Raw genomic sequence first — 57671 nt, 5'->3', positions numbered from 1 at the left:
ATCAATTTCACTGTTCTTTTTATTCTCTAAAAAGGTTTGTGCTTTTTGATAAATGTTATCCGCTTCCTCACTTTTGATTCCGAATTTCTCATTGTAATCAATAACGAATCTTGCGAATCTTAAAGCTTCATCATCCGCCACAGCGATATTTCCGGAGGTTTGGTACGCTACGTGCACTTCATGCCCCTGTTCCTGCAAGCGCATGAAAGTTCCTCCCATGCTGATAATATCATCATCAGGATGCGGACTGAAAATCAAGACGCGTTTTTTAGCTGGTTCTGCCCTTTCCGGTCTATTTGAATCATCTGCATTTGGTTTTCCTCCCGGCCAGCCTGTAATGGTATTTTGTAATTTATTGAATATTTTAATATTGATATCGTACGCAGGTCCGGAATCTGCCAGTAAATCGCTCATTCCGTGTTCGATATAATCGGCATCGGTCAGCATTAAAATAGGTTTTTTAAGCTGAAGCGCCAGTCCCAAAACAGCTTTTCTTGTCAGTTTGTCTGTCCAGGTTACTTTTTCTACCAGCCATGGTTTGTTGATTCTCGTTAATTTTGAAGAAGCTTCCTTGTCCAAAACAAAAACAGCATTATTATGTTCCTGTAAAAAAGAAGCCGGCACGCGATTGGTCACTTCATCTTCTACCGATTTTTTTACAATATTGGCCTTTCCTTCTCCCCAAGCCAATAAAATAACTTGTTTGGCTTCCATGATTTTTTTCACTCCAAGGGTGATTGCTGTTCTTGGTGTATTGCTCAATCCGAAGAAATCTTTGCTTGCCGCAACTCTTGTAATATGGTCCAAAGCCACCAAACGTGTTTTGGAGTTTTGAAGCGAACCCGATTCGTTGAAACCGATATGTCCGTTTCCTCCAATTCCCAGAATCTGAAAATCAATTCCGCCCAAAGCTTCAATTTTAGCTTCGTATTCGTGGCAATAATCCGCGATTTGTTCTTTGGTTAAAAGTCCGTCCGGAACATGGGCATTTTCAGGTAAAATATCGACGTGGTCAAAGAGTAATTCTTTCATAAAACGAACGTAGCTGTTGATTGAGTTGGGTTCCATTGGATAATATTCATCCAGATTAAAACTGATTACGTTTTTAAAACTCAATCCTTCTTCTTTATGAAGTCGAACCAGTTCGGCATACAATCCTTTTGGGGAAGAACCGGTTGCCAAACCTAAAATACAAGGTTTGTTTTCTTTTTGTTTTGACTGAATTAAAGCTGCAATTTCCTGGGCAACCGCTTTTGACGCTTCTGACGAATTTTCAAAAACAACAGTATTGATATTTTCGAATCGCTTTTCGAATCCTGTTGCTTTATCGATTTTACTTTTTATCATTTTGAAATGTATTTTATTATGTTTTTTTCTTTAATTTTTGAATTGCCTTTTGGGATAAAAAAAGGCATAAGTTGAGCTGAGCATTGTCAAATAGTGAATTTGAATGCTTAGGTGTGATCTTGAAATGAAATGTTATGTTTATTTAAGCTTTGTCAAAGTTTGAAACTTTGACAAAGCTCTGCGAGATTATTTCCCAATCTTGTCATCCTGACGGAGGAAGGATCTTCGCGAGAAACTCGACAAAGATTGACGATTTTCTGTGTGGAGTTTCTTGCGGAGATTCCTCGTTCCTCGGAATGACAAACTTTGAGGTGAAAACTAGTGTGATTTCTCCTCCGTCGAAATGACAACTTTGGGTGAAACCTGAAACCTGAGACTAAAAACTTTTCCAGCTTCTGTATTTATGCCCCTTAAAGGCAAAAAACACAATCATCAAATAAGCCGGCAATAAAATTAAGTACGCTACCTGATTACCACTTTTCGCTGTTTCAGTAATTCCTGCAGCTGCATTTGAGGTATTGATATGGTCTGCCAATAAACCGTAAAACAACGGAAAAACAGCTCCGCCAATAATTCCCATAATCAGTATTGCACCCCCAATTTTTGTAAACCCGCCCAAATCCTGAAGTGCCATTGGCCAAATCGCCGGCCAGCAAAGTGCATTGGCCAAACCTAAAAGGGCAACCAAAAGAACAATTACCGGCAATTGCGGAATTCCCGGCAACTGAACCATAATTTCTGGGGAAAGTATAACGATTGAGGCAACTAAAATAATTCCTAAAAATCCGGATATTTTTAAAGCAAAAACCTGCGAAACGTATTTCGGAATCAATGTAATTCCTAAAATATAACCCACAACCATTGCAGTCATGGTAAACGATGTTAGTTTAAGATAAAACGAACCGTTTTCTCCATAAACGCCCAGTTGTTTTCCGAAACCTCCAATAGAATCTCCAGCCAAAACTTCGGCGGCGATATAAACCATTAAAGTAATTACACCAAAAACCAATTGCGGATGTTTGAACGCTTCTTTTATTTGTTTGAAAATGCTTAAATGTTCTACTTGTCCTTCATTATCCAGATTGATTTCAGGAAGTGGAGAAAACTTTACCAAAACTGCCAAAACCAACATAATTGCAGCCATGTATAAGTAAGGCGTTTGCAATTGCAAGGCTAATAAATCAAGTGCGCTTTCTTTTTGAACGGACGTCATTACAGCAATTTTATCTGCAGAATAATCTCCAATATTTGATAATACTAATGCCGTTAATAATAAAGGCGCCAGAAATCCCGCCAGTTTATTGGCAATTCCTAACACGCTGATTCTGGCCGCGGCACTTTCGCGCGGACCAATCACGACAACATACGGATTTGCAGCGGTTTGTAATATCGCCAAACCCGTTCCCATTACGAATAAAGCAATCAGGAAAAAAATAAATGTTCTTGTTGCAGCGGCGGGATAAAACAATAAGGCTCCAACGGCTATGACCAATAATCCTAATGAAATTCCGTTTTTGTAACCTACTTTTTCGATTAAAAACGAGGACGGAATTGCCATTACAAAATAAGCAATGTAAAACGCAAAAGTCACAAAATACGATTGTGATTCGGTTAACTCACAAGCTAGTTTAAAAAACGGAATTAATGGGCCGTTGAGCCAGGTTACAAATCCAAAAATAAAAAATAAGGACGTTAAAATAACCATTGGAATCAAAGTACTGCTTTGTTCTTTTTTTAAAGTAATATCGATTTCTGACATATTTTTGGTTTTGAGTTAGTTATTGTTTTTTTTAATTAAAAATTGAGAATTAAAAATTAAAAATCTTTGAAATCGCAATTTTTCTTATAGTCTGTGTGGTTTAAGCTTTGTTAAATTTTAAAACTTTGACAAAGTTGTCTTAATGTTTTTGATTTTTATTTACTGATCAATTCATGATCATAAAAAACGATGGTTTCTTCCAAAGCCTTATCGATAGTAAATTCCGGTTTAAAACCCAATTGATTGAATTTTTCAGGATTTGCTTTTGAGTGTTTGATGTCGCCCGGTCTTTCTTTTAGAAATTTAATCTGGGATTTTGAATTGGTGATTTTTATGATTTTTTCAGCCAATTCTAAAACTGAAGTACTGTGTCCAAGTGCTACATTGTAAGTTTCATTTCCTTTTTGCGAAGCCAGAATATTGGCTTTTACTACATCTTTCACATAAATAAAATCACGGGTTTGCAATCCGTCTCCGTAAATGGTAATCGGTTCGTTTTGAAGCGCTTTGTTTATGAAAATAGGCACCGCAGCCGCATAAGCCGATTCCGGATTTTGGCGCGGACCAAAAACATTAAAATAACGCAAAGATGCAGTTGGAACCTGATATTGATCGAGATACATTTTCAAATAATATTCTCCGTCTAATTTGGTGATCGCATAGGGCGTCATAGGTTCAGGAAACATGGTTTCTACTTTTGGCAAAACGGGATTATTTCCGTAATTGGCCGCAGATGTTGAAAGTACAACTTTGCAACCTGCATTATTTTTCGCCGCTTCCAGAATATTGATGGTTCCGATGGTATTGATTTCGATACATTCTTTTATTTTCAAAAGCGATTCAGGAACGCTCACCAAAGCTGCGAGGTGAAAAATTCCTGATGCTCCACTTACTAATTCATTTACTAAATTTTCATCGCGAATATCGCCTTTCACAAAATCTACATCTAATCCATTTAGATTGTGTTCAAATCCTGTTCTCAGACTATCCAATATGATAACCTTATGTCCTTCTTTTGATAAATGTTCGGCAATGTGGCTTCCTATAAAACCCGCACCTCCGGTAATTACATATTTTTTCATTCTTTTTATTTTAATGATCCAATGAAATTCAAATTATAATCTTCCATTTCCTTAAATTGTTCCGAAAGACTTTCGATTAACTTAAACTGATTTTTCGAACGGTTCAGATTGTGCTCCGGATATTCTGTTTTATAATAAATGTCATCATTTAAAAAATCAGTCAAAAAACGCAATGCCATAATAAATACCATGGTTTTAGCACCAAGCGGTAAATACTTGATCTCTAATAAAGAAAGTGACGAATTGGTTTTTTCGAGAAAGCCTTTTACATACGCTTTGTAATACTGCAGGTTGAAATTGACAAGCTCCAGCTTTTTTTCATCTTCGGCTGCTGTGTTGCAAATCGTTCTGATCGCATCGCCAAAGTCATAATGAATAATTCCAGGCATAACTGTGTCAGTATCAATCACGCAGAGTCCTTTTTTATCTGTATCAAAAAGCGCGTTTGATATTTTGGTATCGTTGTGCGTAACGCGAAGTTTTATTTTTCCGGCATCTTTTAAATGCTGCAAAACATGCATTTCTTCTTTCAGTTCATGCACGAGATCAATGCAGTTTTTGGCTTGATCTTTTCTTTGTTCCGAGGCTTCTTTTAAAGCAATATCAAACTGCGAATAACGAAACGCCATATTATGAAAATTCGGAATGACCTCTATTAGTTTTCTGGCATCAAAATCACTGGTAAGATTTAAAAATTCACCAAAAAGTTTTCCTCCTTCATAAGCAATTTCCTCATTATTAACGGTTTCAAAAGTTAAACTTCCTTCAATATAAATCATCATATTCCAGAAGTTCCCTTCATTATCCTGATAATAGAAAATTCCTTTTTTGGTACTAATAAAAGTTAATACACGTCGTTTTAGTTCGGCTTCAGGTAGATGTTTTAGTTTTTTAAGCAGGTGTTTGCTCACGCTGACCTTATTTGCAATGAGTCCGGGAACGTCTTTAAAAACGCCATCATTAATTCGTTGTAAAATAAACTGTTTACGGCTATCAGTTGTTACCAAATACGTATCATTGATATGTCCCGAGGCTAATTCTTCAAAGCCTTTGAAAACCTCTATATGGTCGAACTGGTCGAATATAAATTTTAAATGTTCTGCTGCCATATTACCAGAGATTAGTTGGATAAACTTTTTGGGCTCTTAATTTTGCAATTTCTTTTTTTACGATTTCCTTATCTTCTTTATAAGTTACTCCAAACCATTTTGCATTAGACTGAAGCACTTCAAGCGATGCATTATCTGATTTTAAAATTTCATTTACAACAGACGTAATAAAGAATTCTGCTTTAAGATCGTGTTCGTTTTCTTTCAGGAATTCCTCAAAAAGAGCGCCACCAAATTCAAAACATTTTGGTGTAAAACCCCAGAAATTCATTGATACAATGGTGTTTTCATCAATTGGAATAAAATTGCCGTTATCATCTTTACGCATTAGTTTGCCATTTATTTTTTCGATGTGCGTGCGTTCCGTAACATCAGTAAGGAAATTATTTTCATCTACCTGGCATTCTCCTCTTGAAACAAACCCATGATCAGAAACAGTATTTTTTAGTAAATACGCCATCATATTAAAGTGATAGGATTCCTTGTCCATTTCTGTTAAGGCTTTTGCCATGATTTCGAAAGCTTCTCTTCCGTAAAAATCATCGGCGTTTATGATGGCAAAGTTTTCGGTTACTTCATCTTTCGCCATTAATAAAGCATGTCCGGTTCCCCATGGTTTTTTCCTTTCCGGATTTTGATATTGTTTGGGAACATTATCAATTTCCTGAAAAACATATCCTACTTCAGCTTTTCCTTCCAGTTTTTTATTGAACATTTCTTTGCATTCTTCTTCTATGTTTTTGCTTATAATAAATACAAATTTTCCAAAGCCTGCCTGCAATGCATCATATATAGAAAAGTCCATTATTGTGTCTCCTTCCGGAGTAAATGTATCTAACTGTTTTAATCCTCCATATCGACTTCCAATACCTGCCGCCAAAATAACGAGAGTAGGTTTACTTTTGCTCATTTAAATAGTGTATTAATGGGTTTATTATTTTTAATTGTTTTGGTCTTTTTTTGTTTTTCAATTCCTTCCAAAAAAGTAATTTGTAAAAATGTAATTCAACATTGACAACTTCACTAATAAATTGAAAAATAAATATTAATCTGACAATATTCATGTTAATATCATAAACTATATCATTAATATTCGGCTAAAATATATATTAATATTCTATAAAAAAAGAAAATTGTGTTAAAATGTGCTCGAACACAATTAAAATGTTTTCGAACACATAAAATTTAATATTTACTGATATTCGATTTTTATATATATTTGTTTTTATATGGAAAAAATTTATACAATTAAGGATATTGCAGAACTGGCAGGCGTCTCTAAAGGCACTGTAGATCGCGTTTTGCATAAAAGAGGAAAAGTCTCTCAGGATGCTCTTGAAAGAGTAAACGAAGTCTTAGATAAGATTGATTATCAGCCTAATTTGATGGCCAGAAGTTTAAAAAAGACACAAATTTATTCCATATGTGTTTTGCTTCCTGATTCTAAAAATGATCCGTATTGGCAGCCTTGCATCGATGGAATAAATGATGCCAAAAAAGAATTTAAATCTTTTAATGTTAAGGTTGAAATTTTCTTGTTTGATGCCACAAGCACAGCATCGTTTGTAGAAACGAATAAAGCGGTTTTAGATGCTTCTCCGGATGCAGTTTTATTAGTTCCGTTATTTCATAAAGAAGCAAATGAGGCTATTGAAACCTATAATTCTAAAGGCATTATTTCGAGTATTTTCAATAACCAGCTTAAGTCGAGTTCCATCAAAAGTTTTGTGGGGCAGGATTTATTTCAAAGCGGAAGAATTGCTGCACGATTACTCGAATTACTGATTCAGCAAGGAACAATCGCCATCGTCCATATCGATGAAGATTATGAAAACGCCATTCACATGCAGGAAAAAGAAAAAGGTTTCAGGGATTATTTTGATACGGTGGAAAAAGGAAAATTCGAAATTAAAACCTTCAAAGTAAAACATCCTCAGTTTAAAACCACGCTAAAAGAATACTTAGAAACAAATCCTAATATTAAAGGTCTTTTTGTAACGACTTCAAAAGCTTATCAGGTAGCAAAAATTATTGCTAAAAATCCGGAAAGAAAAATTGCTCTTGTAGGTTATGATTTACTAGAGAATAATCTGGAATATCTCAACAATAAAACGATTGACTTTTTGATTCATCAAAATCCGAAAAGACAAGCTTATTTGGGAACAACAAGTCTGATCGAACATTTTATTTTTGAAAAAGAAATTAGCGCAGAGAAACTTTTGCCAATTGATATTATCAATACTGAAAATGCTAAGGATTATTTTTTATAAGCCTTAGCATTTTTTTCCCGCAGATTTTGCAGATCTCGCAGATTTGTTTTCAACGTTTGTAACCCTGAGCGAAGTCGAAGGGCGCTCCATTTGGCACGCGGGCTTCGACTCCGCTCAGCCTGACATTCCGACTCCGCTCATCCTGACAAATAGTTGTCAACACTTAGAAATCAGCCTGAAATAATTTTAATTTTTAATTCTCAATTTTTAATTGTTTAAAATCCACAATTAAACTAAAGTCAACGTACCAAAAGAACTGGCTATATGAAAATTAGGTGTTTCTGTATTGGGGTTTATCCAGGAAATCCAGGTAGGTTCAAAAAGTTTGTTTTCCTGTTTTTTGTATTTTGCGCGGTAAAGTCCGGCTTCGATTGTATTGTTGTTTTTAATTAAATGGAAGTTTTTAAGCGACTGAATACTGATCGCAATTTCAACCACAAAATGATCTTCTTTTGTATGTGATTTTACTTCAATATCATTTTCAGGCCAATTCCAGTCATAATCAAATTTTTTGCCGGGATATGCAATGAAATCCATGATTCGTGGCGTAGGATCAATTTCTAAACAGTAATACGGATTTAGTGCTTCATCTGTCCTGAAAAAAATCTCCACCCGGTCAGACTCTGCAATACTGTCAACTGAATCGTCTTTTTTATCAATATGAACATTACTATCATAAACTTTATACGAAAAATAAATTTTTTCAAGATCCCATAAGGCTCTGAACTCAATTTTTTCAGGTTGTGCTTCATCCCAGGGAGAAATAAAATCGGTTAGGATTTCTGCTTTCTTCCAAAAAGGATTATCTCCTAAACCATTTATTTGCAAAATGTTTTTTTCGATGCGGTTTACAGTGTAATTTTTCATTCTAAAAAGGTACGGAATTTTGAAAATAAAAAAAAGGGAGCAAAAAAGAAAAATCTCTTTTGCTCCCAAAAATGCTATTATTTCAAATATACTTTATTGTTACTTATTTCATTATCAGCATTAATCTGAAGAATAACCAATTGTGATTTCTTTACATCAGAAACATTAATCGTTGCCGAATTTGTAGCACTGTACTCTCCTTTTGCAAGCACTCTGCCGTTTAAATCCAACACAGAAATAGTTACTGAAGTAACTTCTTTTCCAAAATTAACATTGATTTCATTTGATGCCGGATTCGGAAAAACAGAAAAGCTTGGGGCAATTTCTTCGTCTATTTCGGCCGTAGCGGCTTTTTTAGCAGTTGATCCGGTTTGTAATTCAGAATTTCCAATATCAATTCTTCCGTTTCTTTTGCGGTTGTCTCCATCAAAATCAATTGTTCCTGAATAAGTTGCATTGTAAGTTGGATCGCCTTTGTCTGCTGCGAAAGCTCCCGTGGCCAGAGTGAAATCAAAAATAGCAGCATTAATAAATCCGGGCGCGCCTACTACAGAATTTACGTCTTGACCGGTAGCAGCGGCAAATGTTGCCTGATTGTAAGATCCTGTTGTCGAACTTCCGTTGAAACTCACTCCTGTCAAATCAATGATAAAATCTGTATTTCCTTCTCTGTAATACAAATTATAATTGGATACAAAACCGGAAATAGTATATCCTGAAGAAGCCAGAAATGCCTTTTTACCTGTTGTGGCGTACATGATATTATTCTTGTACGTTATTCCTGTGCTGTTTTGAAAATGAACTTCACCGCCATAAACATCAGCAACTGTTGCCACCGGAACTCCGGCAATCGCAGTTACGCCATTAATAACAGCACCCGTTCTGTTTTTATAAAAAGTATTATTGAAAATTTTTGTATTGCCTACACTTGTCGTATAACCACTTCCTATAACACCGCCAAAAATAGCTCCGGTCACCACATTATTATAAACCGAATTATTGTTTACAATATGTCCTGTAGCTACGCCTCCGTTTCCGGTAGCCGTATTTTGTTCTGAACCTACGGCAAGTCCAACGCCGCAATTGTAGACTTCGTTTCTTTCAATCGTACAATTCAAAGCACCGTCAAGATAAATTCCTGCACTATTTGCAACGGCACTCATACAGTCATAAACTTCGTTTGCAACAATGACACCATTTCTCGCCTGATTGTTGCTCGTTGCTCCGGTCGAAGTATAATTTCCCGCTGCTACGATTCCAATATTGGCAATATCAAATACGGTATTTCTTGACACCGAAAAACCATTTACGTTTCCGGTTACCGTTACTGCTTCTCCCCAGCCTGTGGCGCAGTTGTTTACGATATTGTCTTCGATTTTAACATTGGTAATCGCATAAGTTGCGTTTCCGGCATCAACTTTAATCGCGTTGGCCACAATTCCGCTATTGGCAGGAATAGCAGCCAGATCATTGCTAATCCAGCCGATGTTTCGAACCGTACAATTTTTGATTGTAATGTTGTTCAAATTCGCTGTTGCTCCTGAATTGGCCAAAATCCAGATACCTTTAGATCCGTTTCCAATTTTGTTCGAAATAGTCAAACCGTCGATAGTCACGCTGCTTGTATTTACAATACCTAACACATAAGTATCAGTACTTGTCCAGCCCGAAGCATTAAGTACCACAGCTGCCGAGCCGCTTTTTTGAATCGTTAGCGGTTTGCCAACAAAAATTGGACCTGTCACAGGATACGTCCCGGATAAGACTAAAACTGTTCCGCCAGATGGTGCAGCCTGAACGCCTTTTACAATAGTTTTAAAAGGCAAAGCAGCTGTACCTGTTCCTGTTACATCATTTCCAGTGGTTGACACATACGTTTGGGAAAAACCCTGGACAAAGCAAAATAAAATAATAAATGTAATTTTCCTGATTTTCATAGTTCTACTATTTTGGGGTTAAACAATTAAAAAAAATTATATAATTAAATATTGCAATATTTCAATACAAAACAGAAGCTAGTTTCTCTCAAAATCACCTGACATATTCTTTTATTTATTGTTAAAAGGGTGATTTAAAAACCAGCATTATTCTAAAAAAACAAAATATAAAGTAGCTTATTTCAGACGAATGTAAATAATGAATTTTAATTGACAATAGAAAAATGGAAAAAATGTGTTCGAACACAAAATTAATTTAATATTTTCTAAATTTGTAATATTTTTCCTTAATGAAATAATAGGTTTAAAATAAAAAATAAGTGTGCTCGAACATAAATAAGTTTTTAACTACATTATATCAATTTTAATATAGCTATGGTTTTCTATTTTCATAAAAATTAGGGCTGTTTTTTTACTTTATAAAAATAAATATTGCTCATTAAAATTTCTGACAAAAGATCTTAATCACTAAGCTTAGTAAAGCGGTCCTTAAAACAAAGCAAAATCGGTCTTTATAACAAAGTGTGACGCTTAAAAACAATCTAATTTTGTTTTGAACATTAAATCAAACAAACTTATGATTGACCATATTATTATTACCGTAAATAATTTCGAACGCTCCGTAGCATTTTATAATGAGGCATTAAAGCCGCTGAACATTCGAATGACCATGGATTTTAAAGGCCCTGGTGACCACCATGATTTAAAGGGATTTGGAGATGATGATGCAATTTATTTTTGGCTAAAAGAAGGAGAAGTAAATGCTAATGGCGTGCATATAGGATTTGTTGCCAAAGACCACGAACAAGTAAAAGCATTCTATAAGTCAGCTATTGCCGCCGGGGCAACGAACAAGGAAGAGCCCCGAATTTTCCCTGAATACTATCCCGGATATTACGCAGCATTGATATTAGATCCTGACGGCTATGAAATTGAACTTGTACACAAAAGCTAATTTTTGATATTAAAATAGCGTATAATCCTTATTCAAAAAAAATACGCCACATCCAAACAAACCATAGAATAAAAATGAAAGATAATAATTATAAGGGCGTTTTGCAGAAGCCTATAGGTTCAGGATTTGGAGCAGCGTCTACAACAGACGATATCATCAAAGGAATTGATCTTACAGGAAAAACAGCCATCATAACAGGCGGTTACGCAGGAATTGGATTAGAAACTGTAAAAGCACTGGCATTAGCTGGCGCCAAAATCATTGTACCTGCACGAAATACAGAGAAAGCAAAAAAGAACTTAAAACGCATTGCTAATGTCGAAGTAGAATTCATGGATTTAATGAGCGCGGATTCCATTGATGCTTTTGCTGAAAAGTTTCTGGCTTCCAACGAAATATTGCATTTGCTGATTAATAATGCGGGAATTATGTGGGTTCCGCTGGAACGTGATGCTCGTGGTTATGAATCACAGCTTGCTACAAATTATTTGGGGCATTTTCAGTTAACTGCGAGACTATGGCCGGCATTAGCAAAAGCAAATGGAGCAAGGGTTGTGAATGTTTCATCATGGGGACATCACTTCTCTCCTTTTATATTTGAAGATCCTAATTTTCTCAACAGAGAATTTGACTCTTTTTCAGCTTATGGACAATCTAAAACCGCAAGCATTCTTTTTTCTTTAGAATTGGACAACAGGGGAAAAAATGCTGGTGTTCGTTCTTATTCCCTGCATCCCGGAATAATCTCAGAAAGTGAATTGGGCAGAAATGTACCTCATGAAGAACTTGCTTCTTATGGCATTTTTGACGAAAATGGCAAAGTGATTAATGATCCTTCGAAAGGACTAAAATCACTTTCACAAGGCGCTTCCACAACTGTTTGGTGTGCTGTAAGTCCACAACTTTATGATATTGGAGGTGTTTATTGTGAAAATGCAGATATAGCCGAATTGGATATTTTAAATGATGACAAAGAAGGAACTATCGATGATACGGGTATGATGAAAAATGTCATGTGGTATGCATTGGAGGAAGATACTGCTAATAAACTTTGGACATTAAGCGAAGAATTAACCGGCGTAAATTTTCTTATTTAAATTTAAGTGTCCTAAAATTATAAAGAGGCCTTTTTTATCTAAACCTCTTTATAATTCGTATATTTATTTTTTAATAATACTATGGCAGGACAGGAAAAAAGTAAATATGCAGAGATTCTTTTATCATGCATTGAGGAAACATACTTCGAAGACGAAACTATCTTAGAAAATCATTCGTTTGCCAGAGTAATCTCGGGAGAAATGAAAGTGCTGCAAGGAGACAAAACCTATACTTTTGGTCCTGGAGACAGCCTTATATTTCCTAACAATCAATTATCCAGACTCTCTAAAAATCCAAAAGACGGACTGCCTTACAGAGCATTGGTTATTTTTTTAACTCCAAAAAGATTACGGGAATTTTATCTCAAAAATCCGATTCAGATTACAGGCACTCAGTCCTATACTATCAAAACGCTTGACAAACATCCATTATTAGAAAGTTTTTTTGCTTCTTTGATTCCCTATTTTGATTTGGAAAGTGAATTGCCTGAAAAAATCATTTCGGTTAAGATCGAAGAAGCTATAACAATCCTTCGCACGATTGATCAAAACATAGATAGTCTTCTGGCTAATTTTTCACAAACCGATAAAATTGACATTGCCGGTTTTATGGAAAAAAATTATATGTTTAACAGGACAATCGAAGAGTTTGGCCATCTTACAGGAAGAAGTCTTACGACTTTTAAACGGGACTTCAAAAAGACTTTCAACGCAACTCCTCAAAAATGGATTGTTCAAAAAAGATTAGAACTTGCACATTATCAATTAACTAAAAAAGGACAAAAACCAAAGGATGTCTATCTTGAAACCGGTTTTGAAAATCTTTCGCATTTTTCTTTTGCATTCAAAAAGCATTTTGGATATGCCCCAACAGAAATAATTTAGATGGAAAAACAAAATCATGAGCACTATATGAAAAAGTGCATCGAACTCGCAAAAATAGCCAGATTAAAAGGTGATAGTCCCGTGGGATCCATTTTGGTAAAAAATGGCAAAATCGTAGGAGAAGGAATTGAAGGCGGAAAAATATTTAAGGATATCACTTTTCATTCGGAAATTGAAGCTGTTCGAAACGCCAGAGTACTACTTCAGACAGCCGACCTTTCTGATTGCATTATGTATACAACGCATGAACCCTGCATAATGTGCTCGTATGTACTAAGACATCATCAAATCAATACCATAATTATTGGCGTTGCTTCAGGAGATATTGGCGGTTTTAGTTCTCAATATCCTTTGCTTAAAGACCAGACCATCCAAAAGTGGAACACTGCTCCTACTGTAATTTTTGGAATTTTAGAAGAAGAATGCAAACAATTGTCATTATGAGCTTTTCACGAAAGTAATTTTGAGCTTTTCAATAAAACAGAATTAAATTTTAAGTTGCATTTTTACACCATTAATTAACAAAGCCAAGAATATGCGTTTACAGCACAAAGATAAAGATGGCCGTGGTGAAATCCATTTTCTAAGTGGGGAATTGCAGATTAAGGATGCTTTGGAAAATCCGAAAAATCAATTTTTGACCATTGCGTTAAACATCGGCGAAAGCCAAAAAATAACAATCGATGGTCTTTCTTATGATTTTCCTGCCTGGAGTATTATTCCATTGGTTGCCCATCAGACTTTTTCTTTTGAAAATACAGATAGCATTAATTTCTGGCGTTACAATCGCGAATTTTACTGTATGGCAGACAGCCATGTGGAAATTAGCTGTATCGGATTAATCTTTTTGGGATATTCTAAGAATTTATTCCTTAAACTTCATGAGGAAGACCGAATTAAAATTTCGACACTAAGTCAGCTTTTTATAGAAGAATTCGAATCTGATGATTACATCAAAACCGATATGCTGCTGGCATTACTAAAACGTTTTGTAATTATCTTAACCCGACTGGCAAAACAGCAGCATTTTAAAGATGAAACCTTAACAGATGAAAAATTTGATTTCATCAGGCAGTTTAATTTTCATGTTGAAAGTAATTTTAGAAAAGAACATAAAGTTCAGTTTTATGCTGATTTAATGAACAAATCGCCTAAAACTTTATCCAATATTTTTAGTTTATACAATTATAATTCACCCATGTCTATTATTCACGACAGGGTTATCAGTGAGGCAAAACGATTGTTGTTTTACAGCGATAAGTCGGCAAAAGAAATTGCTTTTGAATTGGGGTTTGATGATGCGGCGCATTTTAGCCGTTTCTTTAAAAATGCTACCAATCAAAATACGTCCAGCTTTCGCAAAAGTCTGGTAATTGAAGAATAAAAAAATAACCACTGTAACTAGTGGTTATTTTTTTTTGAAGCAAACATTGCTAATTATAATGCTAAAATTTCTCCATCTTTTAAACGACGAATATTAATTTCCTGATCCTTGCCTGCATTATCCAAAGCATTTTCAATATCCGGAAACTGCGTATATAAAGGCGGGTTAAAAAACTGGGCATAATGCATCGGGATCAATTGTTTAGAACCTAAAATGCGCGTTGCACTTACAGCCTGCGCCGGAGTCATTGTTCCGAACATTTCGATCGCAGGAACAACTTGCGGAACTGCTCCTACTACTCCGTTTACCGGTAAAAAAGCAGCATCAAACGGACCGTATTTTTTTGCAATTTGCCACCAGTATCCATGCCAGTTCGTATCGCCACCATGCAAAATGGTATGTTTTCCATCACTGATTACGTATGATATTTGCTCATCGCCAATCCAGTCTACAGCGGGAACGGCGGTAATTGTAAAATCGCCAATTGTAAAAGTTTCGTGCAGTTTGGCAATATTGGCTTTTAGGTTAATTTTTAAAGCTTCAGTGTAAACGGGTTCCGGTCCCCAAAGTTCTCCATCATTTACTAAAAGTTCTTTTAAAAAAGGCTGATCAAAATGATCCTGATGAATGTGTGTAATCAGCGCATGGGCTTTTTCGGTTTTAGATGCCGGAATCGCAAAGATTGGGAATTTTGGTGTTCCTAAAAAGGGCTCCAAATTGGCGACATTTTGCAACGGATCAATATATAATGTTGTTGTAGGGCTTTCTATCATTAAGCCAGCCCAGGAAAGTCTTGTAATTTTCATTTTAATAAGATTTAAAAGTTTGTAAATGAAAACTGCCATACAATTCAATGCATGGCAGTTATTTTTTTATTATTTAAGATATTCTTTAAGCTGAGCCGACATTTGAGTAAATAAATCTTTTGTCTGTGGCAATTCTGATAACGGATTCAATAATCCGAAGTCATGAATTACGCCGTTGTAACGAACTGTTGTGGCTTTTACTCCGGCATCTAATAAATTACGTCCGTAAGCTTCTCCTTCGTCACGCAATACATCATTTTCAGCAACCAAAATTAATGTTGGAGGCAAACCTTTTAACTGTTCAGCAGTTGCTAATAAAGGAGAGATATGAATATCATTTCGTTTTGCATGATCCGGAGCATAAAGGTCATATAACTTATCCATAAATTTGACAGTTAAAAAACGGTCTTTTCCAAAGGCTTTAAAAGATTCTGTAGTAAAATCAATTGCAGTTGTTGGCCACATTAAGATAGTTGTTTTAATTTCAGGACCTTTTTTTTCTTTAGCCATTAGCGATACCACAGCGGCCATATTTCCTCCTGCACTATTTCCTATTACGGCTAATTTTTTTCCGTTAACATTAATTTCATGACCATGTTCTGCTACCCATTTTGTGGCAGCATAGGCTTCATTATTGGCCACCGGATATTGTGCTTCGGGAGTTCTTGTATAATTTACAAATACACCCACTGCACCAGAACCTAAAACCAAATCACGAACCATTCTTTTGTGTGTTGGATAATCTCCTATGATCCATCCTCCGCCGTGGAAAAACATAAATACCGGTAAATCACCTTTTACTCCTTTTGGTCGCATAATGTCTAATGATATTGTAAGACCATCTACAGTAATTTTTTTTTGAGATTCTGTTACTTTAGAATAATCATAAGTTACACTTGCCTGAGCGCCTTCTAATACTTTTCGCGCATCTGCTGCAGATAAAGTTTCGATGCCGGGACCATCATGAATGGCTTTTAGGAAATTACGAACATCAGGGCTTAAATGCGAATCTGTAGCATAATCTGCTTGCGCATTTATAGTTCCTACAGAAAAAATAGTTACTAATACAGCCGCAAATAATGCTTTTGTTTTTGCGATTTTGTTAATCATCTGTGTTTTCATTTTATATATGTTTTAAGATTAAATTTTGTGAAGACCTATTATTGGTATTTTGCTCTCTGCTGTCGTACCGTTAAATCTACAGGACAAAGGTGCGGCAATAACAAACCTCAAAAAATGGATAATCTTCCCGAAGGATTGCCACTTTTGCCAAAGCATAAAAAAATTCTCAAAACATCTATTTCATTCTAATTAAGAAGACTCTTATTACAGGTCTGAATAAGAAACAAAAAAGCCAACTTTTCGGGAAAATTATCCATTTTTTACACCAGTCATTTACTTCAATTTTGCAGCTTAATCATTAAATAATTTACTTATGAAAACACTATCATTTATTGTACAATGGGCATTGCGCCTTTTTATTTCGTATTATTTGCTTCAATATTCTTATGTAAAACTTTCCGGACGTCAAACTGCTGTCGATCTCTTTACAACGCTTGGAATGGAACCGTGGGGACGTATTACAATGGGGCTTGTAGAATTTATAGTCGTTTTGCTTGTATTATTGCCACGTACCACAGCTTTTGGCAGTATACTGGGAATGGGATCTATGGGCGTTGTTATTTTTTATCACTTATCAAAGCTGGGAATCGCAATGAATGGTGACAGTTTCCTGTTTATTATAGCATGTGCTATTTTTGCAGCTTCACTTGTATTGCTTATTTTAAATCGTAAACAATTGGTAAATACTATATTTTCAATATAATGAATGCTAAAAAAGAGCTTTTCACTAAAGTGATTTTGAGCTTTTCAGGAAAGCGATTTGCCGTAATTATGTTGATCTTTGTCTTGCAAACAATTAGTACTGATGAAAGAAACATTTTTACAAACAATGAAAATACCGGGAATTGTGTATTCTGATTTTGAAACGCAAAAGATTATTGGCGAGCATTTTATTCTCGAACATGGATTGTGTTATATCATTTCCGGGAATTTAAAAGTTACCGATGCCGGGCAGACAAGAATATTCGGCAATGGTGAACTGGTTTTTTACAGAAAAAATTTCCTTTCAAAGTTTACCAAAATTCCGGGTAAAAAAGAACCTTTCAGATCTGTTACAGTCATTTTTGACAGAGATATTTTGATGCAATTCAGTCAGCAATATAATGTTGTTTACGATAAACCTTATCCGTTAAAAGATGCGGTTCTGCAATTGAAAAATGACGTATTGCTGGAGAATTTCTTTCAAACGCTTTTGCCCTATTTCAATTCAGCTCTTCCGGACCAATTGATTACTCTCAAAAAACAAGAAGCGCTAATGTTACTTTTGCAAGTCAATCCGTATTTAAAAAATGTACTGCTTGATTTTAATCAGCCGGGGAAAATTGATTTAGAAGTTTTTATGCAACAGAACTTCAAGTTCAACGTTGAGCTGAAAAAACTGGCCTTTTTAACCGGAAGAAGCCTGGCCACTTTTAAAAGGGATTTTGAGCAAATTTTCCACACCTCGCCCAATCGATGGCTACAGAAAAGACGTCTGGAAGAAGCTCATTATTTAATTAAAGAAAAAAAGAAACGCCCGTCTGATGTTTATCATGAATTGGGATTCGAGAGTATTTCTCATTTTTCATATTCTTTTAAGAAACTTTTTGGCGTGAATCCGTCTGCAATCTGATTTCATTTTATTGAAATAATCTACTAAACATAAATAAACTTACTATGAAAAAAGTAATCTTCATTACCGGAGCTTCCTCCGGTCTGGGCAAAGCTACGTCCTTATTTTTCGCTCAACAAGGCTGGAATGTAATCGCTACAATGCGAAATCCTGAAAAAGAAAATGAGTTGAACAACTACCAAAATGTATTGGTGACAAGACTTGATGTTTCTGATCCGGAATCTATTAAAACAGCTATTAACGAAGGAATCGAAAAGTTCGGTCATATTGATGCCCTGGTTAACAACGCCGGTTATGGGCAGCAGGGTTTATTTGAAGCTGTTTCTCCCGAAAAAATCCGTGCGCAATTTGACGTTAACGTATTTGGTTTAATGGATGTTACACATGCTATTCTGCCACATTTCAGAAGCAGAAAACAAGGTACACTTGTCAATGTGACATCAGGCGCCGGTCGTGTTACCGTTCCTTTGATTTCGGTTTATGCAGCTTCTAAATTTGCAGTTGAAGGTTTTTCCGAATCACTTTCTTATGAACTTGAATCACAAAACATTAAAGTTAAAATCATTGAACCCGGATATGTCGTAACGCCTTTTTACGAGAGAGCTGCTGCCGATTTTGCTTTCGATCCTGAATTAGAAGATTACAAGGTTTTTCAGGAAGATATGAATACTTTATTTGCTTCTTTCGGAGATCAAAAAACAGCTACTGCAGATGATGTTGCCAAAACAATTTACGGAGCTGTTACCGATAACAGCCATACGCTTCGCTATATAGCCGGTCCCGATTTAGAACCTTTGGTAGGGTTAAGAAACAGTACATCCGATCAGGAATATATTGAAACTATGAGAAAACAATTTATGCCGAAAGCATTTTAAATTGATAGCACAATGATACGAGGTACTATTTAGAATACCCTTGTCAGCCAGTAAAAGTTTCAATAGAAACTTTAAAAGTTAAAAGCCTTTAAACATCAGTGTTTAAAGGCTTTCTTATTTTGACATGAGCTTAATTTAAAATGCAGCAATCTCCTGCAGTTTTAAAATAGAGGTTCCCTGCGGTAATTTCCATGGTGCCTTGGCTAGTTTCATTGCCAGTACTTCGGTTGGAAGCGGTTTGTATTTTTTCAGCAATCCAATACCGTTAAAAAAGCCCAGGGTTTTGACCAGTATTTTCTCTGAAGATCTGTCACTGCCTTCACGCAGAAGAGGTGCGGGTCTAAATATGATATACTGCCCAAAATTAAGTTCTGTAATGGCTGTTTCCAGTTCTCCTTTCATTCTTGAATAAAAGATGCTGCTTTTTGGCGAAGCATCGGCAGAAGAAACCAAAACAATTGAATTAACCCGGTTTTGTCTTGCAATCCTGGCAAATGTTGCAGGAATTTCAAAATCGATTTCCCATTGTTTTTTCTGAGAACCTGCTTCTTTTAGAGTTGTGCCTAAACAGGAAAATAAAACATCTCCCGTGATATAATCACTGTACTGATCCAGTTGAGAAAAGTCAATAACATATTCAGATAACTTGGGGTGAGACCTGCCTGTGGGACGTCTTACAAAAATAGTTACCGATGTATAATCGTCATCCTGTATTAGTTCATCTAAGAGGAATTTTCCCGTGGAACCCGTAGCTCCTATCAGCAGTGCTTTCATAACTTTTATCTTTAATAGTAAGTCAAATTGGCTTTGTTAATGCATTTAAATTTGGCATTTCAGTGAATTATTTCAATCGGGTAATTCGTTAATACTTTTAGGTTCAACTCTTGCTAGAGCATTCATATGGTGTCTGTACTTGCTTGAAGTTTCATACGCAAGTTTTCTCACGCGCATTATATTTCCCAAAGGACGGTGCGCGGGAAGGCAGTGAAATGGGTTAAAACTAAGAGTGTCATCTGCATATACACGACGTTCCGGACTAAATGTTTGCTGTGGCAGAAAAGTAAGTTTTGCAACAGGCTGATACGGACTTTTATCCTCAGGCCACTGCACAGATCCATCTTCAACAGGCATGATGTTGAGATCTGTACAAAGCTGTGCACTCATTTCATATTCTGCTATATTTGACTGAAAAAAATCAGCTGTAATTTTGGTTAAAAATGCATTTTCATCAGCATCGATTATGTCTTTATCAATTTTCTTTCCCGATAATTCTCTGACATTTTCCGATAACGGTTTTACATTTATTTTTGCTACATAATCCCCAAACCTCAACGCTGCCATACTGAAATAGGTATCACCCAAAAGATGCGGACCGGGAGCGCTTAATTCATTCGTATCATCAGCCAGACCTACTGCTGCCAGCACATTTTGGACTCCTACCGCAGCCTTTTGTGCAATTTGCTGGAATAACTCCCCGCTATCGGCTTGCTTTTCCAGATTTTCCTGAAGCTTTAGATATTCATTTATTGTTCCGGTTGGAATAACAGGATAATTTACCAAAAGAAAATCTTGCGTCACCGCATCAGAAAGTTCAGGTAATAGTTTCTCGCCTTCAACTCCTATAATCTTTATGGCCATACCTCGAAATGCAGACATTTTATCGGGCATTATTGCGCCTTGTGCCGTAGAAAAACGTACAATAATGGGATAGGTTTTAGGCTCCGCAAATAATCCCTGCGCCAAATGCTCAGGCAGATTTTCGTAAACCTGCAATTGCCCTTTTAAGATCGCATGGCTTTTTGCATGTGCATCCCTGATGGCATGACGGTATTTCTCGTACATCAATCGGTTTACTCGTGCCATGGAGTCTACAATTTTCTGGCTGATTTCCTGCTCGTCCGGCTGTTGTACTTCGATTGAATCACTGTAACGTATATAAGGAGTAGATTGTGTCATAAGTTATATTATTTGTGAGCTGATTTTCATTTTTTCAACGATTCCGATCAAACAGAATATTGATGATTTGAAAAAAGCTAATTGCATTTTTAAGCAAATCAAATATATCAAAGATTGCCATTTCAAATTTTATAAGATAGGTATTGAAACTTTATAGGATTTACAGTCAACAAGATTAAATGTCAATGTCTATTTAATTCAAAAAAAAGATCTGCATTTCTGCAGATCTTTTTTTTTAGTTCCAGGGATCCAAAACTACTTTTACACAGCCGTCTTCTCTTTTTTTGAAAATGTCATAAGCATGTGAAATCTCAGACAATGGCAGTCTATGCGTAATAATATCATCCAGTTGTACCTTGCCCTGAACTACATAATCCAAAAGTTTATCGATATGTTTATGCGCCGGAGCCTGTCCGCCTTTTAGAATAATTCCTTTATCGAAAAATTGTCCGAGCGGAAAATTATCATAATTCACCGGATAAACACCCAAAACTGAAACAATACCGCTTCTGCGTACAGCACTCATGCAGGCTTCCAATACTTTTATAGAACCTTTTTCAAAATTAACTGTCGCCTTTATACGATCTCCCAAATTTCGATCCGGTTCAAATCCTACAGCATCAATGCATACATCCGCCCCGCGGCCTTGCGTAAGGGCTCGAATCTGTTCTACAACTTCCTTAGGTCCATCCTCCCATAATATAGTTGTGCATCCTGTAGTTGCTTTTGCCTTATCAAGTCGATATTGCAAAGTATCGACTACGATAACCTGAGCAGCGCCTCTAAGCCACGCACTTTTTGCTGCCATAAGACCAACAGGGCCTGAGCCGAAAATAGCTACTGTTTCTCCACCTTTAACTTCTCCCCAGTCCACACCTGTATATCCCGTTGGAAAAATATCGGTAAGAAATAAAACCTGCTCGTCTGTAAGGTTATCCGGAACTACCCTTGGACCAAAATTTGCGTACGGAACTCTTACATATTGCGCCTGACCTCCGTCATAACCTCCATAGAGATCTGTATAGCCAAAAAGAGCACCACCTTTTTCTGTGGCTATTCCTCCTTCCGGACCATAATTCTCAGGATTACTGTGTTCGCAATTTCCAGGAACATCGTGGTTGCAGAAAAAACAATTTCCACACGCAATAGGAAAAGGCACTACAACTCTGTCGCCTCTTTTTAAATGCGTTACTCCTGCTCCTACTTCTTCAATAATTCCCATAAATTCATGACCTAAAACCATTGGTCTTGGCTGAGGAAATCCACCGGAATAAATATGCAAATCTGATCCGCAAATTGCTGTTGAAGTAACTTTAAGAATAATATCATCTTTGGCCTCTAATCTTGGATCATCAACCGTATCGTATTTTATGGAGCCAGGTCCATGAATAACTGCTGCTTTCATAATTATTTTTTTATAGTTAATAAGAAAATCGAAGTAACTAAATAATCAGGACTTGGTCTTACATAATTTAAGATAAAGTTTACAAATAGAGGAATGAAAAACATCGTAAACACTTCATAAACAAACAACAAACAAATATTTATACATCGAATAGCTTTAAGCATTGATGGAATTTAATTAAGGTTTTAAACTATAAATTATAATTCATACTTATAAAATATCACGCGTCATGATTATATAAAACATTCCAATTATGCTGTAAATCCTACGCAATATGACTTCTTAATTTTATAATTAAATTCTTTTTAAGAATGTAGTGTAGAATTTTACTTGATTTCAATATATACTACATCCGTAAAAGCATAAAAAACCATACTTATCATGAAAATATTTCAGTCCTTTTTAGTCTTATTTGCCTTTAGCTTTTCTTATATAGTTTCGGCACAGCAGATGCAAACCGATCGTCCCAATGAAACTGAAAGTCCTAATGCTGTGACCAAACATCATTTGCAGGTAGAAAATGGATTTTCATTTGAAAAACAGGAAAACGAAAAAACTTATGAAATTCCGGAAGTGGTGATGCGATATGGTATTTTTAAAAATGCGGAAGTTCGTATCGAAAGTACTTTGAAAGTAAGTGATGAGAATCAAGAACATAATTTCGGTATTTCTCCAGTTGAAGTTGGTTTTAAATATCATATTGTCGATCATAAAGGCGCTGCTGTTCCTGACGTTGGTATTTTAGGCCGTATTAGCATTCCGTGGATGGCAGACAAGGCGTACAAGGAGCCTTATTATAGTCCCGAAATCAGAATGCTTGCCCAGCATGAACTCTCCAAAAAAACACATTTAGGTTATAATGCAGGTGTACATTGGCTCGCGGATTCTTCTAATCCGGAGTATATATATTCATTATCTGCAGACCATTCTGTAACCAAAAAATTAAAATTGTTCATGGAAACATTTGGTTTTGCAATTTCAAATCAACATGCTCAAAATAGCGCTGACGCCGGAGTTTTATTTTTAGTGAATAACAACCTGCAATTTGATTTTATGGCAGGAACCGGAATTATGCATCATGACAATCGCAAATTTGCTGAATTAGGTTTGTCATTCAGAATTTAGATATTCAATTATAACCACCAATATTGGAGAAGATCGATAAACATCTAATTGACTGATTGATAGGTATTTTGTAAATGGTTACTATTATTCTGTAAGAAAAAAATAATTATCATTTTTAAATTTGATAAATACCAAACTTAAATTAGATAGTTAGCAATGGTACAATTTCAAAAGAATATAATATAAAAACAGCTTATTATGAAAAAAGAAAACAGTGAATCTTACGATCAGGGAGATCGTCATTTGCACAATTTACACCAACAAAATACAGATCAAAATAGCAATCCTTACGATTCTGAGAATCTTGACAATGAGTCAGATAGCGAATTGAAAGATATAACAGAACAAGACATTGAAAAGGATCTTAAAAACAATGATCCATCTGAAGGATTTGAAACTGAAGTTGTTAATCCGGATAACGATGAATTGGAGAGCGACAAATTTGAAACTAACGAATTAGATCAGGATAATCCGGTTAACAAAGAATTCGAAATTGGCGAGCTTAGTAATGACGAAATTAAAAACGACGAACTCAACAATGATGAAATAGATAATGATAAGTTCAACAAAAATGAATTTGATCGGTAATTTTTAAAATATTACATTTCGATATCAAATAAAAAAACCGTTACTGATAACGGTTTTTTTATTTGATAATTCTTTGAAGATTCTTTAACTCAACAATTAATGATTTTAATTAAATCTGAGCAAGATTAAAAGGCAGTTTTCTGATTCTTTTTCCTGTAAGGTCAAAAATAGCGTTGGTCAATGCGGGTGCTAATGGCGGTAATCCCGGTTCTCCTACTCCACCGGCATCTTCATTATTTTCCATTATATAAACTTCGATTGGCGGAATATCATTGATACGCGGCATCTGGTAATCGTAAAAGTTTTTCTGATTGGTAATACCGTCTTTAAATGTTATTTCATGAAAAGCCGCTGCACCAATTCCCATAACGATCGAACCTTCTACCTGAGCCCTGATAATATCCGGATTTACATACCATCCGCAATCCATTACAGCCCAGACTTTGTCTATTTTTACTCCGCCGTCCTTTTTTGAAACTTTTACTATATGACCAACAGTAGATGAAAAACATTCTGTTATGGCGACACCAAAACCTTCATTTTTTTTGCGCTTTTTCCATCCCGAAACTTCTTCGAGTTTGTCAATCAATTTATGGATTCTTTCATCGAGATATTCCCGTCTAAAATCAAGCGGATCTTTATTGGCTTCGTGCGCCATTTCATCCATAAAACTTTCGTAAGCAAAACCATTTGTAGAGGCATAAACAGAACGCCACCACATACTTGGAATAGGTGTTTCGAAAAGAACCTCAGCAAAACTTACATTTTTTACCGTATCAAAATAAGGTTTTAAAAATCCCTCGCTTGTACTGCGATTGGCACTTGTTTTTGTCTCAGGATCTCGCCAGTGATCGTTATTCTGACCTGACATTCTGAATTTTAGTGCCTCAATTTTTCCATTATTTATAACTCCCTCACATCTGTAAGTAATACCCGGACGATACGGTCCCTGCGTTGCATCATCTTCTCTTGTCCATACTACCTGCACTGGCGAATTGATTTCTCTCGAAATTACAGCAGCTTCGTGAGGATAATCCATAAAAGCTTTACGGCCGAATCCGCCACCCAGAAAAGTCATGTTTACAATCACGTTTTCACGGGGCATTTTCAATTCTTCACTCAGCGCATCCTGCACCCAGTCCGGCGCCTGAATTGGTCCCCATATTTCTACTTTCCCATCTTTAAAATCAGCAATACAATTCAGCGGTTCCATGCAATAATGGGACTGGTAAGGTGTCTGGTAAATTAAATCCAGCTTTTTTGCCGAATTTGCAATAACACTCGTCGGATTGCCCTGCTCTTTAAAAGAAAGCCCTTCTTTATTCATTACATTTTCTAACTGCTTTTTATAGATATCGGCGGTATTTACATGTTCAAATCCTGCATCATCCCACTCGACTTTCAGCATTTTTTTACCCTGAAAAGCAGCCCATGTACTATCAGCCACAACTGCCACACCTTCGCGATAGGTATTGAAAACGAGCATTTTTATTTTGAATACTTTTTTTACGCCGGGCACTTTTAAAGCCGCTGTCGCATCAAAGCTTTTTACTTTTCCCCTAAATCTCGGATTTCTCTCAACGGCTGCGTAAACCATTCCGGGAATCCTTTTATCTAATCCGAATATTAGTTTTCCGTTTGTTTTTGGCAGTGTATCAATACGGCGCAACGGCTTACCAATTAATTTATAATCAGAACGGCTTTTAAGTTTTACATTCTGCGGAATTTCCAGTTTTGAGGCTGCTGTGACCAATTCTCCATAATGTGCTTTTTTGCCTGAATTGCGATGTATCACATGTCCGAGTTCGGCATAACATTCCTCATGAGGAACTTTCCACTGAGTTGCGGCTGCGGCAATCAGCATTTCTCTGGCTGTAGCGGTAAGTTTAAGGAATTTTTTATAATTAGAACGAATGGTAGAACTTCCGCCTGTAACCTGATTTCCATATTTTTTATCGCCTTTTCCGAAGATGACATTGATATCATTAAGGTCTACTTCTAATTCTTCTGCAAGAATCTGCGGAACAGAATGAAAAGATCCCTGTCCCATTTCGGCACGGTGATCCACAAGCGTAACTTTGCCTGAGGTATCAATAATAACCCACGCATTCAGTTCTACTGACTTTGCTTCTTTTGCCAGTTTCAATGGATTTATAACACTGGCGGTAGAATCTGATGAAAAAATGCCAAGGTAAAGTGCTGTTCCTCCTAAACCTGCAATTTTTAAAAAATTTCTTCTGGATGTATTGTTAATTGAAGACATACTCGACTGACTTTAGTTGTTAAGGTTTAGGAGCATAAGCCCCGTTTTCTAACCATGTAATCCATGCTTTTTTAAATTCTTTGTGGCTCAAAGGCGGTAATTTCAGCCCTTGTGCAGGTTTCCAGCCTGTAAGCACAAGCCCGTCATCAGCATGCTCAATCAATTTTTGAAGATCCTTATTTCCGTTTTGTTTTGGATCAATCAACTGTTTTGCCAATTGATGTGCGGTCCTGCCTTCAAAAACCATTTTCATATCTGCCGGCGGTAAATGCCATTCGGGATGTCCGGGAGGTGAATGCAGGCCGGGTGTATTTTCCAGCTGATGGCAGTTGGAACATTTCATGGCATAAATTCCTTTTCCGTCTTTTCCTCGTTTTGGAGACATTTGATGCACATGGCTGTCGTCTCCCTGCAAAGGGATATCTCCTGCAGGATGACAATTCATACAACGCGGACTCATTAGTACGGCATAGACTTTTTCAAAAGCTTTTACCGAAGCAATACTATCCTTTTTGACAACCGGAATGGCTACATATTGGCGGTCAGTGATTTTTTCTTTGATTCCGAAAGCCAGTAAAGTGCTGGTGAGCAGAAGAAAAAACCCAACGACAAGTATCCATTTTCGAGCTGGTATTTTTTTTGCCGAATTAAATATTTTTTTCATCTGATATCAAATTAGGATTTAACTGAATTACGCTGTATTTCAGCTGCCAAATGAATTGCTTTGCGAATTCTTGGATAGGTGCCGCATCTGCAGATATTTCCGGACATGGCGTTATCGATGTCCTCATCTGTTGGATTTGGATTTTCTCTCAAAAGAACAGCAGCCGACATGATCTGACCAGAGTGGCAGTAACCGCATTGGGGTACATCTATTTCCTGCCAGGCCTTTTGTGCAGGATGATCATTATTTTGTGAAAGTCCTTCAATGGTGGTTATTTTTTTGCCTTCTGCCCTTTTAATTTTTGTGACACATGATCTAACCGCTTCACCATCGAGGTGTACTACACAAGCCCCACATTGCGCTACTCCGCATCCGTATTTTGTGCCGGTAAGATTCAGAATATCGCGAATTACCCACAGTATTGGCATTTCAGGATCTGCATCAAACTGATGGATTTGTCCATTTACATTTAATGATATCATACATCTAAAATTTAAAAATTATTCAAAATCAATCCTTTACCTAAAAATACAAATTCTATTTGTAAGAATCTGTATAGTTTCAATATTTTTATGCAATCAGCCAGCAGTGAACTACGGTGATGTTATTATTCAAGGATTATTTTCCAACTCTATCCTGCAATTGCTGTGGATAACGTGCACCAACAATTTCTATGTTTTTAAGTGCTGCATCTATATTGTTTAATTCTTCTTTGCTTAGGTAAACTTCAGCTCCTCCAATATTTTCTTCCAATCGATGCAATTTTGTAGTTCCCGGAATTGGTACAATCCAGGTTTTTTGAGCTAGTAACCAAGCTAAAGCAATCTGTGATGGTGCTGCATTTTTTTCTGAAGCAATTGATTTTACTAAGTCAACTAAAGTTTGATTCGCTTTTCTGTTTTCTTCTGAAAATCTAGGAACAATGTTTCTAAAATCAGAAGATTCAAATTTTGTATCTTCATTTATAGCTCCGGTCAAAAAACCTTTTCCAAGCGGACTGAAAGGCACAAAACCAATTCCTAATTCTTCTAAAACCGGAATGATTTCTTTTTCAGGTTCACGATAAAATAAGGAATATTCGCTTTGCAGTGCTGCAACTGGCTGTACAATGTGCGCTCTTCGAATGGTCTCTGTACCAGCTTCTGAAAGTCCAAAGTGTTTTACCTTTCCTTCTTTAATTAAATCTTTTACCGTTCCCGCAACTTCCTCAATAGGTACATTAGGATCAACCCTGTGCTGGTAAAACAAATCAATATAATCTGTTCTTAATCTTTTAAGTGAAGCTTCGACAACCGCTTTTATTCTTGCAGGACTGCTGTCTAAACCTTTTGTTGAGTCGCCGTTTTGAAAACCAAATTTGGTTGCAATTACCACTTCTTTACGAAATGGTTCTAAAGCTTCTCCAACAATTTCTTCGTTTATAAAAGGACCGTAGCATTCTGCCGTATCAAAAAAAGTCACCCCTTTTTCAAAAGCAGCCCTGATTAAAGCTATGGCTTCATTTTTTTCTGTTGCTTTTCCGTAACCAAAACTCAGTCCCATGCAGCCGAGTCCAAGCGCTGATACTTGTAGTCCGTTATTTCCTAATATTCTCTTTTCCATTATCTTTATCTTTAAATTAGAATTATTTCTTTTTTTCCGGAGCTTCTACATCGGAGAAAGCCAATACCCCGGCAGGTAATCTTTCGCCCGTAATCTTAATGGCATTTAAGGCCGTATTAAACTCCTGCCATTCGTTTGCAGTAAATTTTATTTGGGATGCTCCTGTATTCTCCAACATATGCGCCATCTGGGTTGTTCCCGGAATTGGTACTATCCACGGCTTTTGTGCCAGCAGCCATGCCAGTGAAATTTGAGCCGGCGCGGCTTTTTTCTCGACGCTCCATTTTTGAATCAACTCAACCAAAGCCATATTTGCAGGCAGGTTTTCAGGCGAAAATCTGGATTCAATACCACGGATATCACCAGATGCAAATCGTGTGTTGCTGTCAATCGCTCCGGTCAGAAAACCCACACCAAGCGGGCTCCAGGGAACAAATCCGATTCCCAGTTCTTCGCATAAGGGCAGAATTACTTTTTCAGGACCTCTCCATAAAAGTGAATATTCATTTTGAATTGCTGTAACCGGATGAACAGCGTGTGCACGTCTTACGGTTTGATGACCCGGCTCGCAAAGTCCATAATGCAGTACTTTACCATCCTTGATCAGATCTTGTATTACCCCGACAACATCCTCAATTGGAACCTGAGGGTCAACACGATGCTGATACAATAAATCAATTCTGTCTGTTCGCAGGCGTTTCAGCATTCCTTCCACCACTATTTTAATATGTTCAGGTTTGCTGTTTAAACCTGGCAAGCGTTTTCCCGTCTCCTGATCAATATTCCAGCCGAATTTTGTGGCAATTGTGATCTTATTGCGAAAAGACTGAACCCCTTCTCCTAAAATTTTCTCTACCTCCAAAGGTCCGTAAGCTTCGGCAGCATCAAAAAATGTAACGCCATTATCATAAGCTGATCGGATAATGCGGTGCATTTCAGGTCTGGAAGGAATTGTGGTCTGGTAATTACGGCTCATATTCTGCACACCGATACCAATGCTGGAAACTTCGAGTTTCCCCAGTTTTCGCTTTCCGGGAGCTGTTAGTGGAATTTGATTATTTTCTTCTAAAGCGATATCCTCTCTTCCAGAATTCGCAAAAGAAGCAAAAGGAAGCATTGCACTTCCTGCTAATGCCAAACCCGCCGTTTTTAATATTGATCTTCTATCCATTTTAAAAATTTTCTCTAGTTAGTTATCTGGTTAATTTTCGCTCACTCAGCCATTTTACCATATTGGGATCTCTGTGATCAAAAAACAGGCTTGCATTAGTGTCTAAAGTTTTGATCGAAGCCATATCCTCAGCTGTTAATTCAAAATCAAAAATATTGAAGTTTTCTGCCATTCTTTCTTTACGAACTGATTTCGGAATCGCCACTACTCCCCTTTGGGTCAACCATCTCAGGATAACCTGCGCAGTAGATTTATTATATTTAGAAGCAATTGCTGTGAGAAGTTCGTTTGTGAAAATGTCATTCTTTCCTTCTGCAAACGGCCCCCAGGATTCGATCTGAATATTGTTTTCCTGAAGAAATTCCTGCGCTTCATTCTGCTGATGAAAAGGGTGCGTTTCAATCTGGTTTACTGCCGGTGTAAAGCCTGTATTAGATACTAAGTCCATAACCCTGTCCGGATGAAAATTAGAAACACCAATAGCTTTTACTTTTCCTGCTTGGTATAATTCCTGCATGGCGCGCCACGATCCGTAGATATCTCCATAAGGCTGATGGATAAGATATAAGTCCAGATAATCCAATTGCAAAAGGTCTAAAGATTTCTGAAAAGCTTTTAAGGTATTTTCATAACCTGCATCGCTTACCCAGAGTTTTGTTGTAATAAAAAGTTCATTCCTTGCAATTCCGCTTCGTTTAATTCCGTTTCCAACAGCCTGTTCATTCATATACGACGCTGCTGTATCAATTAATCTGTAACCCGTTTCAATAGCGTCTGCCACTGCCTGTTCACATTCTGCCTGATCCTGCATTTGAAAAACACCAAACCCTAAAATGGGCATTTCAACTCCGTTGTTTAATTTTATAGTATGCATTATAACACGATTTTATAATTCTATTATTACAAATTTCCGAACTAAAAACATGGGTTTTGGTATACAGATTACGGAATCTCCTACCAAGATTACTGATTCAGAGTACGCTGCTGTTAAAACTATACTTAAATAGCTAAATTTGTTTATCAAATGAGAAAGACATGGAACAGGTATTTAATTTCGAGACTATAAATCAATACAATGATTTTAATAATCATGAAACATTACATCCTTTAGTTAGTATTATTGATTTTAATAAAGCAAAACCAAGAACAGGTTCAAGGATGAATTTTGAACTTTACTGTATATTTTTGAAGGATGTAAAATGTGGGGATTTGAAATACGGCCGTAATTATTATGATTATCAGGAAGGAACTTTAGTCTTTATTGCGCCAGGTCAGACAGTTGATGTAGAAAACAAAATAGATTATTACCAGCCGGCAGGACATGGACTGGTTTTCCATCCGGATTTAATTCGCGGCACATCACTTGCAAAAAACATTAGTGAATATAACTTTTTCAGCTATAATACAAGTGAAGCTTTACACTTATCAGAGAAAGAAAAACAGCTTGTCTTTGATTGTTTTGCAAAGATAGAAACGGAATTAAAGCAGTCTATTGACAAACACAGCAAAAAACTTATTGCTTCAAACATTGAATTATTTTTGAATTACTGCGAAAGATTCTATGACCGCCAGTTTATTACCAGGGATACAACCAACAAAGGAATTGTTGAAAAATTTGAGGAACTCTTAAACAGTTATTTTTCCTCAGATAAACCCAATATCTTAGGCCTTCCTTCCGTAGCGTATTATGCCGGCGAACTTAATTTGTCTCCGAATTATTTTGGGGATCTTATTAAAAAAGAGACCGGAAAATCTGCTCAGGAATACATTCAGAATAAAATAATAGATACTGCTAAAAATAAGATATTCGATTCGACTAAAACTATTAATGAAGTCGCCTATGAATTAGGATTTAAATATCCGCAGCATTTTACGCGTTTTTTCAAACAGCATGTTGGAAGCACTCCTAATGAGTATCGAATTATGAATTAAGAAAATAAAGAATTTATATAATTACAGTTTTTTAATTAAAAAAGGCAGCTCCTAATCAGGAAATGCCTTTTTTATTATCACTTAATTTGTCGATTTATTTGTTACAATATTTCATCCAGTACAGCTTTAAGTTCCTCAAATGTATCAGGTTTTGAAATATATTTCACTACGGTATCATTTTTCAAAAGCCATGGCACCATGATATTTTCATCAGGTGTTGACAGCATTACAACTTCAATATCTGCAAGACGTGGATAACTGCGTAAACGGCGTATAAATTCTAGTCCGTTTATAAAAGGCATGTTGTAATCCAGCAATATTAAATCTGGAAGTTTTTCAGAAGAAATAAGTTCTGAAAGCGCTTTTATAGGACTGCTTGAGGTACTGCAATTAACTTTTTTATTAAGAGTGCTAATTGCATCAATAAAATTTGCAATATCATCATCATCATCATCAATAAGAAGTATTTCCTTCATAAACATAGGTAACAGTTAATATTTAAATATTCGGTTGGTCTTTTAAAGTAGTTTTCTAAAATTCTAGGAAATATAAGCTTTTTCAGTTAAAAAATAATAAAGATGACTGAAAAATTTACTTTTATTTATTCTATTACAAATATAATAAGCACTATTCGAAAACATAATTTTTTTGTCACAAAAGTTAAGGCGCTTTTATATATTTTACTATTCTAAGTTTTGTGGCGGAATGATTTCATAAAATATTTGAACATAAAAATACAGTAAAATCAAGGTCTGCAGAATTTAAGTCAAATGTATAAAGCCCTTCTTTCATTTTTTTATTTTAAGCTCTAATTAAATATCTGTAAAAGATACACTTTTATCAAAAAACTTTGTATAAATTTGAAAAACAATCAATTAAGAAATGTCAAAGAACGGAAATATTTTAATAGTTGAAGATGATATAGATGACAAAGATTTTCTGGAGCAGTTAATTTTGGAACTTGGTGTTTTAAATAAAATTGTTTGGAAATCTAATGGAGATGAAGCATTTTCCTACCTATCGAATACAACAGAATCATTGTTCATTATATTTTCAGATATAAACATGCCCATTATGAATGGTCTGGAATTAAAAAGGAAAATCGATAAGGATCCCAAACTTCGGGAAAAGAGCATACCTTTTATTTTTTATTCTACAGCCGCTAACAAAGATGCCGTTGATGAAGCTTATACAGAGCTTACAATTCAGGGCTTTTTTATTAAAGGAACAGATTACCAAAAAACAAAATCACTAATTCAGGTAATCATTGAATACTGGAAAAACTGTGTACACCCTAATAATGCTTAAAAAAATCACGCAGAATTCAGAAAATTAATTATTATCTGAATTTTTCCTGTGAGTTAATAATTACTCCGTAACAGAACTCCTATATATTAGTTAGCACTTCGCATTTAATCTTGTTATTAAAGTCCTGATAATTAAAGTTTTCTTAAACTGTAGTCAGGTAAATTTTATTTTTAGTAACTTCTATAAATATTATAATAATAAGAAAAATGGAAGATATTAAAATACATAAAAACAGCCTTAAAGGAAAAAACGTTGTTATAACGGGTGCCAGCAGCGGAGTTGGCCGGGCAACGGCAGAAGCTTTTGCAAGTCAGGGATGCAATATAGTGGCAGTTGCCAGAGGTCAAAAAGGTCTTAATGAAGTCGTAGAATATTGTCGTGAATTAAATGTTCAGGCTATTGGCGTAAGTGCCGATATGTCAATTGCTGAAGATGTCGAGAAAGTCGCTCAGGAAGCCCTGGCTCTTGGTGGAAAAATTGATATCTGGGTGAATAATGCCGGCGTCATGGCAAGCGGAAAGTTTGAAGAAATTCCATTGGAAATTCATCAGCAGGTAATTAAAACCAATTTGTTTGGATACATGCACGGAGCTTACAATGCCATCAAAATTTTCAAAAAACAAAATCAAGGTATTTTAATCAATAATGTTTCCATTGGAGGATTTATGCCGGCGCCATATAGTGCTGTATATTCTGCCACTAAATTCGGAATCAGAGGTATGATGGAATGTCTGCAGGGCGAAATTTCCAATCGAAAGGATATTCATATTTGTAATTTATATCCGCAATTGCAAAATTCTACAGGTAATTTACATTCAGCGAAATACTCTGGTTTTGATATGAAAATCCCTTTTATTGCTTCTGATCCCCGTGATACTGCTGCGAAAATAGTAGATTTAGCCAAACATCCCAAAAAGGATTTATTTCCTGATTTTAAAGCGGCGGCACTTACAAACACTTACCGGTTATTTCCAAAAATGGTAATTAATTCAGCTTCTGCGGCTCTTCGCATGAAAATGAAACTTAATCAGTCTAAGGAAGATGACGCCGGAAATGTTTTGACAAACTCTAAAGAGCCTTTAAGGGTTTACGGAAATCCACCGCAAAAAAAATCGGAAAACCTTGGTTTAGCATTATTTGCGGGAGTAGGTGTTGGTGTTGCTTTGCTTTTAATGGGCAAAAAAAATATAGTCTAAACAAATTATAGCATCATAAAAAAGCCTGGAAAATAATTTTTCCAGGCTTTTTTTATTGTGATAAATGATAATTTTTAGTTCATTACAATTTGTTCCATGCTATTTAAAATGCGCAAGGAAGCTGCTTCGCAAAAATCCAATCCGGAATAATCGGGATTATAACCGCCAATGTAAGGCACGGCCATAATGTACAGGTTTTCATTGTAAGCGCCGTATTGATCAATAATTTGAAAATTATCATTAATGGCAATTCCTGAAACGCTCAAAAAGTAACTTCCGTTATTATCTTTTTCTATAGATTTATTTCCTTCTAAAAAAGCGATATGCCCTACATCATTAGACTTGAATTTTATTTTTGCGGGCGTAATTGCTTTTTGCATCAATAAACTCTTAAAAGGAAAATCTTCATAAGACAAATGAGGCTGACCCACACAATCGACAAAAGTCTCATAAAATACAGATTGTGGATTGTTTTCCTGATCCAGAAAGTTGTATAATATTCCTCCGCCGTTTTGGGGTTCTACTGTACTTTCTGCCCCAACGGGAATAATATCCAAAACTCCCGCGTGATGAAGAGCCAGCAATTCGCTGCAGGATTTTTGCGGAACAAAGGCTATTACAATTGAAATGAGCGGCATCAATACTTTTTGAAGACGCTGCATATCTTCTGCCGAAAGGTATTTTGCAGGATGATTCATTGCAAAACTCAAAACTGCCAGCATTTCTTTCCAATACACAGATTCCTGTCTTTTTATCGATTTCTCTGCCTGAATATATTCTGCTTTTAAAAGCTGAAAAGGTTCCAGACGTTCGCGAAGTTCCATCATTTCCATAACAAATTCTTCAATACTGAAATCTTTAATTCGATTATAAAAATCAGGGTCTTTCTCCCTGAAAATCTCTTTAAAATCTTTTTGAAATACAAAGTCCAGAGACAAAAATCCATCATTGTTTTTTCTGTGGATTTCAATTTCTTCTTCACTCAGTAATAAGTCATTTTTAAGGTGAGAATCTTCAAGATGAAACCGAACCGCAGGAAGCATTCCGCTTCTGGAATGCATAATCATTTTAAAATCCGGACTTTCGGCGTGGCTTTGAAAAGTTACGTTTCCATTTTCATCTTTTTCAAATGAACCGTTTTCTCTTGCAAGTGTTCTTATAGCGTCAATAGCGGTTAAAGAAGATCCTTTTATCGCAACCGCGTGATTCAGCTTCAGCAAAAGTTTTGATGGCGGATACGGAGCATCAAAATATCCTTTGACTTTACCCTCATATCTTACCGGCCAGTTATGTCCGGTACAAATTACTACATAATCAAATTTGTCTTTGCCCGTTGTGGTTTCTACCCAAACTTCTTTTCCTTGTTCATTATAACTAATATCCAATACATTGGTTTGATAATGAATTCGGGTTGTTATTCCGGTTGCATCACCTTTTTGCTGTAATAGCTTAAACTGATCGGCGAGATAATATCCAAAAAGCAATCTTGGTACGACTTTATACTCATTAAATTTCTCAGGATCAATATTAAACCTCGTCAAAATATCTGCAGGAACAGTTAAAATCCATTCTGAAATTGACGTCACTATTTCAGGTGTTTCATTATCAGAAACATTAGTTACATGTTCATCATTTGCTCCTTCATGGCTATAAGGCATTCCTGCGCCAAGGGTACTTTTTCGTTCATAAATATCAATTTCAAAATCTGATTTACCGGATTCTATTAATCTTTTGTACATAAAGAGTCCGCTTGGTCCTCCTCCTAAAATTGCAATTCGCTTTTTAATTATTTCGGTCTTCATTTTTTGTCCTTGTTTTGTTTTTTCAAACTATTGTATTTATAAACTTTTAGGTTAAATCTTCTTTCTTTTAAACCAAAAAAAAATGCAATTGCATTTATAATAGGGTTTCTTATTTTTCAAAAAAGTAAATCGTGTTTTTTAATAAATAAATGTACTTCTACAACCTTAAATATAATTACATAAAATTCGTAAAGCTTTTCAAAATTACAAGGCATTTCAAATTACTTCAAGAAGTGTAGAGCAATATATCTCAATAAGTTACAAACTGAAAATTAAACAACTTTTGACGTCAAATAATGTAAAGATTTCCTCTATGATGTTTTTTAGCTTTGAGTTAGAAATTATAACTTAAAAACCATTACCATGAGATTAGCCAGCCACGATAATAACCACCATCAAACTTCTTTATATTCAGGATCACAAATGTTTATGGAAAAACATGAACGCAACCATCTGGAACAGGCTTTTGAATCACTAAACGAGCCATTATGCTTTAGCAGAGATTCAAATTTTCTTGACAGTGAATTCTGCAGTACACTCGAAAAAGAGGGTCATGGAGATTTTCTATTGTAATAGCAAGTAATTATTTAACGTAATATTTTCGATAATCGTAATATAACAATTGATTGTTTATTATTGTTTTCGATAAAAAAAGTAACTCCTTACAAGAGTTGCTATATCTATTCTTTGGCTTCTTTCCATGCATTATTTAATTTGGAAATAGAAGTTACAATGTATATTAAAAAATAAAAAATGAGTTCTGAAAATCCTGAAATCACTAATTTACAACACGGCAAACAAACCAGAAAAGATCAATATGCGTTCGGACGTTCGCTAAGAAAAAATTGTTCGAGAAAATCACATGGAAAATTTCAGGTAACAGAACGAAACGTGGTAGAATTGCATATTGAACGAACAAAAGGCCGTATTGAAGAACTATTGCCTATAAGATATCAACGTATTTTAGAATCGCCGTTTACGCATTTTCGTGGTGCAGCCGGAATTATGGCTACAGATTTGGGTCTTCAAAAATCTACTAATCTAAATATACAGATATGCGGAGATTGTCATTTGTTGAATTTTGGAGGATTTGCAACGCCGGAACGAAATATCATTTTTGACATAAACGATTTTGATGAAACCGCTATTGCTCCATGGGAATGGGATATAAAACGTCTGGCGGCCAGTTTTGCAATTGCTGCCAAGCATAAAGGTTTTTCTAAAAATAAATCCAGAGAAGTAGCTGAAATAGTAGTGACCAGCTACACAAAAAACATGAGAAAGTATGCTAAAATGTCTGCGCTTCAGGTTTGGTATGAAGATATTCGTTTTGAAGACATGATTAAATCCGGCAACGACAATCTCTCCAAAAAGTTAGCTCAAAAGCGTCTTGAAAAAGCATCTGAACGAACTCCTCACGAAAAAGAGTTTGAAAAAATGACCGAAGTAAAAGACGGAAAAGCAATAATTCTGGATAATCCTCCCCTTATTTATCATCTCGAAGGCAAGAAACAAGAAGCTTTTTCACGCCGGGCCGAAAATGCATTTCTGCGATACAAAGAAACTCTTCCTGACGATCGTAAAGTCTTACTCGAAAATTACAAAATTCAGGACGTCGCTATAAAAGTTGTCGGAGTTGGAAGTGTTGGTACGTGGTGCGGGGTAATGTTATTATTATCAGATTCGGGAGATCCGTTATTCCTTCAATTTAAAGAAGCTTACCAAAGTGTTCTCACGCCTTTTACATCAGAAAGTGAATATGAACATCACGGTCAGCGTGTCGTTAACGGTCAGCGTTTGATGCAGTCTGCTTCTGATATTTTCTTAGGCTGGACATCTGATGAAAAAGGACGAAATTATTATGTAAGGCAAATGCGTGATGCAAAAATAAAACCGGTTATTGAAACGATGAACTTCAAAAATCTTGTACACTATGCCAATTCCTGCGGATGGGCGCTTGCTCAGGCACATGCCAGAACAGGAAATGCTGCCGCTGTTATTTCCGGATATATTGGAAAAAGTGACAAGTTTAAAAAAGCAATCGGCCGTTTTTCACTTGCGTACAGCAGACAAAATAAAAAGGATTACCAAACATTATTAACTGCCGTAGAAAAAGGAATTATAAAATTGGATTGATACTAATTTGAAGGCAATCTGGCAATCCAACATTTAATCATACTTAGATCTTAATAAAATATTATGAAAGAAGTTTTTTTTAAAGACTGGATCAGCATTGGACATGTTGTCGCTGCTACCATCATCGCCTTTATTACTTTATTTTTTTTCCTCCGCATTTCAGGCAAACGCACTTTGGCAAAACTTAATGCCTTTGACTTTGTTGTTACTGTTGCTTTGGGGTCAACTTTATCGTATATGATGCTGGCCATGGTTCCGCTGGTTGAAGGAACTATTGTGTTGTTACTCATTATTATCATGCAATATTTTTTTGCCTGGACTGCCCGATCTTCCAAGAAAATGGAAAGACTTATAAATGCAGTTCCCAGCCTTATATTTTATGACGGAATATTTATAGAGAAAACAATGGCAAAGGAAGCTATTACTAAAAGTGAAATATTTTCTATGATCAGGAACTCAGGAATTGATCAGATTGAAGATGTAAAAGCTGTTGTAATGGAACTTAACGGACAAATTACAGTGGTTAGAAAATCAAATGGTAACGGAAACAGTTCGCTGGATGATGTTACAAACAAGCATCATAATTGATTATTTCAACCAAAGTAATTCAGATGAAAATTTAGCAATCACACTCGGAAATTATATAAAATCATAAGCGATGTGACCCTCTATCTTTATATTATTCTAATTCGAAAAAGAATTAGTGACAAAGCCATCAACTAAACTTATTTATATGAAATCTAAAAATTACTATGCATTTGAAGAATCAGCATCCGACCTTTCATCTTATGAAGAACAGCTGTTGTTAAATTATGATGATTATCTGGAAAAAGGGTACGCTGCTGAATTATCTGCAAGCAATCACTACAACTTAGAATTAGGAGAATTGGAAGATTTACTTGAAGATGATTTCGATTCAGAATATGATGAAAATGACTGGGAAGAAGAAGATTCTGAAAATGAACCCGTAGAAGAAAACGATGAAAATCAGGAAAAGCCGGGAACATTTATAATGGCAAGCTAATCTACATTTTTACTATACAATATCAAAGCCGATGATAATTCATCGGCTTTTTATATTATAATTTGTCTGTAAAAAGAAAATCCCATTTCTTCTGAAATGGGATTTTTTATGCATTTAAATTCAATTGATTGATTTGTAATATTCATAAAGTTTGAATATTTAGGAAATCATATCTCAAGAAGAATTTAGTGATTGTCAAATTCTCTACGATTATAAAAAGCATCATCATCACTGTTATAATCAGGGTTAGAATTATTTCCAGGATAATATGAATCCATCACTCTTCGCTCATAATTTCTGTCAAAATTATGCTGAGTGTTATATCGGCTGGTGTTTCTAAAGGTATTATATCCAATATTATTGGCCATAACAATTTTTGTATCCTTGTTTATAGATACAGATCCAATTGGTATAATGATGTGGCTATCACCATCTTTGTATATAAACTCTCTGCCATTGTCGTGCGCTATAGCATCGTGTACTTCATTTTTACTGTCTTCTATTAATGCTTTATCCACATTAACATCCAGATAGACAACACGTTTCATATCTTTATTAACCCAAAGATTATCAATTTTGCCTATAGTACGGTTGTCCGCATCTACGATTTTCCATCCTCTTATGTCTGAGTAGTTTGAAGCAATTTTATAATCTGAAAGTTCATCCAGTTTGTATAAATTTCTATCTTTATTTTCCATAATTTGTTTTTTTAATTTGTTGTTCTCCCGAAGTCTAAAACAGGAATGTCCAGCTGGTAAGTTTACTCTTTCCATCAGCATCAAATCCCAGAGATTATTTACTCCTAAATTTGAGCGAAAGAGCTCTTTTATTCCTGCTAGTTCCCGTTAATTTATCGTATCTGTCGTACTTGAATTTATAGTATCTGTACTTGTACTGTTTTCAGTTTCTACTCTTCTTTCACCCTGTACTTCGTTATCTCTTAAAAATACAAAGTATACAAGTGCTCCAATTAATAGAACTGCTACAATCCACGGCCATATTGGCTTCTTTTTCTCAATTTTAATCTCTGCCATAATATATTTTTTTTATAATAAACGTTTTATCGTAGATTAAAGGTACAAATGAACACGGATTAAGAAGTATGAAATTTCAGGCAGAAGTTATACAATTCCCAGTTACTAAAAGTTTAATATCGAATAGCTTATGTAATAAAATGTATAAAGTAAATAATTTGGAACGCTTTCTGTAATGGACGTTTAAACAAAACATATTCGGACGTTTGAACAAAGTCACAGCGATTTGTATCCTCTAATTTTGTCCTATTAAAACAATTTAAATTTTTAAAAAAATGGAACAGAATAATTATCAGGGAAAACTGCAGAAAGCGACAGGTTCCGGATTTAATGCTAAATCAACATCCAGGGAAGTTATAAAGGGCATTGATCTTACCGGAAAAATTGCCATTGTTACGGGCGGAAATACAGGTATTGGTTTAGAAACGGTTAAAACACTTGCAACAGCTGGCGCAACGGTTATTGTACCCGCCAGAGACATAGAAAAAGCGAAAAGAAATCTGGATGGAATTGCAAATGTAATGATAGAAAAAATGGATTTGATGAACCCGGATTCTGTTGATGCATTTGCCGAAAAGTTTTTGCTTTCAGAAAAACCGTTGCATTTACTCATCAACAATGCGGGAATTATGTGGGTGCCTTTACGCAGGGATAATCGAGGTTATGAATCGCAATTGGCAACTAATTATCTGGCTCTTTATCAACTCACGGCAAGGTTATGGCCGGCATTAAAAAAAGCAAATGGCGCCAGAGTGGTAAACTTATCTTCGGGCGGGCATCAATTTTCTGATTTTAATTTTGAAGATCCTAATTTCCTAAATCGGGAATATGAAACTTTGCAGGGATACGGACAGTCAAAAACAGCGGTTAATCTTTTTTCTTTGGAATTAGACATGCGTGCAAAAGACCATAATGTGAGAAGTTATTCATTATGTCCCGGTGCTGTTGGGGAAACAGAATTAGCACGAGAAGCACCGATCGATTTGTTTCAAAAACTGGGTTACAGTGATGCAGAAGGAAATATACTTCCTGAAGTTGCTGCTTCCTTAAAAACTATTCCGCAAGGCGCAGCCACAACAGTCTGGGCGGCCACAAGCAAATTACTAAATGATATTGGCGGCGTTTATTGCGAAAATGCAGATATAGCCACATTGAGTTCAAATGAAGCAATTATTGGCGGTATTAAAGAGTATTCATTAGATGAAAAAAATGCAAAACGTTTATGGAAATTAAGCGAGGAGATGACCGGAATAAAATTCGACCTTAGTTAATATTTGTATCTTTATACCACACAAGCAATTATGGATTATCAGGTAAATTATATCAACCCGGAGATTAAACTTTCCAGTTACACCGGCAGGCTGTTTAAAACGGAAGCCGCGTTTAATGATCATTTGCTTGTGTGGTTAATTTCGGGTGAAACGAAAATTATTCAGGCAGATGAAAGTTTTGTATTTGGTCCGGGAAGTACTTTTTTGATTCCAAGAAATCAATTGGCCACCATCATTAACATTCCAAAAGACGGATTGCCTCACAAAGCAGTTGCCATGCATTTATCGGCTAAAAGACTGAGAGGATTTTATGATCATGAAAATGTAAAGCTAAAAACGGCTACACCAAAAATTTTCAGTTTTCATAAACATCCTTTGTTGGAAAGCTGTTTGGCATCGCTGATTCCTTATTTTGAAATGCAGGAGAATTTTCCCGAAAATATCGCCTCTTTGAAAATTACAGAAGCAATTTCAATTCTTAGAAATATTGATCAGGATATCGATTCGATATTAGCCAACTTTGACGAACCTGACAAGATTGATTTGATTACTTTTATGGAGAAAAACTTTATGTTTAATATGCCATTGGAAAAATTCGGGTATTTAACAGGGCGAAGTCTCACCACTTTTAAGCGGGATTTCCATAAGGCTTTTAACAGTACACCGCAACGCTGGCTCACCAAAAAAAGATTAGAACTGGCTTATTATCAGCTTACTGAAAAAAACAAAAAACCTGTTGATGTTTATTATGAAACCGGATTTGAGAATTTATCGCATTTTTCTTTTGCGTTCAAAAAACAATTTGGCTATTCTCCAACTGAATTGCAAAGGATAAAAACAAACTTCTAAATGAGTTTATTTTTATTTTGGAGAACTCATATTACTCTAAAAATTTATAGCGCAAACCCAATTCAATTGCATCATTTGCATAAGCGCCGGAATTTCCAATAAATCCAGAGTAAGACAAGAAGATGCCGAGTTTATCTAAGGTAATTCCAAAAGAGCCTGAAACAACTTCATTAGTATGATACATTGTTGATATATTCATGTGGTATTCGGGCATTTCAAAATTGGCACCAATATCTACTATATTTTTTAATCCCTTAATACCTCTAAAAGCAACAAGCGGCTGAATATTGAAATCATTTATTCTGCTGGAAACATAAATTTTATAGCTTGCGGCACCATAAAAAACCTGATTATCTACATATCTTCTTTCACCATCGTTATCTTCAAAAAATGTATTGTTTAAATTAGGTACCGACGCCTGAAGTGTTAATAATTTTGTTGTATACGAAATACCAAAATCACCATCTAAAGCTCCTCCTTCATCAAAATTCTGAATGGACGGATCAGTGATATCTCCGCTTATTTTACTCTTATCAAGCGATAGAAATCTGGCTCCAATGGAAAGTCCGAAATTTAATTTTCGATCTTCTGCATCAAGAGGAAGATGATAGGCAAAAGTTCCTAAAATCCTTGTGTTGGTAATTAAACCTGCCCTGTCGCTATAAAAATTAAGTCCATAAGCTAATCTGTCATCGGGATTGTATTCTGCTGTTCCATACATCATTACCGGATTTCCCGGAACCTCATCCCATTGTCTCTGATATCCAATATTTGCGTTCAGGCCTTTATTTATTCCCGCCATTGCCGGATTGCCTAAATATTGATTTTGGTAGTACATGGCTTCAAATTTATTTAGTTGTGCATTAGCCGTATCAGCAATCAAAAAAACTATACTTAAAAACAGGATTGGCTTGATGACAAATAATCTCATTATTATTTTTTTACTTGTACTCATATTGATATGGTTATGATATAAAAATTATATTATCTGAACTTTCTATTATGGCTGCTAATTCCTGATCATGGTTATGAATCCCTTGATTTTTGGCAAGCTGTCTCCTAAATCAATCAGATAATAATAGGTATCATTGTTTAGTGGAGATCCGCTATATGATCCATCCCATTCATTGCTGTATGATTTTTTAGAATATACGATTCTACCCGCCCTGTCATAAACTGTAACGGTATTATTTGGATATAAAAGAATGTCTTTAATTTCCCAGAAATCATTTTTACCGTCTCCGTCCGGCGATAGAATATTATTTGCAAATACCAGATCCGGAGAAACACCTTTGTATATTACAATTGTATACGTCTCTTTTGTAATGCCATCTCCGGCCGTAACTATTGTTTGAATAATATTATCTCCTGAGTGCAGAATTATTGGAGCACTTGCAGAACCACTGGCAACAGCCAATCCATTTACGGTTATTTGAGATTCAGCATCTTCCGCTGTTGGAGTTACTGTAATTGAGGCTACATCGTACTTAACAACTGCATTATAATTATTTATATTCGATTCAAATCCAGGGTTTAATGTTCCCTGACTAATACTTAAATCAAATAAAGCTGCATTATTTGATTCCTCTTTCGTAATATTGATTGTATAATTTTTAGTAGTTATACCATCTCCCCCAACAACTTTAATAAGTACTGTATTCAGTCCTGGTACTAAAGAAATTGTAGCAGGAGCTCCACTTGCAACTGCCGTTCCGTTAATTGTTATTGATGCTAAAGGGTCATTTGCTATTGCTATTATCGTTTCTGAAGTAATATTATTGGCAACAGTAGTGGTATACAACAGAACATTTGGTGAAAATGCAGGACTAAGAGTTCCACTACTAATAGTCAGACTTGTCAGGTTAACATCATTTGGAGATGTCACTGTCAATACTCCCGCAACATACGAAATATTGTAATTTGAAGCTGCTGCACCACTTACCGAAATAGGATATAATCCAACCGGACTTGCTGCAGTTGCAGTCGTCGAAATAACTGCAGGAGTCGTTAAACTCATAACCGAATCACCATTTACAAATCCGGAATAACTTGCTGTTAATGGAGGATTTGCTTCTCCAAAGGTTTTGGTTTTATTGTCAGCGGTAATAGTTAAACCTGCACGAGTTACTGTTAATATTCCGTCAAAATAGACAAAAGTATAATTTGCTGAAGCTGCGCCGCTCGCCGTTATCGGATAATTTCCAACTGCGCTTGCTGTATTTGCAGTTGTAGAAATTATTGGCGGTGTAGTCAAACTTGCCGATGTGTCACCATTTAAAAAACCTGCGTAACTTGCCGTTAAAGTTGGATTCGCATCACCATACATTTTGGTTTTATTGTCTGCCGTAATAGTTACAACTGCTGGCGTTACCGTCAATGTTCCGTCAACATAAGTAAAGGTATAATTTGATGAAGCTGCTCCGCTTGCCGTGATTGGATAAGTTCCAACAACGCTTGTTGCATCAGCAGTCGTAGTAATTGTTGGCGCTGTGGTCAAACTTGCCGATGTATCTCCGTTTACAAATCCTGTGTAACTTGCCGTTAATATTGGATTTGCATCTCCGTAAACTTTGGTCTGGTTGTCTGCCTTTATGCTTAAAACTGCAGGTATTACGGTCAATGTTCCATCAACGTAAGTAAAAGTATAATTTGAGGAAATTGCCCCGCTCGCCACGATTGGATAGGTTCCTGTTGGACTTGTCGCATCGGCTGTTGTGGAAATGGTTGGCGGTGTTGTCAAACTTGCCGATGTATCACCGTTTACAAATCCTGCGTAACTTGCCGTTAATGTTGGATTTGTATCTCCGTAAACTTTGGTCTGGTTATCTGCCGTAATTGTTACAATTGCAGGCGTAACTGTCAACGTTCCATCAATATATGTAAAAGTATAATTTGCTGAAGCTGCCCCACTTGCCGTAATTGGATAGTTCCCAACGGCACTTGTCGCATCCGCAGTTGTGGTAATTGTTGGCGCTGTGGTCAAACTTGCCGATGTATCACCATTTACAAAACCGGAATAACTTGCTGTTAATGTTGGATTTGCATCTCCATAAATTTTGGTCTGATTATCCGCTGTAATAGTTAAAACTGCAGGTGTAATCGTTAAAGTCCCGTCAACATAAGTAAAAGTATAATTTGATGAAGCTGCTCCGCTGGCCGTGATTGGATAGGTTCCTGTTGGACTTGTTGCATCAGCAGTTGTGGTAATGGTTGGCGGTGTTGTTAAACTTGCCGATGTATCTCCGTTTACAAATCCTGCATAACTTGCCGTTAAAGTTGGATTTGCATCTCCGTAAATTTTAGTCTGGTTATATGCTGTAACGGTTAAAACTGCAGGAGTTACCGTCAATGTTCCGTCAACGTAAGTAAAAGTATAATTTGCCGAAACCGCACCACTTGCCGTAATTGGATAATTTCCAACGGCGCTTGCTGTATTTGCTGTTGTAGAAATTATTGGCGGTGTAGTTAAACTTGCCGATGTATCGCCGTTTACAAAACCGGAATAACTTGCCGTTAATGTCGGATTAACATCTCCGTAAATTTTGGTTTGGTTATCTGCTGTAATAGTTAAAACTGCAGGAGTCACCGTCAATGTTCCATCAATATAAGTGAAAGTATAATTGGCAGAAGCTGCTCCGCTCGCCGTGATTGGATAAGTTCCAACGGCGCTTGCTGCATTTGCAGTAGTCGTAATTGTTGGCGCTGTGGTTAAACTTGCCGATGTATCTCCGTTTACAAAACCTGTATAACTTGCCGTTAATGTTGGATTTGTATCTCCATAAATTTTGGTCTGATTATCAGCCGTAATGGTTAAAATTGCAGGCGTTACGCTCAAAATTCCGTCAACATAAGTAAAGGAATAGTTTGCAGAAACCGCACCGCTAGCCGTTATCGGATAAGTTCCTGTTGGACTTGTGGCATCGGCAGTTGTTGAAATTGTTGGCGGTGTAGTTAAACTTGCCGATGTATCCCCGTTTACAAAACCCGAATAAGTTGCCGTTAAAGTTGGATTGACATCTCCATAAATTTTGGTCTGATTATCCGCTGTAATAGTTAAAACTGCAGGAGTTACCGTCAATGTTCCATCAATATAAGTAAAAGTATAATTTGATGAAGCTGCTCCGCTTGCCGTTATCGGATAAGTTCCTGTTGGACTTGTGACATCGGCAGTTGTGGTAATTGTCGGCGGTGTGGTCAAACTAGCCGCTGTATCTCCGTTTACAAAACCTGCGTAACTTGCCGTTAAAGTCGGATTAACATCTCCATAAATTTTAGTCTGGTTATCTGCCGTAATGGTTACAACTGCAGGAGTTACCGTCAATGTTCCGTCAACATAAGTAAAAGTATAATTTGCTGAAGCTGCCGCGCTTGCCGTAATTGGATAAGTTCCAACAACGCTTGTCGCGTCGGCAGTTGTAGTAATTGTTGGTGCTGTTGCCAAACTTGCCGCTGTATCTCCGTTTACAAATCCCGTGTAACTTGTTGTTAATATTGGATTTACATCTCCGTAAATTTTAGTCTGATTATCAGCTGTTATGGTTAAAATTGCAGGAGTTATAGTCAACGTTCCATCAACATAAGTAAAGGTATAATTTGACGAAGCTGCACCGCTTGCCGTGATTGGATAAGTTCCTGTTGGACTTGTCGCATCGGCAGTTGTTGTAATTGTTGGCAGCGTTGTTAAACTTGCGGCTGTATCGCCATTTACAAAACCTGAATAACTTGCCGTTAATGTTGGATTTGCTGATCCATAAGTTTTGCTTTGATTATCAGCGGTAATCGTTAATATAGCAGGAGTTACAGCCAATGTTCCATCAACATAAGCAAAAGTATAATTTGACGAAGCTGCCCCGCTTGCCGTGATTGGATAGGTTCCAACAACGCTTGTCGCATCGGCTGTTGTAGAAATTGTTGGCGGCGTAGTCAAACTAGCTGATGTATCTCCGTTTACAAAACCGGCATAACTTGCTGTTAATGTTGGATTCACATCTCCGTAAATTTTAGTCTGATTGTCTGCTGTAATAGTTAAAATCGCAGGAGTAACAGTCAATGTTCCATCAACGTAAGTAAAAGTATAATTCGCTGAACCTGCACCGCTTGCCATGATTGGATACGTTCCAACAACGCTTGTCGCATCGGCTGTTGTCGTGATTGTTGGTGCTGTGGTCAAACTTGCGGCTGTATCTCCATTTACAAAACCGGAATAACTTGCCGTTAAAGTCGGATTCGCATCTCCGTAAATTTTAGTTTGGTTGTCTGCTGTAATAGTTAATACTGCAGGTGTAACAGTTAAAGTTCCATCAACGTAAGTAAAAGTATAATTTGCTGATGCTCCCCCGCTTGCTGTTATTGGATAACTTCCTGTTGGACTTGTCGCATCCGCTGTGGTGGAAATTGTTGGTGCCGTGGTTAAGCTTGCTGATGTATCCCCGTTTACAAAACCTGCATAACTTGCCGTTAATGTTGGATTGGCATCTCCGTAAATTTTAGTCTGATTGTCTGCTGTAATAGTTAAAATCGCAGGAGTTACGGTCAACGTTCCGTCAACGTAAGTAAAAGTATAATTTGCAGAAGCTGCGCCGCTTGCCGCAATTGGATAAGTTCCTGTTGGACTTGTAGCATCCGCTGTGGTGGAAATTGTTGGCAGCGTTGTCAAACTTGCTGATGTATCTCCGTTCACAAATCCGGAGTAACTTGCCGTTAAAGTCGGATTCGCATCTCCGTAAATTTTAGTCTGATTATTTGCTGTTATAGTCAAAACTGCAGGAGTTACAGTCAATGTTCCGTCAACATAAGTAAAAGTATAATTTGCTGAAGTTGCTCCGCTTGCCGTGATTGGATAAGTTCCTGTTGGACTTGTCGCATCCGCTGTGGTGGAAATTGTTGGTGCCGTGGTTAAGCTTGCTGATGTATCCCCGTTTACAAAACCTGCATAACTTGCCGTTAATGTTGGATTGGCATCTCCGTAAATTTTAGTCTGGTTATCCGCACTAATTGTAAGTAATGCCGGCGTAATAGTTAAAGTTCCGTCTACATAAATAATTGTATAGTTTGGAGATGTCGCTCCACTTGCCGTAATCGGATATGTACCTACAGGACTACTTTGGTCGGCTATTGTTGTAATAGTTGGTAAAGTTGTTAAACTCGTCTCGTTATCACCATTTACAAATCCTGAGTAAGTTACTGTTAATACTGGATTTGCATCTCCGTAAATTTTAGTCTGGTTATCCGCAATTATAGTTAGTAATGTTGATGCAGTAACACTAAGCGTTCCATTGACATAAGTTATAGTATAATTTGAAGAAGCCGCTCCATTCACTGTTATCGGATAATTTCCAACAACGCTAGTTGCATCAGCAGTTGTAGAAAGATTTGGCGGCGTAGTCAAACTAGCTGATGTATCTCCGTTTACAAAACCGGCATAACTTGCTGTTAAAGTTGGATTTGCATCTCCATAAACTTTAGTTTTATTATCTGCGGTAATTGTAAGTATTGCAGGCGTTACGCTCAAAGTTCCGTCAACATAAGTAAAGGTATAATTTGCTGAAGCCGCTCCGCTTGCCGTGATTGGATAAGTTCCAACAATACTAGTCGCATCGGCTGTGGTAAAAATAGTTGGCGGTGTAGCCAAACTTGCTGCTGTATCACCATTTACAAAACCGGCATAACTTGCTGTTAAAGTTGGATTTGCTTCTCCGTAAATTTTTGTTTGATTATCCGCTGTAATAGTTAAAATTGCTGGAGTTACCGTCAACGTTCCATCAACGTAAGTAAAAGTATAATTTGCTGAAACTGCTCCGCTTGCCGTGATTGGATATGTTCCTGTTGGACTTGTAGCATCCGCTGTTGTGAAAATGGTTGGTGCCGTGGTTAAACTTGCCGATGTATCACCGTTTACAAAACCTGAATAACTTGCCGTTAATGTTGGATTTGAGTCTCCGTAAATTTTAGTCAGGTTATCCGCCGTGATGGTTAAAACTGCAGGAGTTACCGTCAATGTTCCGTCAATGTAAGCAAAAGTATAATTTGCCGAAACTGCACCGCTTGCAGTGATTGGATAGGTTCCAACAATGCTTGTTGCATCGGCAGTTGTGGTGATTGTCGGCGCTGTGGTTAAACTTGCCGATGTATCACCATTCACAAAACCTGCATAACTTGCCGTTAATGTAGGATTTGCATCTCCGTAAATTTTAGTCTGGTTATCCGCGGTAATAGTTAAAATCGCAGGCGTCACTGTCAATGTTCCATCCACATAAGTAAAAGTATAATTTGCAGAAACTGCACCGCTTGCCGTGATTGGATAAGTTCCAACAATACTTGTAGCATCGGCAGTGGTTGAAATTGTTGGCGCTGTGGTTAAACTTGCTGATGTATCCCCGTTTACAAAACCTGCATAACTTGCCGTTAAGGTCGGATTCGCATCTCCGTAAATTTTGGTCTGATTATCAGCCGTGATGGTCAAAACTGCAGGCGTTACTGTCAACGTTCCATCAACATAAGTAAAAGTATAATTTGACGAAGCTGCCCCGCTTGCTGTGATTGGATAGGTTCCAACAATACTTGTTGCATCGGCAGTTGTAGAAATTGTTGGCAGCGTTGTTAAACTAACCGATGTATCGCCATTTACAAAACCTGCATAACTTGCCGTCAAAATTGGATTTGCATCTCCGTAAATTTTAGTCTGATTATCAGGCGTGATGGTTAAAATCGCAGGAGTTACTGTCAATGTTCCGTCAACATAAGTAAAAGTATAATTAGCTGAAGCTGCACCGCTTGCCGTAATTGGATAAGTCCCAACGGCGCTAGTTGCATCCGCTGTTGTTGTAATTGTTGGTAGTGTAGTCAAACTTGCTGATGTATCACCATTTACAAAACCTGAATAACTTGCCGTTAATGCTGGATTCGCGTCTCCGTAAATTTTAGTCTGATTATCAGCCGTAATGGTCAAAATCGCAGGAGTAATCGTCAATGTTCCATCAACATAAGTAAAAGTATAATTTGCTGAAGCTGCACCGCTCGCCGTGATTGGATAAGTTCCAACGGCGCTAGTTGTATCCGCTGTTGTGGTAATTGTCGGTGCCGTGGTCAAACTTGCCGATGTATCACCATTTACAAAACCTGCATAACTTGCCGTTAATGTTGGATTGGCATCTCCATAAATTTTAGTTTGATTGTCTGCTGTAATAGTTAAAACTGCAGGAGTTACTGTCAATGTTCCATCAACATAAGTAAAAGTATAATTCGCTGAAGTTGCTCCATTTGCCGTAATTGGATAAGTTCCAACAACACTTATAGCATCGGCTGTGGTGGAAATTGTTGGTGCTGTTGTCAAATTAGCCGATGTATCGCCATTTACAAATCCTGTGTAACTTGCCGTCAAAGTTGGATTCGCATCTCCGTAAATTTTAGTCTGGTTGTCTGCTGTAATAGTTAAAACTGCAGGAGTAACCGTCAACGTTCCATCAACATAAGTAAAAGTATAATTAGCTGAAGCTGCTCCGCTTGCTGTTATTGGATAAGTTCCAACGACGCTAGTTGTATCCACTGTTGTTGTAATTGTCGGTGCCGTGGTCAAACTTGCCGATGTGTCACCATTTACAAAACCTGCATAACTTGCCGTTAAAGTCGGATTCGCATCTCCGTAAATTTTAGTCTGGTTATCCGCTGTGATGGTTAAAACTGCTGGAGTTACGGTCAACGTTCCGTCAACATAGGTAAAAGTGTAATTTGCCGAAGCTGCCCCACTTGCCGTGATTGGATAAGTCCCAACGGCGCTAGTTGCATCTGCTGTTGTCGTGATTGTTGGCGCTGTAGTTAAACTTGCAGATGTATCCCCGTTTACAAAACCTGTGTAACTTGCCGTTAATGTTGGATTTACGTCTCCATAAATTTTAGTCTGATTATCCGCCGTTATGGTTAAAACTGCAGGAGTCACAGTCAATGTTCCGTCAACGTAAGTGAAAGTATAATTCGATGAAACTGCTCCGCTTGCCGTAATTGGATAAGTTCCAACAACGCTTGTCGCATCGGCTGTTGTGGTAATTGTTGGCGCTGTGGTTAAACTTGCCGATGTATCACCGTTGACAAATCCTGCATAACTTGCCGTTAATGTTGGATTTGTATCTCCGTAAACTTTAGTCTGGTTATCTGCTGTAATTGTTAAAACCGCAGGAGTAACCGTCAATGTTCCATCAACATAAGTGAAAGTATAATTCGATGAAGCTGCGCCGCTTGCCGTAATTGGATAGGCTCCAACAATGCTTGTCGCGTCGGCTGTTGTGATAATTGTTGGCGGCGTTGTCAAACTAGCCGATGTATCTCCGTTTACAAATCCTGCATAACTTGCCGTTAATGTTGGATTTGCATCTCCGTAAATTTTAGTCTGATTGTCTGCAGTAATGGTTACAAGCGCAGGATTAACAGTAAGAGTTGCATCAACCACTGCATATCCAATCGTATAATTTGGCGAAGTAGCTCCGCTAACTATTATTGGGTAAATACCTACCGGACTACTCGTTGTAGCAGTTGTGCTTGCAATTGCAGGTGTAGTTAGATTAGCTTCTGTATCTCCGTTTACAAAACCTGTATAATTAATCGTTAAAGGCGGATTTGCGCTTCCGTAAGTTTTGATCTGATCATCCGCTGTAATTTGAAGATTAGCAGGATTAATTTGCAATGCTCCATCGACATAAGTAAAAGTATAATTCGCTGAAGCTGCTCCGCTGGCCGTGATTGGATAAGTTCCAACAACACTTGTCACATCGGCCGTTGTGGTAATGGTTGGAGGTGTAGTCAAACTTGCCGATGTATCTCCGTTTACAAATCCTGCATAACTTGCCGTTAAAGTCGGATTTGCATCTCCGTAAACTTTAGTCTGGTTATCTGCCGTAATGGTTAAAACTGCAGGCGTAACTGTCAGCGTTCCATCAACGTAAGTAAAACTATAATTTGATGAAGCTGCACCGCTTGCTGTTATCGGATAGGTTCCAACAATACTTGTCGCATCGGCTGTTGTGGTAATTGTTGGCGGTGTGGTCAAACTAGCCGCTGTATCGCCATTTACAAATCCTGCATAACTTGCCGTTAAAGTCGAATTTGCATCTCCGTAAACTTTAGTCTGGTTATCTGCCGTAATGGTTAAAACTGCAGGAGTTACTGTCAATGTTCCATCAACGTAAGTAAAAGTATAATTTGAGGAAACTGCCCCGCTTGCCGTTATTGGATAGGTTCCAACAACGCTTGTGACATCGGCAGTTGTGGTAATTGTTGGCGGTGTAGTTAAACTTGCCTCCGTATCTCCGTTTACAAAACCTGTGTAACTTACCGTTAAAGTTGGATTTGCATCTCCGTAAATTTTAGTCTGGTTATCTGCCGTAATGGTTAAAACTGCAGGAGTTACCGTCAAAGTACCACCGACGTAACTAATTGTATAATTTGGATTCGCTCCTCCACTTGGTGTGATTGGATAATTGCCTACGGGACTTCCTAAAACTGCTGTTGTTGAAATTGTTGGCGCTGGTGACAAATCTGTTTCATCATCACCGTTTACAAATCCAGCATACGAGAGTGTTAAAGGAGGATTTGCCGAACCAAAAACTTTTGTTTTACTTTCGGCAGTAATAGTTAAAACTGCAGGTGTTACCGTTAAAGTTCCGTCAACATAACTAATACTATAATTCGGATTTACCGCACCGCTGGCAGTTATCGGATAAGTTCCTACTGCGCTTGTCGCATCGGCTGTTGTCGAAATAGTGGCAGGCGTGGTTAAGCTTGCCTCGGTATCACCATTTACAAAACCTGTATAACTTGCCGTTAAAGTCGGATTCGTATCTCCGTAAACCTTGGTCTGGTTATCTGCCGTAATGGTTAAAGGCGCCGGAGTTATGTTCAAATTTCCATTCACGTAAGTGATATCATAATTAGGACTTACCGCGCCACTTGCTATGATGGTATATAAATCAGCGGCACTTCCGGTAACGGCGGTTGTAGAAACGGTTGGCGGAGTGGTTAAACTTGCTTCTGTATCTCCGTTTACAAAACCCGTGTAAGTTACCGTTAAAGTCGGATTGGCTTCGCCGTAAACTTTTGTTTGATTATCGGCTGTAATGGTTAAAGGAGCCGGAGTAACTGTGCTTAAAACCGTTGGTACGTTTACATCTGCTGCTCCATCACTGGTTAACACTACATCTCCAGAATAATCTCCTACTACATCCGTTTCTTTTAATCTTATATAAACTGGTATGTCTGTAATTGTAGTTGATCCTCCTATAGCAATACTAACAGCGAAATTGATATTATCACTACTTACTTCAAATCCTGCCGGGGGTGAAATTACCACTCCTTCAATCATGTTTGTACCCGAAACATTAAAAGTACCTGATGCAGATGGTGTTCCGTAAACGGTTGTTAATGCCGATAAACTACCTGTTGTAACAATCGTTGGCTGTAATCGGGTTACTGTTATCGTATAAGTTCCTAAAGTTGTACCATCCTGAGCAGTAACTACTGTGGTAATCACATTTGCTCCAACTGACAAATTAATTGTTCCCGAAGCACTCCCACTCGTAACTGCTGTACCGTTTACTGTTACGGTTGCGTTGGCTTCAGTAGTTGTTGGTGTAACGGTTAAAGTTGTAGTTGTATAAGGTACTGTGGCAGTATAAATGGTAGTAGCACTTGCAAAAACAGGATCTAATGTTCCCTCACTCAAAGTTAGATTACTTAAGGTTGCATCGTTGCTCAGAGTAGTTAAAGCCGCAGGGTTTCCAGTGCTTGCTGTAGTTAAATACATTTCATCAGTTGGTGAACCGTTTTGTTCCACAACCATAACCTGATAATTTGTGCCGGGAGTTAATCCTGTAATATTTACGGTTGTTCCTGTGCCATTATATATGCAGTACCATCCACTGGTGCCAATTTGTGTGCCTGATCCAAAAGCGGGATTTGCTGTGTAAGCGGTAAAATTAACCGGTAGCGGACTTCCAGTAGATCCTGCAAACATAAATACCGCTCTTGAAGAACCATTTCCATTTGTCCAAGTTGCAGTAGTTGCTGTTCCGGTGGTCGCACTAAAAACAACATTCGTTGCCTGAACTGTTGGTTCAAATAATGGATTATTTCGGAAAACTGAAATATTATTACTACTTAGATTAGCAATATCGTTTTTGCCATCCCCATCAAAATCTCCCATAATTATAGCAGCCGTTCCTGAAAGATTGCTATAATCAACTCTATTACCAAAACTAATAGCGCCACTTAACGAGGTATTTCGAAAAACAAATAAAGATGAACCGCTGTTTCCTGCTGCAATATCTAATTTCCCATCACCATCTAAATCATTAACAGCCACTCTGTTTACAGTTCCGGTAACCGTTAAGTTAGCAGTAGGCGAAAAATTAAAATTTCCTGCTCCCGATGAAGTATTATGAAGTATAGATATTGAGCTTATATTCTCGTTACCCATAATAATATCTGCCTTTCCATCACCATCTAAATCCCCTACAACTATATCATTAGGTCTTGCACCTCCCGAGGCAAAACCTATCGGACCAGAAAAAGTAATGCTCCCACTTCCAGTAGTATTTTGAAAAATTGAAATTTTATCTGCAAGATAACTGGCTACTGCAATATCCATTTTATTATCATTATCAAAATCTCCCAATTCGACTCTTACCGGCCCATTATCAGTTGCAAAAAATGTTCTTGGAGCAAAATTGATATTTCCAATTCCAGATGACGTGTTTTTAAAAATAGAAACATTACTATTTGACGAACTAAAATTACTAACTATAATATCTGATTTACCATCTTTATCAAAATCATACATTACTATTCCTATAGGGGCATCACCTGCAGCGTATGATGTTGCGCTTGCAAAATTTATATTTCCGCTTCCCGTGGATGTGTTTCTTAAAATAGAAATTGTATTACTCAATCTATTACTTACAGCAATATCTAATTTACCATCAGCATCCAAATCTCCAACTACAATACCCTGAGGATTTGTACCAACAGTAAAATTTCCTGCTGAAGTAAAAGAGGAAGAAGTAATTGCACCACTGGTTGATGAATTTTTAAAAATCGTTACTGCACCAACATTATTTGCAATTGCTAAATCTATTTTACCATCGGCATCAAAATCTCCCATCGAAATATCTCCTGAATTTCCCTGGCTTACCGTTGTAAAATCAATCTTACTTTGGATGTCATCAATAGTTATATTTCCTTTATTTGGTGTAAAACTTGTATTAAACGGAATCGTAGAATATCCCAATAAAACAGTTGTACCATTTAATACTGATATTTGTTGAAAACTAGCACCCGCGGGTACAGTAACTGTCAGGCTGGTTGTACTAGCCGCACTCACCACAGCCTGAGCTGCACCAAAAAATACAATATTTTCAGCTGCTGTTGCGCCAAAATTAGCTCCATTTATAACAACGGTTGTACCCGCAGGTCCAGATTGAGGGCTGAAACTAGTTACAACTGGTGGTAATGGAGCTGCAAATGTCTGAAAAGTAAATACTGCTCCTGTTGGCAATGCCACATTATTAAAGGTAACTTTATTCGCAGTTAAGGATACAGCTGGATATTTTACGACACTTCCACCGGTAAAATCGCCTGTACCTGTTGGATCGACTAAAAGAGCATAATCACTAAAACTTTGTGCAGAATAAGTAAGTCCGGTTACATCATAACTCAATGTTACGTTTCCGGGTGTTCCCGTCGTTTGAGATTTCCAAAGTCTTTGCACTCTTTTTATCGTAAAACCTGGGACATTTCCCGTTATTTCTGTTAATGGACCTGTATTATGACCAACAATTAAAAATGAATTATTTACTAATGATGATGGATTGCTGATTATAATATTACCTTTTCCAGATTGTCCTGTACCATTTCCGGAACCTGTATTAGTACTATTAGAAATAGTCTGATTTAAATCTGAAGTATCATCTTTACTTATTCCAAATACATCATTGTGATAAGCTGCATTGGCTGTTGCGTCCCAAACCACAGTACCTGCGCTATTAAGATAGTTACCTGTTTTATGAATACCATATTTTATCGCTAGATAGGATTCGACACTTATGGCTGCAGTAACTGAAATTAATGATGGGTATAGAATTATTTCTGCAATATTACCCCTCCAAAGTTCGTTTGTAGCATTTACAAAAGCGCCTATTCTTCCACTATTTGTAGTAAGTAATGTATTCCAGCCTGCCTGAGTACTGGTACCAATAGAAGCACCGGCATCAAAAAACGAAACTGTTGGTGTATTGTAAGTAACAGTACCTAATTTTGGCACATTAACAGTCCAAAAATTTGAGGAAGATTGTGCTTCATTACCATAAGCACTGGCATATAGCGTAGTTGCATTTAATAATTTCCCTATGTTAAAAGCTCTGCCTAGAGTGGCTGTACCGTATCCATATACCCAACTATTCGTTGGTTGTGTATTAGTAGAACTAGCTACTACAAATATAGAACGTGCACTATTTCCAGAAGGTAAATTATTTACAGGAGCAGTTAAATAATTGGTACCTGAAAAAGTAACTGCCTGGTTAAAATTAATGCTATTCGTAGTATAAAGAGGTTGACTGGCTCCAGTAGGTTGTATAGCATTATTATTATTTCCGCTAAAATCATTCCATTGCGCTACATTGGTTGCATTTAAAGTAATACCTGAGTTTGCTTTATACCATATTACTTCACCCAATACTCCACCAGGTCCAGATGTAATAGTTGTTATTCCCACAGGATTTCCCGTGCTTGTAGTGGTTAAATATATCTCATTTCCTGTGCTACCATTATATTCAACAACCATTAACTGATAAGTTGTGACTTGAGTCAAACCTGTTATATTTACAGTTGTTCCTGTACCGTTATAAACACAATACCATCCGGTTGTTCCTATTTGTGTTCCTGCGCCAAAAGTATTATTTGCTGTATAAGTTGTGTTATCTACCGGAACCGGACTTCCGCTTGCTCCAGCATATATGAATACTGCTCTTGAACTCCCGGTACCATTTGTCCAGCTGGCTGTAGTTGTTGTTCCTGTTGTATTTGTAAAACTAACATTTGTTGCCTGAACAGTTGGAATTACAGGAACCAATAAAGTCTGAAATGTAAATACGGCACCATTGGGTAAATTTATATTATCAAAATTAACTTTATTACCAGAAATAGAAGTTGCAATATATTGTAAAGATGATCCATCAAAAGTACCTGTTCCTGTTGG

44 protein-coding genes (2 of these 44 only partly in view) are annotated in these 57671 nt (G+C 36.9%); 20 read left to right on the top strand and 24 right to left on the bottom strand.

What is annotated here, in order from left to right; all coding sequences use genetic code 11:
* The 5 genes from nagB to AC3QL1_RS10320 form a co-directional block, all read right to left on the bottom strand.
* Positions 1-1359: the 5' portion of a glucosamine-6-phosphate deaminase gene (gene nagB / locus AC3QL1_RS10340; RefSeq protein ID WP_492497559.1), read on the bottom strand. Its footprint begins 582 nt before the window's first position; 1359 of the gene's 1941 nt are visible here — the first part of the coding sequence; the start codon lies at positions 1357-1359; the stop codon falls past the left edge of the window.
* A 364-nt stretch (positions 1360-1723) separates the two neighbouring features.
* On the bottom strand, positions 1724-3106 hold the full coding sequence (locus tag AC3QL1_RS10335; protein ID WP_492497346.1) for a sugar MFS transporter: 1383 nt from the start codon (positions 3104-3106) through the stop codon (positions 1724-1726).
* 155 nt (positions 3107-3261) lie between these two features.
* The gene (locus tag AC3QL1_RS10330; protein WP_492497344.1) at positions 3262-4188 is read right to left on the bottom strand and encodes an SDR family NAD(P)-dependent oxidoreductase; all 927 of its coding nucleotides are present in this window, start codon (positions 4186-4188) and stop codon (positions 3262-3264) included.
* 5 nt (positions 4189-4193) lie between these two features.
* Entirely contained in the window at positions 4194-5297 is a 1104-nt protein-coding gene (locus AC3QL1_RS10325) for a phosphotransferase enzyme family protein (protein WP_492497343.1), read from the bottom strand.
* 1 nt (position 5298) lies between these two features.
* Positions 5299-6207 (bottom strand): sugar phosphate nucleotidyltransferase, encoded by a 909-nt coding sequence (locus AC3QL1_RS10320; protein ID WP_492497341.1) that lies wholly within the window; start codon positions 6205-6207, stop codon positions 5299-5301.
* A gap of 319 nt (positions 6208-6526) precedes the next feature.
* Here AC3QL1_RS10320 and AC3QL1_RS10315 point away from each other — a divergent pair, with 319 nt between their 5' ends.
* Positions 6527-7567, top strand: a complete 1041-nt coding sequence (locus AC3QL1_RS10315; RefSeq protein WP_492497339.1) for a LacI family DNA-binding transcriptional regulator — start codon at positions 6527-6529, stop codon at positions 7565-7567.
* 228 nt (positions 7568-7795) lie between these two features.
* On the opposite strand, the gene AC3QL1_RS10310 is transcribed toward AC3QL1_RS10315, so the two are convergent.
* On the bottom strand, positions 7796-8434 hold the full coding sequence (locus AC3QL1_RS10310; protein ID WP_492497337.1) for a carbohydrate-binding family 9-like protein: 639 nt from the start codon (positions 8432-8434) through the stop codon (positions 7796-7798).
* Between the two features lie 77 nt (positions 8435-8511).
* The gene (locus AC3QL1_RS10305) at positions 8512-10371 is read right to left on the bottom strand and encodes a T9SS type A sorting domain-containing protein (protein WP_492497336.1); all 1860 of its coding nucleotides are present in this window, start codon (positions 10369-10371) and stop codon (positions 8512-8514) included.
* Positions 10372-10948: 577 nt separating this feature from the next.
* On the opposite strand from AC3QL1_RS10305, the gene AC3QL1_RS10300 reads away from it, so the two are divergent.
* The 5 genes from AC3QL1_RS10300 to AC3QL1_RS10280 all read left to right on the top strand — a co-directional run bounded on the left by AC3QL1_RS10300 (position 10949) and on the right by AC3QL1_RS10280 (position 14692).
* Entirely contained in the window at positions 10949-11326 is a 378-nt protein-coding gene (locus AC3QL1_RS10300; protein WP_492497334.1) for a VOC family protein, read from the top strand.
* A 74-nt stretch (positions 11327-11400) separates the two neighbouring features.
* A complete protein-coding gene (locus tag AC3QL1_RS10295) occupies positions 11401-12423 on the top strand; it encodes an SDR family NAD(P)-dependent oxidoreductase (RefSeq protein ID WP_492497332.1) in 1023 nt (340 codons plus the stop codon).
* A gap of 81 nt (positions 12424-12504) precedes the next feature.
* Positions 12505-13308, top strand: coding sequence for a helix-turn-helix domain-containing protein (locus tag AC3QL1_RS10290; RefSeq protein ID WP_492497330.1), 804 nt, complete (start codon positions 12505-12507; stop codon positions 13306-13308).
* A complete protein-coding gene (locus AC3QL1_RS10285; protein ID WP_492497328.1) occupies positions 13309-13752 on the top strand; it encodes a nucleoside deaminase in 444 nt (147 codons plus the stop codon).
* Between the two features lie 91 nt (positions 13753-13843).
* A complete protein-coding gene (locus AC3QL1_RS10280) occupies positions 13844-14692 on the top strand; it encodes an AraC family transcriptional regulator (RefSeq protein WP_492497326.1) in 849 nt (282 codons plus the stop codon).
* A gap of 53 nt (positions 14693-14745) precedes the next feature.
* On the opposite strand, the gene AC3QL1_RS10275 is transcribed toward AC3QL1_RS10280, so the two are convergent.
* Together AC3QL1_RS10275 and AC3QL1_RS10270 are read right to left on the bottom strand one after the other, a co-directional pair.
* A complete protein-coding gene (locus AC3QL1_RS10275; RefSeq protein WP_492497324.1) occupies positions 14746-15498 on the bottom strand; it encodes an MBL fold metallo-hydrolase in 753 nt (250 codons plus the stop codon).
* Between the two features lie 69 nt (positions 15499-15567).
* Entirely contained in the window at positions 15568-16620 is a 1053-nt protein-coding gene (locus AC3QL1_RS10270; protein ID WP_492497323.1) for an alpha/beta hydrolase, read from the bottom strand.
* A 313-nt stretch (positions 16621-16933) separates the two neighbouring features.
* On the opposite strand from AC3QL1_RS10270, the gene AC3QL1_RS10265 reads away from it, so the two are divergent.
* From AC3QL1_RS10265 to AC3QL1_RS10255, 3 genes are all read left to right on the top strand, one after another.
* Complete coding sequence (locus AC3QL1_RS10265) at positions 16934-17323, top strand: DoxX family protein (protein ID WP_492497321.1); 390 nt, start codon at positions 16934-16936, stop codon at positions 17321-17323.
* 102 nt (positions 17324-17425) lie between these two features.
* The gene (locus AC3QL1_RS10260) at positions 17426-18232 is read left to right on the top strand and encodes an AraC family transcriptional regulator (RefSeq protein WP_492497319.1); all 807 of its coding nucleotides are present in this window, start codon (positions 17426-17428) and stop codon (positions 18230-18232) included.
* A gap of 44 nt (positions 18233-18276) precedes the next feature.
* The gene (locus AC3QL1_RS10255) at positions 18277-19107 is read left to right on the top strand and encodes an SDR family oxidoreductase (protein ID WP_492497318.1); all 831 of its coding nucleotides are present in this window, start codon (positions 18277-18279) and stop codon (positions 19105-19107) included.
* Between the two features lie 135 nt (positions 19108-19242).
* On the opposite strand, the gene AC3QL1_RS10250 is transcribed toward AC3QL1_RS10255, so the two are convergent.
* The 3 genes from AC3QL1_RS10250 to AC3QL1_RS10240 all read right to left on the bottom strand — a co-directional run bounded on the left by AC3QL1_RS10250 (position 19243) and on the right by AC3QL1_RS10240 (position 22468).
* On the bottom strand, positions 19243-19881 hold the full coding sequence (locus tag AC3QL1_RS10250) for an NAD(P)H-binding protein (protein WP_492497316.1): 639 nt from the start codon (positions 19879-19881) through the stop codon (positions 19243-19245).
* Positions 19882-19953: 72 nt separating this feature from the next.
* On the bottom strand, positions 19954-21063 hold the full coding sequence (locus AC3QL1_RS10245) for a catalase family protein (RefSeq protein ID WP_492497314.1): 1110 nt from the start codon (positions 21061-21063) through the stop codon (positions 19954-19956).
* 235 nt (positions 21064-21298) lie between these two features.
* Complete coding sequence (locus AC3QL1_RS10240; protein ID WP_492497312.1) at positions 21299-22468, bottom strand: zinc-dependent alcohol dehydrogenase; 1170 nt, start codon at positions 22466-22468, stop codon at positions 21299-21301.
* A gap of 381 nt (positions 22469-22849) precedes the next feature.
* On the opposite strand from AC3QL1_RS10240, the gene AC3QL1_RS10235 reads away from it, so the two are divergent.
* Both AC3QL1_RS10235 and AC3QL1_RS10230 read left to right on the top strand, forming a co-directional pair.
* Positions 22850-23593: a transporter gene (locus AC3QL1_RS10235; protein ID WP_492497310.1), complete on the top strand. Its 744-nt coding sequence runs from the start codon at positions 22850-22852 to the stop codon at positions 23591-23593.
* A gap of 198 nt (positions 23594-23791) precedes the next feature.
* The gene (locus tag AC3QL1_RS10230) at positions 23792-24181 is read left to right on the top strand and encodes a hypothetical protein (RefSeq protein ID WP_492497309.1); all 390 of its coding nucleotides are present in this window, start codon (positions 23792-23794) and stop codon (positions 24179-24181) included.
* A 109-nt stretch (positions 24182-24290) separates the two neighbouring features.
* On the opposite strand, the gene AC3QL1_RS10225 is transcribed toward AC3QL1_RS10230, so the two are convergent.
* The 6 genes from AC3QL1_RS10225 to AC3QL1_RS10200 all read right to left on the bottom strand — a co-directional run bounded on the left by AC3QL1_RS10225 (position 24291) and on the right by AC3QL1_RS10200 (position 30755).
* A complete protein-coding gene (locus AC3QL1_RS10225; RefSeq protein WP_492497307.1) occupies positions 24291-26444 on the bottom strand; it encodes a xanthine dehydrogenase family protein molybdopterin-binding subunit in 2154 nt (717 codons plus the stop codon).
* A gap of 19 nt (positions 26445-26463) precedes the next feature.
* Positions 26464-27108, bottom strand: a complete 645-nt coding sequence (locus tag AC3QL1_RS10220; protein WP_492497305.1) for a hypothetical protein — start codon at positions 27106-27108, stop codon at positions 26464-26466.
* A gap of 11 nt (positions 27109-27119) precedes the next feature.
* Positions 27120-27590 carry a (2Fe-2S)-binding protein gene (locus tag AC3QL1_RS10215; protein ID WP_492497304.1) on the bottom strand — a complete coding sequence of 157 codons (471 nt, stop codon included), beginning with the start codon at positions 27588-27590 and terminating at the stop codon, positions 27120-27122.
* A 136-nt stretch (positions 27591-27726) separates the two neighbouring features.
* Positions 27727-28710 (bottom strand): aldo/keto reductase, encoded by a 984-nt coding sequence (locus tag AC3QL1_RS10210; RefSeq protein WP_492497302.1) that lies wholly within the window; start codon positions 28708-28710, stop codon positions 27727-27729.
* A 22-nt stretch (positions 28711-28732) separates the two neighbouring features.
* Complete coding sequence (locus tag AC3QL1_RS10205) at positions 28733-29881, bottom strand: aldo/keto reductase (RefSeq protein ID WP_492497301.1); 1149 nt, start codon at positions 29879-29881, stop codon at positions 28733-28735.
* Positions 29882-29903: 22 nt separating this feature from the next.
* A complete protein-coding gene (locus tag AC3QL1_RS10200) occupies positions 29904-30755 on the bottom strand; it encodes an aldo/keto reductase (protein WP_492497299.1) in 852 nt (283 codons plus the stop codon).
* Positions 30756-30916: 161 nt separating this feature from the next.
* Between AC3QL1_RS10200 and AC3QL1_RS10195 the strand changes: the two genes are divergently transcribed.
* A complete protein-coding gene (locus tag AC3QL1_RS10195) occupies positions 30917-31813 on the top strand; it encodes a helix-turn-helix domain-containing protein (RefSeq protein ID WP_492497297.1) in 897 nt (298 codons plus the stop codon).
* 101 nt (positions 31814-31914) lie between these two features.
* Here the strand turns inward: AC3QL1_RS10195 and AC3QL1_RS10190 are convergent, their stop codons facing one another.
* Positions 31915-32289 (bottom strand): response regulator, encoded by a 375-nt coding sequence (locus tag AC3QL1_RS10190; RefSeq protein WP_492497295.1) that lies wholly within the window; start codon positions 32287-32289, stop codon positions 31915-31917.
* A gap of 406 nt (positions 32290-32695) precedes the next feature.
* Between AC3QL1_RS10190 and AC3QL1_RS10185 the strand changes: the two genes are divergently transcribed.
* Both AC3QL1_RS10185 and AC3QL1_RS10180 read left to right on the top strand, forming a co-directional pair.
* Positions 32696-33121: a response regulator gene (locus AC3QL1_RS10185; RefSeq protein ID WP_492497293.1), complete on the top strand. Its 426-nt coding sequence runs from the start codon at positions 32696-32698 to the stop codon at positions 33119-33121.
* Between the two features lie 206 nt (positions 33122-33327).
* Entirely contained in the window at positions 33328-34317 is a 990-nt protein-coding gene (locus AC3QL1_RS10180) for an SDR family NAD(P)-dependent oxidoreductase (protein ID WP_492497291.1), read from the top strand.
* A gap of 74 nt (positions 34318-34391) precedes the next feature.
* Here AC3QL1_RS10180 and AC3QL1_RS10175 read toward each other — a convergent pair whose 3' ends face one another.
* Positions 34392-36119 (bottom strand): FAD/NAD(P)-binding protein, encoded by a 1728-nt coding sequence (locus tag AC3QL1_RS10175; protein WP_492497290.1) that lies wholly within the window; start codon positions 36117-36119, stop codon positions 34392-34394.
* A 363-nt stretch (positions 36120-36482) separates the two neighbouring features.
* Between AC3QL1_RS10175 and AC3QL1_RS10170 the strand changes: the two genes are divergently transcribed.
* From AC3QL1_RS10170 to AC3QL1_RS10155, 4 genes are all read left to right on the top strand, one after another.
* On the top strand, positions 36483-36692 hold the full coding sequence (locus tag AC3QL1_RS10170) for a hypothetical protein (protein ID WP_492497288.1): 210 nt from the start codon (positions 36483-36485) through the stop codon (positions 36690-36692).
* 180 nt (positions 36693-36872) lie between these two features.
* Positions 36873-38255 (top strand): DUF2252 domain-containing protein, encoded by a 1383-nt coding sequence (locus AC3QL1_RS10165; RefSeq protein WP_492497286.1) that lies wholly within the window; start codon positions 36873-36875, stop codon positions 38253-38255.
* A 63-nt stretch (positions 38256-38318) separates the two neighbouring features.
* Complete coding sequence (locus AC3QL1_RS10160) at positions 38319-38843, top strand: DUF421 domain-containing protein (protein ID WP_492497284.1); 525 nt, start codon at positions 38319-38321, stop codon at positions 38841-38843.
* A gap of 145 nt (positions 38844-38988) precedes the next feature.
* Entirely contained in the window at positions 38989-39279 is a 291-nt protein-coding gene (locus AC3QL1_RS10155; RefSeq protein WP_492497282.1) for a hypothetical protein, read from the top strand.
* 185 nt (positions 39280-39464) lie between these two features.
* Here AC3QL1_RS10155 and AC3QL1_RS10150 read toward each other — a convergent pair whose 3' ends face one another.
* Both AC3QL1_RS10150 and AC3QL1_RS10145 read right to left on the bottom strand, forming a co-directional pair.
* A complete protein-coding gene (locus AC3QL1_RS10150; protein ID WP_492497280.1) occupies positions 39465-40052 on the bottom strand; it encodes a PRC-barrel domain-containing protein in 588 nt (195 codons plus the stop codon).
* A 72-nt stretch (positions 40053-40124) separates the two neighbouring features.
* Positions 40125-40313: a hypothetical protein gene (locus AC3QL1_RS10145; RefSeq protein ID WP_492497279.1), complete on the bottom strand. Its 189-nt coding sequence runs from the start codon at positions 40311-40313 to the stop codon at positions 40125-40127.
* A 275-nt stretch (positions 40314-40588) separates the two neighbouring features.
* On the opposite strand from AC3QL1_RS10145, the gene AC3QL1_RS10140 reads away from it, so the two are divergent.
* Both AC3QL1_RS10140 and AC3QL1_RS10135 read left to right on the top strand, forming a co-directional pair.
* Positions 40589-41584: an SDR family NAD(P)-dependent oxidoreductase gene (locus AC3QL1_RS10140; RefSeq protein ID WP_492497277.1), complete on the top strand. Its 996-nt coding sequence runs from the start codon at positions 40589-40591 to the stop codon at positions 41582-41584.
* A gap of 30 nt (positions 41585-41614) precedes the next feature.
* Positions 41615-42433 (top strand): helix-turn-helix domain-containing protein, encoded by an 819-nt coding sequence (locus AC3QL1_RS10135; protein ID WP_492497276.1) that lies wholly within the window; start codon positions 41615-41617, stop codon positions 42431-42433.
* A 31-nt stretch (positions 42434-42464) separates the two neighbouring features.
* On the opposite strand, the gene AC3QL1_RS10130 is transcribed toward AC3QL1_RS10135, so the two are convergent.
* The gene (locus AC3QL1_RS10130) at positions 42465-43388 is read right to left on the bottom strand and encodes a PorP/SprF family type IX secretion system membrane protein (protein ID WP_492497274.1); all 924 of its coding nucleotides are present in this window, start codon (positions 43386-43388) and stop codon (positions 42465-42467) included.
* Positions 43389-43442: 54 nt separating this feature from the next.
* Positions 43443-57671: the 3' portion of an MBG domain-containing protein gene (locus tag AC3QL1_RS10125; RefSeq protein ID WP_492497272.1), read on the bottom strand. It continues 2472 nt past the right edge of the window; only the last 14229 of its 16701 coding nucleotides appear in the window; its start codon lies off the right edge, out of view; its stop codon occupies positions 43443-43445.

This window comes from Flavobacterium sp. GW823-FHT04A11 (genome assembly GCF_058796535.1).
This window is presented reverse-complemented; position numbering and strand designations above follow the sequence as displayed.

Bases quoted from the DNA above. Each gene is read 5' to 3' on its own strand.
- AC3QL1_RS10335 (WP_492497346.1), bottom strand. From the start codon at position 3,106: ATGTCAGAAATCGATATTACTTTAAAAAAAGAACAAAGCAGTACTTTG.
- AC3QL1_RS10330 (WP_492497344.1), bottom strand. From the start codon at position 4,188: ATGAAAAAATATGTAATTACCGGAGGTGCGGGTTTTATAGGAAGCCAC.
- AC3QL1_RS10325 (WP_492497343.1), bottom strand. From the start codon at position 5,297: ATGGCAGCAGAACATTTAAAATTTATATTCGACCAGTTCGACCATATA.
- AC3QL1_RS10320 (WP_492497341.1), bottom strand. From the start codon at position 6,207: ATGAGCAAAAGTAAACCTACTCTCGTTATTTTGGCGGCAGGTATTGGA.
- AC3QL1_RS10315 (WP_492497339.1), top strand. From the start codon at position 6,527: ATGGAAAAAATTTATACAATTAAGGATATTGCAGAACTGGCAGGCGTC.
- AC3QL1_RS10310 (WP_492497337.1), bottom strand. From the start codon at position 8,434: ATGAAAAATTACACTGTAAACCGCATCGAAAAAAACATTTTGCAAATA.
- AC3QL1_RS10305 (WP_492497336.1), bottom strand. From the start codon at position 10,371: ATGAAAATCAGGAAAATTACATTTATTATTTTATTTTGCTTTGTCCAG.
- AC3QL1_RS10300 (WP_492497334.1), top strand. From the start codon at position 10,949: ATGATTGACCATATTATTATTACCGTAAATAATTTCGAACGCTCCGTA.
- AC3QL1_RS10295 (WP_492497332.1), top strand. From the start codon at position 11,401: ATGAAAGATAATAATTATAAGGGCGTTTTGCAGAAGCCTATAGGTTCA.
- AC3QL1_RS10290 (WP_492497330.1), top strand. From the start codon at position 12,505: ATGGCAGGACAGGAAAAAAGTAAATATGCAGAGATTCTTTTATCATGC.
- AC3QL1_RS10285 (WP_492497328.1), top strand. From the start codon at position 13,309: ATGGAAAAACAAAATCATGAGCACTATATGAAAAAGTGCATCGAACTC.
- AC3QL1_RS10280 (WP_492497326.1), top strand. From the start codon at position 13,844: ATGCGTTTACAGCACAAAGATAAAGATGGCCGTGGTGAAATCCATTTT.
- AC3QL1_RS10275 (WP_492497324.1), bottom strand. From the start codon at position 15,498: ATGAAAATTACAAGACTTTCCTGGGCTGGCTTAATGATAGAAAGCCCT.
- AC3QL1_RS10270 (WP_492497323.1), bottom strand. From the start codon at position 16,620: ATGAAAACACAGATGATTAACAAAATCGCAAAAACAAAAGCATTATTT.
- AC3QL1_RS10265 (WP_492497321.1), top strand. From the start codon at position 16,934: ATGAAAACACTATCATTTATTGTACAATGGGCATTGCGCCTTTTTATT.
- AC3QL1_RS10260 (WP_492497319.1), top strand. From the start codon at position 17,426: ATGAAAGAAACATTTTTACAAACAATGAAAATACCGGGAATTGTGTAT.
- AC3QL1_RS10255 (WP_492497318.1), top strand. From the start codon at position 18,277: ATGAAAAAAGTAATCTTCATTACCGGAGCTTCCTCCGGTCTGGGCAAA.
- AC3QL1_RS10250 (WP_492497316.1), bottom strand. From the start codon at position 19,881: ATGAAAGCACTGCTGATAGGAGCTACGGGTTCCACGGGAAAATTCCTC.
- AC3QL1_RS10245 (WP_492497314.1), bottom strand. From the start codon at position 21,063: ATGACACAATCTACTCCTTATATACGTTACAGTGATTCAATCGAAGTA.
- AC3QL1_RS10240 (WP_492497312.1), bottom strand. From the start codon at position 22,468: ATGAAAGCAGCAGTTATTCATGGACCTGGCTCCATAAAATACGATACG.
- AC3QL1_RS10235 (WP_492497310.1), top strand. From the start codon at position 22,850: ATGAAAATATTTCAGTCCTTTTTAGTCTTATTTGCCTTTAGCTTTTCT.
- AC3QL1_RS10230 (WP_492497309.1), top strand. From the start codon at position 23,792: ATGAAAAAAGAAAACAGTGAATCTTACGATCAGGGAGATCGTCATTTG.
- AC3QL1_RS10225 (WP_492497307.1), bottom strand. From the start codon at position 26,444: ATGTCTTCAATTAACAATACATCCAGAAGAAATTTTTTAAAAATTGCA.
- AC3QL1_RS10220 (WP_492497305.1), bottom strand. From the start codon at position 27,108: ATGAAAAAAATATTTAATTCGGCAAAAAAAATACCAGCTCGAAAATGG.
- AC3QL1_RS10215 (WP_492497304.1), bottom strand. From the start codon at position 27,590: ATGATATCATTAAATGTAAATGGACAAATCCATCAGTTTGATGCAGAT.
- AC3QL1_RS10210 (WP_492497302.1), bottom strand. From the start codon at position 28,710: ATGGAAAAGAGAATATTAGGAAATAACGGACTACAAGTATCAGCGCTT.
- AC3QL1_RS10205 (WP_492497301.1), bottom strand. From the start codon at position 29,881: ATGGATAGAAGATCAATATTAAAAACGGCGGGTTTGGCATTAGCAGGA.
- AC3QL1_RS10200 (WP_492497299.1), bottom strand. From the start codon at position 30,755: ATGCATACTATAAAATTAAACAACGGAGTTGAAATGCCCATTTTAGGG.
- AC3QL1_RS10195 (WP_492497297.1), top strand. From the start codon at position 30,917: ATGGAACAGGTATTTAATTTCGAGACTATAAATCAATACAATGATTTT.
- AC3QL1_RS10190 (WP_492497295.1), bottom strand. From the start codon at position 32,289: ATGAAGGAAATACTTCTTATTGATGATGATGATGATGATATTGCAAAT.
- AC3QL1_RS10185 (WP_492497293.1), top strand. From the start codon at position 32,696: ATGTCAAAGAACGGAAATATTTTAATAGTTGAAGATGATATAGATGAC.
- AC3QL1_RS10180 (WP_492497291.1), top strand. From the start codon at position 33,328: ATGGAAGATATTAAAATACATAAAAACAGCCTTAAAGGAAAAAACGTT.
- AC3QL1_RS10175 (WP_492497290.1), bottom strand. From the start codon at position 36,119: ATGAAGACCGAAATAATTAAAAAGCGAATTGCAATTTTAGGAGGAGGA.
- AC3QL1_RS10170 (WP_492497288.1), top strand. From the start codon at position 36,483: ATGAGATTAGCCAGCCACGATAATAACCACCATCAAACTTCTTTATAT.
- AC3QL1_RS10165 (WP_492497286.1), top strand. From the start codon at position 36,873: ATGAGTTCTGAAAATCCTGAAATCACTAATTTACAACACGGCAAACAA.
- AC3QL1_RS10160 (WP_492497284.1), top strand. From the start codon at position 38,319: ATGAAAGAAGTTTTTTTTAAAGACTGGATCAGCATTGGACATGTTGTC.
- AC3QL1_RS10155 (WP_492497282.1), top strand. From the start codon at position 38,989: ATGAAATCTAAAAATTACTATGCATTTGAAGAATCAGCATCCGACCTT.
- AC3QL1_RS10150 (WP_492497280.1), bottom strand. From the start codon at position 40,052: ATGGAAAGAGTAAACTTACCAGCTGGACATTCCTGTTTTAGACTTCGG.
- AC3QL1_RS10145 (WP_492497279.1), bottom strand. From the start codon at position 40,313: ATGGCAGAGATTAAAATTGAGAAAAAGAAGCCAATATGGCCGTGGATT.
- AC3QL1_RS10140 (WP_492497277.1), top strand. From the start codon at position 40,589: ATGGAACAGAATAATTATCAGGGAAAACTGCAGAAAGCGACAGGTTCC.
- AC3QL1_RS10135 (WP_492497276.1), top strand. From the start codon at position 41,615: ATGGATTATCAGGTAAATTATATCAACCCGGAGATTAAACTTTCCAGT.
- AC3QL1_RS10130 (WP_492497274.1), bottom strand. From the start codon at position 43,388: ATGAGTACAAGTAAAAAAATAATAATGAGATTATTTGTCATCAAGCCA.